Source organism: Lysinibacillus capsici, assembly GCF_003367505.1.
Taxonomy (GTDB): Bacteria; Bacillota; Bacilli; order Bacillales_A; family Planococcaceae; genus Lysinibacillus; species Lysinibacillus capsici.
The window spans coordinates 57,672-114,660 of sequence record NZ_PXXX01000006.1 but is presented as its reverse complement, the minus strand read 5'-3'; the positions used below and the strand labels follow the sequence as shown (position 1 = coordinate 114,660).

Below are 56,989 nucleotides of genomic sequence, written 5' to 3'. Positions count from 1 at the left end.
AATTTTAAACGTTCTTTATAATTTTGAACAATATGTGAAAATCTTTGAATAGTACTTTATTTTTTTATTTATTGATGTAAAATTAAATCAAATCTGATATATAACAGTTATTATAAATATATAAATGTTATGCAACACAATAAAGGGGATGACATATATGTGGATTATTACAGTATTTGAAGAAAACACTTATCGCATGTTTGAGTATAGTTCTAAACGTGAGGCAACAAATGCATTACATAAATTTAAAGAAACTGCTTTGCTTTCTTATACAAGATAAGAAAGGATAAAAGGAATCTATTCATTTGAGTAGATTCCTTTTTGTTAAAAAGTACCTCCGATGCTTCCCCTAATTCCTTTCATCCTTATACATCTAGCAACATATTTAGTTTTTTTCATGAAAATGTCGAACACCTTGCTAGCCTTCACCATATGTATATAGAGAAAAGGAGTGATTTCAATGGTGACAATTGAACCTATTATGATTAAAGGGCATTTCTTCACTGCAGTAGTTGTTCAATTACCTAAAACAACATTACTAACTATTTCTAATGATACAGGCTACATTATGTGTGGTGCTTTAGATGTCGGCCTATTAAATAGTCGCTTAGTTGATCGAAAAATTATTGCTGGTCGTGCAGTAGGCGTGAAAACAATTGACGAGCTATTAACAGCTCCATTAGAATCTGTAACATATGAAGCAGAACAGCTTGGTATTACAGAAGGAATGACTGGTGTAGAGGCACTTTTAAAAATGATCTAATTGGCTAAAAAAGCGTCAACTAGACGCTTTTCTTTTTTGTTTGCTAACTATTTGAATAAGCAATTTCCCCATTTCCCATACTGTGGGACAAAGGGAGTTGTTAGTATGAATAGTAGGCAACATGTTAAAATACACGCCACCTTACTTATTATTGTTTTAATTGTTTTCATCTGGTCTGTTATAAAGCCGTCCTCCTATTTAGATTGGCTAGCTGAAGTCAGTCCTGGAATTGTGGCAATAACAGTCGTTGTTTGCATTTATCATAAATTTCGCTTTACCACATTTTCTTATTTTATTATCGCTCTCTTGTCGATCCTGACATTTATAGGTGGGCATTATACCTATTCGGAAGTCCCTCTTTTTAATTGGATAAAAGATGAATTTCATTTACAACGTAATCACTATGATAGGTTTGGCCATTTTTTAAAAGGTTTATTAGCCATCGTAATAAGGGAAATACTAATCAGGAAAACACCACTTACAAAAGGAGCTTGGCTTACAGGTATTACGATCAGTATTCTGCTCGCAATTGCTGCTTTTTATGAAATCATTGAATGGTTAAGCACAAGAATCTCGAAGGGAAGTAAAGGAGCAAAGGATTTTTTAGGCATGCAGGGAGATAAATGGGATGCACAATGGGACATGTTTTTAGCCTTGCTGGGAGCTATTTTAGCTTTACTTCTATTCACAAAGCTCCATGACAAATTTTTAAAAAGAATAAACAAATCATAAATATTTTTGCATAGCATGATTATATAACCTATGAAAGGTGGTATTAGATGTACTATGCACAGGTCAATCAACAAACACATCATCCATCACGTACTATGATTGTAATCGGCTATGGACAGGTAATGGCTACACCAAGCTCTGTACAATTACAAATTGAAGTCCAAACACAGGGCAACCATGTACAAGGTCCTCAACAGGAAAATGCGGCAATCATGAATGAAGTTATGCAATCACTTATCGCACTTGGTATTCCAAGAGAACAAATTCAAACTGCTAGTTATACAATCACACCACTATATAATTTCGAAGATGGCAAACAAATTTTTAATGGCTATGAAGTAGTCAACGCCATTTCCGTCAACGTTTCGGATACCAATGATTTGGGCTTAATCATTGATACGGCTGTAGAAAATGGGGCAAATCGAATAACCAATATTCAGTTCAAAATGGACCATACCGATGCTTACTATCAGCAAGCATTAAGTTTAGCGCTACAGAATGCTCAATTGAAGGCGAAAACAATAGCAGAAACTATGCACCTGCCTTTGCAGCCACTCCCTGTAGAGATTGTGGAAGAGCAGGCTAACACACCTATCCTTTATCGCTCTATGGCTGTATCCTCGGGAATCACGCCTATAGAACAGGGACAAATTGCTATTGATGCTACTGTTCGTGTGAAATTTCAATACTAAAGTTAGGAGCCTTCCGCTACTCAAAGTGCAGAAGGCCCTCATTTATTTTACAAGTGTATTTTTTTCAATAAGGATTTCATCATCCTGAGTTTTAATAACCATATCAAAATGTTGGCAATGTGGATGCATAAATAATTCATATTGAATACGTCGCTCATCATGTGATTGTTTTAAATAATTTATATCTGTCCCTCTTTCAAGCACATCACGATCTGATCTTCTTTTAAGTTCTGTAGCCCCATCCGTATAAAAATAAATCTTTAAATCGAATAACTGCGGATCTATAAATGCTACACACATTCCTTCTACTATCGTGATCTGTTTTTTTGAAGAAATTAATGCACTTTTCATATAATGTGTATCGATTGTCATTAAATCGAGTCCTTCTCTTATCATCTGAACATCTCGCTCCAATGATGGTAGATGATGAGCAGCGGGATGACAAGCCGTCATTTTAAAACGATGATGCTCATTTTGATATGTATATTCAAGTATTGATTGTTTGCGAATATCCGAATCCACAATATACGGATCAGTATTTAAATAATTCACTTCATCTTGATCTAAAGCATGTATAAGTTTTTTGGCAAATGTCGTTTTTCCAGCAGCTCCATGACCAGAAATGCCGATTATGATTTTTTTATCAGCTTGTTTAACCCATCTTAAAATTTCTTTTAATATCGTCTCCATCATACTCTCCTTCACTATAAAAGGTATGGCAAGAAACAATTCCTACCATACCACTTAATATTAGCCTTCATTATACGGGGAATCCCATATTCGCTCTATCATTACTCCATTATGCTTAGGGCTTAGTAGAAAAACATCTGGGTTGCTTAAATTTTTCCAACAGTGAAAATCAACATACTTATCATAATACTTCAATAGCAAAGAGATGATATTGCCATGACTCACAATTAATGTATTATCAACATCCTGAGCAAATGCATCTTTTACAAGGTCTACAATTCGATGCATCGCTTCATTACTGGATTCTCCACCATCATATTTTAAATCCATATCAACAAATGTCGCCTGTAATTTTTCGTACCAATCTGGAAAATCTCTAGTACTTAAAAGCCGCTCCGAAAGACGTTCATCAATTTCAATCTTCATACTTTCTCTGCTACTTAATGGTTCAATGGATTGGATTGCTCTTAAGAAAGGGCTAGATACAATTCGATCAATTTTTAGATTCTTGAAAAATTCAGCTAAACTATTTGCTTGCTCTATTCCCTTCTGTGTTAAGGGTGCATCTAGTGATTGTCCTTGTGCTAGACAATGTCTAATAACATAAATTTTCCCCATAAAAACCTCCTAATTTAGAAAGTCATTTATAAACGATTATTATACCCCGTTTACTAAATAGCTCAGATTTAAATGTTCCTATTCATTATCTCACTTGTTCTACATTTTTCCGCCCAAAATAATTCGTCCCTATCACACCAATAATAATCATGATGCCACCAATAAGATGATATAGATGGAAATCTTCCTGTAAAAATAAGACCCCTGCCAAAATAGTAATAAGTGTTGCAAAATTGCTAAAGACACTCATTTTAGATGCTTCCAATTTAGATAAAGCATAATTAGATAAATAGGATGTACCAAGTGAAGATAGTATACCTAAATATAAAATAGCGAAGACAAAATGAGCATGTGTTAATGGCTTAAAAAATTCATTGAGTGTTCCATTCATCATATGACTTCCAAGAGCCATTCCATTAAAAATAACAAATCCACACAATGTCATGACATATGTTAATGCTAGTAAAGAATATTTCTTGGTAAGCCCTCTAGCAAAAATATTATAAAGTGATGTCGCAATTGCTGATAGTAAAATAAATCCACTTCCTATGACATTTCCTGTAGTAGTATTTGCTCCATTCATCATTAACAGATAGATGACACCAAGTACGGACAAACTTACTGATACAAGTTGACCCCGAGTAGCTTTTTCCTTTAACAATAAACCTGCCAATGCTAATGTAAAAATAGGAATTGTCGCTTGAATAATTCCCGCCTCTGATGAGCAAATTTTAGCAAGTCCAAGCACTTGAAACGTAAAAAAAGCAATTGGATACAAGATGGCTAACGGTAATATTTTTAGTAGGTCCTGCATGTTCATTATTAGCTTATTTTTTGTCATTACCATGATTATAACAATACCGATGAATGCAAAAGTAAAACGATGTGCAAGTATATCAATAGGACTTGCTACAGTCAACGTAACTTTCACAAACATAAATGAGAGCCCAATGACAAATGCATAAATTATTGCTGCTATATAGGCATTTCTATTTTCTGACATAGGATCGTACTCCTTCTTTAAACATTCCGGCCGGTATAGTTATCGTATTAAATAGAGAACTTATTGACGATATAAAAAAAACACATCTGTACCGATACAGATGTGCTGGAGGTTATGTATGCTTAAATACGAATGGATTTATTCTCAGCTCCTGACTCAGATCCAAACAGGCTCACTTCAAGCAGGGGCAAAACTCCCCTCGATTCGCCAGTTATCACAGCAATTTTCCTGTAGTAAGAGTACGATTTTAGCATCTTTAAAAAAACTGGAGGATCAGCATCTTATCTATTCAATGCTTAAAAGTGGCTACTATGTTGTTGATCATCAACTGCCCATACAACCAAAAATGAAAAATTACATAGATTTTGCTACATCTTCGCCCAATTGGCATGCATTCCCTTATCAAGATTTTCAGCATTGTATTAATAAGGCCATCGACACATACCAAGCAGATTTATTTAGATATGGGACACCAAAAGGCCTACCGTCATTAATAGCGGAAGCAAAAAAACTATTAACAAGCTATCAACTGTTTACAAAGGAAGAAAATATTTTCATTACTTCAGGTGTCCAACAATCTCTATCCTTGCTAAGTATAATGCCCTTTCCAAATGGTCGCTCAACGATCTTAGTGGAACAACCTAGCTATCATTTGTATATGGATTATTTAAAAACCTATGAACTTCCGGCAATGGGCATCAAAAGAACAACGGATGGCATTGATTTAGATGAACTAGAAAACATTTTTAGTAAACACGACATAAAGTTTTTTTATACGATGCCACGTCTGCACAACCCTCTAGGAACTTCCTATAGTAAAAAAGAAAAGGATTCAATACGAAAACTTGCCTATAAATATAATGTGTATATAGTTGAAGATGATTATTTAGCGGATTTTGAGCAAAATACAAAAATAGATCCCCTATTTACGGAGGATACACAGGATCGGGTTATTTATTTAAAAAGCTTTTCTAAAATTATGTTTCCTGGCTTACGTATCGGACTTGCCGTATTACCAAATGTTTTGATTAATACCTTTCAACAGTATAAAAATACCACTGATATTGATAGCTCCATGATCTCCCAAGCTGCATTAGAGCTCTACTTGAAAAGTGGTATGTTTGAACGTTATCAGAAGAAAGTCAGTGAAGCTTATGCAAGCCGAGCAAATCAACTTCAACAATCTATAGCAACTCATCTGGCAGACTATCAATCCTCTAAGGAAATCTGTATGCATAGCCATATCATTCTACCGAGACAGGTGAATACTTCTAAGATTATTGATCATTTGGCACAACAAAATATTTTGTTAGATCCTATTAAACGCAATTATTTAGATGCATTTTATCGGGAACGTATTATCAAACTAAATGTATCGAATATAGACGAATCCAAGATTGATGTTGGCATAAGGGAAATTGCGCTAGCCCTTCATAACACAAGCAATTATTTCTAAAGCACATTATTCATGAAACCTTATTGTAGCTCATATAATTAGACATCATAAATTGGTTCAATAAGGAGGATTCAATGCAATCTGAGAAATTGCGACTAAGGAAGATTCAACGTCTTGCATATGAAATTATGGATGAGATGCACAAAGAAAAGCATCGCACAGAGATGCACAAATTAATTCCGATTATTGATAACTTGTCGCGGGCAATTGGGGATTTAACAGATTCTGTTGGTAAATACTCACTGGATTATGTAGAAGAAAAAGTAAAAAATGCCCATGCTCTTTTATTTAACAAAGAAAAGGTAGATATTTATTAATAAAGACAGGGAAAAAGGGTAACCATATACATGGCTACCCTTTTGGCATTAATGCGTTTCAGGTTCGAATGTTTTACAGTCTGTTTCCTCGCTGTTGGAAGCATGTTGTCCCTTTTGGCTGACAACATAAATTTTTTCAGCTGTGCATTTGTTACCAGAATCCCAAAATGTGCAGTTATTGACTTCACAAAGAATTTCTTGTGCCATCGTCTCACACCTCCTCCTTGTTATCTTTAACAAATTAGAGGTAATCAATACGTTATTCAAAAAAGTCATCTCGCACTTTTGTCAGTGCTGTCTGATTCACTCCATACTGAAGTCTAGATTAGTAGGATGATTTGATAAATGTTCCTGCGTAAGCATATTTGTTGAGGGTACCTTGTTGTCAACTTCTTCAAAACGGAAGCCATCTGCCCAGACTTTACCCGAACCAATTAGTAACACACCAAAATAAATGGAATTACCTTCTTCAGGTACGTCTAAGACAATAGAATAATGATTCCATTCAGTAGAACCTGTCACAGGGCGTTGATCCATATTATCAAATTGAATCGTATCTCCTGTACCATTGTCAATACTCATCCATGCACCACACTTTGTTGCATCTGCCGTCTTTAAGTAGCATGACATTTTCAAGCGTTTCCCTTTATAGTCAGCTGCCTGAAAACCCTGCATCATTGTAGCAAATTGACCATGATTTGCTGAGGCAGTTGTGGAATACAATACTCCTGAACGCTTCCCTGAATGAAATACCTTGTCATCTGTATGAAATTTATACAATTCAGGATTAGCACCACTCAACACCCAACCTTTAACCTGTTCAACTGTTTCCATGTAATGTTCCTCCTCCATCATATTTAATGATTGCATTACTTTTCGATACTTCCCTGGTGGTAAAGCATAAACTTCTTTAAAGGCTCTTGTAAAAGCCTCTTGTGATTGAAACTGAAGTGTAACAGCAATCGTTAATATCGATACATTAGAGTACATCAAATAACTCGCTGCCATAGCTAGCCGACGTATACGAATATATTCACCAATCGTAATTCCCGTTTCTTGCTTAAAAATTCGGCTTAGATGGTACTTCGAATAGCCAGCAGTATTAGGAAGACATTCAAAAGAAATTTCCTCCATCAATTGCTCCTCGATATAGGCAATAGTTCTTTGTGTCGCTTGACTATACTCCATGTTACTCACCTCATCTTTATCATAATGGAGAAGGAAACAGATTTTTTGATGGAGGTTGCTAAATTTAGCTTAATCAATTATTTTTGTTGGTGTTGCTTCTTGCACAACGATGAGACCATCATAAGCTTCCTTAGGTGTCATTTTAATGGTGTACAGCATTTGTGTCAGCTTATACCACGGACGAAAATCATCGCCGATATTGCCCATTCTTTGCTTTTTGGAAAGAATATTCGCCAGCTCCTTCGATTGTTTGGCAGCTTCAAAATCCACATAAAAGATGTTATTATCAATGTCACTAAAGGCATCCACTAAAGCATTGTGATGCTTAATCGTATATTCCTTTCGTGCTCCAGACCCATTTTGTGCCTGGAATGTATTTTTCACAAAGTCTGTGCCAATCGCAAAATATTGATCTTTATATATCTCACTTAAATAATGCCCCATCGATTGATAGCCTGCCATCGTAGCAGAAGTTTTCTCAATATGACCATTATGAGCAGACATTAATACTTTATCATGACCTTGTGTTGCTTCATATTCAACAATCCATTGTAAATTTTCAGCTAAATATTCGTCCCGTAAATTCATATAATTACCATCATTTAAAAATAATTGCGTACGCTGCTTCATAATTTGCGCATATTGAACAGCAAATGCGAATTCATCCTTTGAAGATTTTTGCTCATACATCGCTTTGTTTGATTGTAAATCGTTGATTATTGTATCAATCGTTTTATCAAGCTCAAGTAGCTGACTATCCGATAAATCTCTCATCGTTTTGTTGGAAACATGCTCTAGCTTAGTCGTGAATTTTCGTGCATTGTCAGCATGTACCTTGGCGTAAAAATCAAGTAACCCCTTTTTGCTGTAATCATAGCGTTGCATATCATTTCCATAAAAATAAATTTTCTCTTGATCATCAACTGTCTGATTATAGTCATGCATCCACTGCACAAACTCTACCATTTGTTCAGTTTTGTAGATGCCATAGTCTAACGCTTTTATAGCTTCCTCCGCCGTTCCGACACCGTTTTCGATAAATTGATTTATCTGTTGGGCCCCACCAAAATCTCCTTCTAAAACGAAAACATGGACATTTTCATTTTTTATCATCGCTTCAAATACATCTTTTTTTAATGTTTGAAATTCGATATTGCCATGTGTTGCTTCCCCAAAACCAATAATTTTTACATCATCAGGAATGTTGATATCTTTAATTTCATTCGTATATTGTGCGGCATCTTTTACGGCCTCTCTCTGTCCACATCCTACTAAAGCTACTAATAGCATCGATGCAGTTAAAAAACGTAAGCTACGTTTCAGCATTCTCATTCTCCTTTTAGCTTAAATAGATTTTCGCTGGAAATAGTAATATCCTCCGAGGAAAAATACGATGAATCCGCCACCTACTACGGTTAACAATTGCTCCCACGGTACAAAGAATACATCGTCTGTATTGCCCCCTATATACATCATCGAAAAGGGTTGTGCCCAAGGATAATACGGACCAATTCTTTCAGAATTCACTGCTAAAATTGATGGTAAAGTAAATATGACATTAACAGCAAATGGAGCAGCAAAGCTTTTAAACATAATGGACATCCACAATTGCAAGGCTACTAATGGCAGTGTCGCTACCCAGCCTCCTACTATGCTTTTCCAAACAATCTCCATAGGAAAAGAATCTGTATAGCCTTTTACCATCCCAACAGCAAAGACCGAGCCTAAATACAATATCTGCATTGCTAAAACAAGCAGCATAATCAATATGTATTTAGCTACAAATACTTTCCCTCTTGTTACTGGTAATGCTAAAAGTTGCTTCCATCCACCAGACTGATGTTCATACCTACAAATAAGACTGGTAAAAACACCAGAAATAAGAGGTAAAAATAATAGAGCATATGTTAAATTCATCGAAAATAACGATATATACCACTCATTGATTTCAATCCCCTGCATGTTGTCCTCTAAATTAGCGGATAGTCCTATAAAAAGTCCAATCATGGGTCCTGCTAAAATAATTGGTACCATTTTTGATTTACGTAACTTAAACCACTCAGCTTGAAGTAAAGTAATCATTATTTCACGTCCCTTCTTGCAAAATCAACCATGCCGATAATATAGAGTAAGATACCAATTCCTACGCCTAATAAGACATTGATCACCGGCTCATTCCATTGGTTCATCAATGATGGCCATTTCCATATCATCCAATCTGGAAGAACATAGGAAGAATAGGAAAAAATCACCCCAAAAATGCCTACAGTTATAGGAATCCCTTGATTATGACTTACACTCGCTATCCACAATTGAAGTGCCAAGATAGGTAATGCTGCAAAAGCAGGGAAATAACTATATTTGGCTAGCTCCATGTAAGGTACCGTGTCACCTAATTCTAAAAACAGCCCGTAGCTCAGCGTAAAAAACATTAATAACGTTGAGGCGAAGAATAGTAAGATAGCTAACAACGTAAATTTAGACAAATACACGGTTAATTTCGAAACAGGTAATGCAATGAGCTGCTTCCAAGCATTGGTCTCATTTTCAATGCTTGCTATGAATGACGTAAGAATGGCAATACCCAAGACTATGGCAAGCGGTGTAAATGAATGCACATTTAATAAGAAATAGCCCCAATCATCCTCACTTTGCTGTAAGAGATAATCCTTTCTTACTCCATAATTGACCATTTGCAGAGCAACCACCCCTAAAGGGCCAATAAGCGTTAGAAGCCATAATCCTTTACGTTTGATTTTTAAGAAGTCAGCAGTTAATAGCTTTCCCATCATATCTCCTGTTCTCCCATCGTCATTTGGAGGAATATATCCTCCAATGAACGTTTCTCTTCCTCGACTCGGAATACCGATATACCTTCCTGAACAAGAACTTGGACAATATGAGCAACCTTTTCATCCGAGCACTCTTCTAAGAAAATCACACCACCCTGATAATCTGCCTTAATACCATTTGCTAATAAGAAGCGCCATCCTTTTTCACCATTGTTTACTTTAAAGGTAACCTTTGGTTGGGCAAATCGACGCATAGCCTCAATAGAATCTTGGAAAATTAATTTCCCTTTCGAAACAATCCCAACTTGTGTTGCCATTTGATCAATCTCTGATAATAAATGGCTGGAGATTATAATGGTCATGCCATATTCCTCTGGTAATCTTTTAATTAAATTACGAATCTCTATAATGCCTGAAGGATCTAGGCCATTCGTTGGTTCATCTAAAATAAGTAATTCAGGACTATGTAGTAAAGAAGCAGCAATACCAAGACGTTGCTTCATTCCTAAAGAGAAACCTTTGACCTTTTTATGGGCAGCTTCCTTCAAACGGACAATTTCCAAAACTTCATCGATTCGAGTTTTCGGTACACCTAGTATTTTTCTTAGTGCCTCTAGATTCTCATATGCTGTTAAATGTGGATAATAAGAAGGGTTTTCCACCAACGAACCAATCTTAGCTAAAATTTGGATACGTTCCTTCGTAATATTCTTTTCAAAGACTTTAATTGTTCCAGAAGATGGCTTCATTAAACCTAGAAGCATTCGAATTGTAGTCGTTTTACCTGCCCCATTCGGACCTAAAAATCCATATATTTCACCTTTGCGTATTTGCAAGTTCAAATTTGATACAGCTTGCTCTTTTCCAAAGCGTTTTGATAAGTTTTGTGTTTGTACGATATATTCCAATGTCCTCACCTCTTTAACTATCTTAAAAAGGGAAGTTTAAAAAAAGGTATGGGCTAAGTTTAAATTTTGTTTAAAAAATCATTTCTATCATAAAAAAAATCTGCGAAGCATTTATTTCTCAAGCTTCGCAGATTTTTTTATGATAATTTTAGTACCAGAGTGATCGGAATGGATATCCCATTCAAGATGCATGCCCTTTATCATGACATCAACAATTGACAAGCCGATTCCGGCTCCCTTTGCATTCGACTCATTTTTCATCCCTTGACCATGATCCTCAACAATAAATGCTGTATAACACGCCGTCGATTCGGTTTTCACACTTATATATTTACCACTATTCGCGTGGCGCAGTACGTTTTGGAAAATATTATCAAATACTCTCCCTAACCATAATGGATCAACACGCCATTCAACAGGTTCAAATGACTGTAGCTCAATATCGATTGTAAAACCTTCTCGCTCGAAAACTGGATACCATGTCGTTAGATGTTCCCTTACAAATCGGATAACATTGATGTCTTTCGGTTCAAACTTATATTTACTTGCCATAAGCAATGTGTAGGACATCAAATTTTCAATTAAAGCATCAATATTCACTATGGATGTGTCCATAGCCTTTAATGCTTGCTTCCCTTCCTCAGATAACGCTTCTTTGCTAATTGTATAGGATTGAGCTCTTACCTTCGTTAAAGGTGTCCGTAAATCATGTGATAAATTAGCAATCAGTTCACGTCTTAGCTGTTCTTCCTTCTGTTGACGTTGTTTACTGTCTCGCAGTTCACAAACCATTCTGTTAAAACTATGCTCCAATTGCCCAATCTCATCTCGTTTTTTCACCTGAATTTCAATAGGTAGACCATCTACATCACGTATTTCCATCGCCTCTTGCAGATGTAATAGTCTTTTTCGAATTCCCTTGAAAAATAGAAGCGAAACTACAATAAAAAATAAAATAACTGCAATAACACCAAAAAATAAAAAGTTACCATAGTTATCATAGACCTTTATAAGTGGAGGATTAAATGCTACCCTTGGAATCTCTAATACAATAAAGCCATTTGATATATCATCACCTAAGAAGGCAATAACAGTAAATGGATCATCTCCATAACGTTCTTTTATAAATTGAGTTGTATAGGCTGGTGTCCACTTTGCTGGTAACTGATCCTTCACATTCCATGTAGTCAGTAAGTTCCCCTCTTCACTTACCCAAAACATAGAAGCCGTAGGAAATTGCTCTTGCCACTTTTGAAATAACTGCGTAATCGCATCATCTGTTGCATTGGTCATATTTTTAGCCTGTGCATGCCATTGCTCTTCAATATCACTTTCTACAAGTACTCCACTTGAAAAATCTCCTGTCCCTGTCTTTGTAATGCCTAATACGAAAATAGCAACACCCAGATAGGAGATTTGCACAATAGATATGGCTAATATAATAATGAGCATATATTTCGCTAATAATGATCGAAAAAATTTCATTGTTTCACCCTATAGCCAATGCCTCTGATTGTTTCAATAATCATAGGCTTTGCAGGATTGATTTCTATTTTTTCTCTTAAGTAACGAATATGCACCATGAGTGTTTTATCACCTTCTATATAGCTCTCACCCCAAACACCCTCATAGAGTTGTTCCTTCGTTAAAATTTGATTTAAATGACGAATAAAATACTGTAATAAATAAAATTGTTTTCCTGTCAAAAGAATTTCTTCTTCATCAATCGTATTGATTATTTGCATATCTTTCGTATCAATTTTAAGGTGCTGCAATGTCAGTACATCATCACTTTTTTGATATCTTCTTAATAATACTTCCAGTCTTGCTACGAGCTCATCAGGGTGAAATGGCTTTGTTAGGTAATCATCAGCAAAATGCAGCCCTTCAATTTTATCTTCAACAGCTGTTCGTGCTGATAACATTAGAATTGGCAGGTCTTTATTTTCCCGTTTAATTCTTTTACCTAAGGAGAAACCGTCCAATCCAGGTAGCATCACATCCAATATAGCAATATCTTTTGAGTTAATATGTTGCTCAAGCCCCTCCCCTGATTCCAGCCATGTCACGTCATAACCTCGTTCAGTTAATTCCTTGCTTACCCATTGTCCGATTTCTTTTTCATCTTCTATGTACAATATACGAATCAATGTTCAACCTCCTTGATACATTTAACTAAAATTAGAAATTTATAATTTCCATACATGGTTATTATAGGGGAACTGTTATTTATTTTCTTAGGAAATTCAAAAACGTTGATTTATTGAAAAAAGCAACTAATAAAAGTTGCTCTTTTATAGTATACGTTGCTACTTTATCAACTGCTTCAAATTCATTTAGAAAGGTGTAGGGAATCGGTATTACAAGGCAAGCCCCAAAGCATGCAAGAATCATATACTCCTAAGTTGAATTATTTTTTCATCGACGTTGCTCGCTTCACATTTAGGTGCTTGAAAAAAGAAACTTTACTTCTTTTTTCTTTGATAAATATGCTAACATGGCCCTAACTATATTAAAAATATTAGAGAAATATAATTTACTTAGGTTTTACCTATAAAAAAGAGGGGTGTTTATGTTTGGATATAAGACAACTACGCTATTTTATAGCAATTGTGGAGGAAAAAAAGATTTCTGCTGCGGCTGAAAGGTTACATATTTCTCAACCACCGTTAAGTCAGCATTTAAAAACGATGGAGGAAGAACTCGGTTCAAAGTTGGTAGAAAGGAGCGGCAAGTATTTTGAAGTAACTGAAGCGGGAAAGACATTATACAAATATGCGTTGCAGGTTGCACAATTAATGGAAGAGGCAGAAGCAGAGGTTAAGGATATTGGATTAGGCCTTCATGGTCGATTGACATTGGGCATTAATACATTTTCAGTAATTGAGCTACCTCAATTACTACAACAATTTCAACAATATTATCCAAAGGTGACTTATAAAATTCAACAAAACGAATCTTCTTATCTATGTAAATTAGTAAGGGACCGTATTGTAGAACTTGCCATCATTCGCTTACCTTTAGAATTAGATGATTTCTCTGTTCTTCATATGTACACTGAACCATTTTACTTTATACAATCCAAAAAATTCGACTTCTTAGAACACAATGTATCTTTAGCTGACATACAAAATTGGCCAATCCTTTTACCAAGCACTGAAGGCTTAGGCGTACATTATTCGATATTAGAAGCATTTTCTCGCTTCCAGTTGCAGTCCCACATTGTTGGAGAATGCTCAGATACGGCACTGTTAATGAACTTGATCGCTGCTGGCTTTAGCTCCTCTATCGTACCTGAAACTATTTTAAAGCAATATGGAGATTTACCACTTCATGCATACAAAATTCCATCAGCAGAATTATCCACCTCAGTAGGACTCGTATGGCTGAAGAATCATTATTTATCTAAAGCCGCTCAAAACTTTGTGGATTTAATGAGGAAGTATTATTGTTAACGATTAATAAAAAAGAGAACAAATTAGAAACGTTAGTTTGCTCTCTTTTTGAACAGTTATTGAATAATCAGCATATCATTCTCATCAAACTGCCACATGTCGCCATAGGCAACTTCCCAATAGTAGCCATTTGGATCTTGAAAATATCCACTATAGCCACCCCAAAATACAGTTACGGGCTCCTTAATAATTTCTGCACCCGCCTTTTTTGCTAATGCAAAGACTCGATCTACTTCTTCTTTTGATTTACCATTATAGGCAAGCGTGATTCCACCAAAGCCTTGGCTAATTTCTGGTGGATTGGATTCATTAATATCTTTGACTAAACGTTCAATTGGAAATAACGATATTTTTGTTCCTCCATTATTAAAGAACATGACATCGGGATTCGTCTCCTCTCCGTATACCACCACTTCAAAACCCAGTCCCTCTCGATAAAAATTTAGAGATTCCACCATATCTTTAACACCTAGTGTAATTAAATTTAAACGATTCATCTTCAAAATCCCCTTTTTAAAGTATTACTACTTTAATTCTCTACCGAACGTATATTTCCTTTTATTACCGCAAGAAAAATATTTGTTTAATTGTCTCCAAAGCCTTTTGTAGACTACTCGATATTTTTACTAGTAGTTAAGACCAATCAGGTGTGACATTTTTATTTAATCGTTCATCATCAATAAATATTTTTATTCCTCTAATCATTGCCAGCTCACAAAAGTTACCTCTACGTTTCTATGACACAAAAAAGTACGTACTTTTTTTGAGAGTTTATTAGCAGCATAATGAGTAAGCAATCCAATAATCACAAAACATGGAGGACTAAAAATGATTACTCATTTACAAGATACAATCACTTTAAATAATGGCCTACAAATGCCTGGTATGGGTTTAGGGGTTTTTCAAGTAGAAAATGACGCTACTGCAGAAATGGTTAAAAATGCTATCGAGGTTGGCTATCGAAGCATCGATACTGCTGCTATTTATGGCAATGAAGCAGGTGTAGGAGAAGGTATTAAACAAGCTCTAGCATCTACTGGCTTACGTCGTGAAGATTTATTTATCACATCTAAAGTATGGAACGATGGTTTAAGCTATGATGAAACAATTGCAGCATATGAAGAGAGCCTAAAAAAATTAGGATTAGATTATTTAGACCTTTATCTAATTCATTGGCCTGGTAAAGATAAATATGCTGAATCGTGGAAAGCACTTGAAGACCTATATGAACAAGGCAAGATCAAAGCAATCGGTGTATGTAACTTTACTGTGGCACACTTGGATAACTTATTATCATTTGCTCATATTAAACCTGTTGTGAACCAAGTGGAATTCCACCCACGCTTACAACAAGTGGAGCTTCGTTCATTCTGTGACAAGCACCAAATTCAACTTGAAGCATGGGCACCTTTAATGCAAGGTGGACTTCTTGAAGATGAAACAATTTCAAAAATCGCAACAAAATACGGAAAATCAAATGCTCAGGTTATTTTACGCTGGGATGTACAAAATGGAGTGATTACAATTCCAAAATCAGTACGTAGAGAGCGTATGATGCAAAACGCTGATATCTTTGACTTTACTTTAACAGACGAAGAAATGGCATTAATCAATGAGATGAATCGTGAACAACGTGTTGGACCAAATCCAGATGAATTTGACTTTGCTCTATAAGCATTAAAAAGAGGAAAGAGACTGTCTTGTATATGACAGTCTCTTTCTCCCCTCATTATGATGTTTGCTGCATGGCAATATCATCATCACGTTGTTTTAACAGTACATCTTCACCTTTATCCTGTAATAATTCAACATGTTTTTCACCCCACGTACAAAGCATGTTCAGAATTGGTTCCATTCCTTGTCCATAGGCTGTTAATGAATATTCAACTTTTGGTGGTACTTGATTGAAGACCTTTCGATTGATTAACCCAGCCTGCTCCAGTTCCCTTAATTGGTTTGTGAGCATTTTTTGTGAAATACCTGGGATCAATCGTCGAAATTCGTTTGTTCGAATTTTACCATGGTGGTTTAAATGACAAAGAATAACTGGTTTCCATTTACCACCAATAACTTCTAGTGTAGCTTCAACACCAATATTATAAACTTTTTGCATCGTAAACCTCCTGTAATATCCAAAAGTAACTAAAAGTACTCTACATATCTTTTTGGTATGTATGAATATTACTACACATAATAAAAAAAATCAAAGGAGATAGTAGTAAAATGTCAAAATCAAAAAAGCCAAATGCTAAACTTACCTTACTAGCACTTGCTATCAGTGCATTTGGTATAGGGTCCACTGAATTTATCAGTGTGGGACTTTTACCATTAATTACAGATGACTTTGGTATTTCTCTTAGCACAGCTGGCTTAACCGTTTCTATATATGCACTAGGGGTAACTGTTGGGGCTCCCTTACTAACAGCTTTAACATCACGCCTTAGTCGAAAAACCGTATTATTGCTTGTCATGTCCATTTTTATAGTGGGTAACCTAGCAGTCGCTTTAGCTCCTAATTTCGCATTACTATTAATCGGACGTATTATTTCAGCATTAGCACATGGTGTGTTTATGTCCATCGCTTCTGTTATAGCAGCAGATGTAGTGGAACCAAATAAACGAGCAAGTGCTATCGCCTTTATGTTTACTGGCTTAACATTAGCTACTGTAACAGGTGTCCCACTCGGTACATTTATTGGACAAGTAACAGATTGGCGTATGTCATTCATTTTTATTGTTGTCATTGGAATTGTCGGTTTAATTAGTAATGCATTTTTAGTACCTAGCCAATTATCGAAAGGCAATCCCATCTCTATTCGTGATATTGGCAAAGTATTAGGCAATATTCGAATGATCTTAATACTATTCATTACCGCAATTGGATACGGCGGTGCTTTTGTTGTCTACACATATGTTTCACCTATTTTAGAGCAATATATGGGGTATTCCCCACATACAGTCGTCATTATTCTAGTTGTCTATGGTATTTGTGTAGCTATCGGTAATACTCTTGGAGGTCATTTTGCTAATCATAATCCGCTACGTTCCATCTTTATTATTTTTGTTGGACTTGCATTGGCATTGCTTGGCATTGGCTTTACTCTTGAATCACCTATTATGGGATTAATAATGGTGCTGACAATGGGATTGTTCATGTTTATGAATGTCCCAGGATTGCAGCTATATGCTGTTCTACTATCTGAAAAATATATACCATCAGCAATTTCAATGGCCTCAGCATTGAATATTTCTGCTTTCAATATTGGCATATTTTTAGGCTCATATATCGGAGGCTTTATTATTCGCCACCAATCGTTGGCACATACGCCTATATACGGATTCCTGATGGTTATGCTAGCAGCAATTGTTACACTTTTATGGTTACTTTTCGATAACAAAAAACAATAACTCTCTGAATTTCATTTTGTATAAAAAAGTAGTAGAGAATGTGTATTGTTTGTTGATATGTAGTATCCTATAATTTACTTGAACCAAACGAGAATGATTATCATTCTAATTTAAGGGAATACCCTTACTGTTTTAGTAAATCTATAGGAGTGAATAAAATGCGTAGAGGTCGATATTTTTCATTTGTAGTTTTCTTTGCACTTATATTCGTATTAGGTGCCTGTGGCTCAAATGAAGTAAAAGAGGATACAGCTACAGAAGAACAATCATCTAAAGATACAAGAATTGTAGAAGACGAGTTTGGAAAAGTAGAAATTCCTACAAATCCACAGCGTGTAGCTGCTATCTATTTGGAAGACTATTTAACTGCTTTGGATGTAAAACCCGTTGTGCAATGGTATCACCCATCTTGGGGAAAACAGGACTATTTAGGATTAGATGTTCCTGAGTTCGACATTACTGGTAGCATGGAAACATTATTACAAGCCAAGCCTGATTTAATCATTGTAGATGGTGCCGCAGACAAGGCAAAGTATGATGAATACTCAAAGGTAGCGCCTACTTACCGCTTGAAAGAAGATATTCTACAAGATCCACGTGAAATTGCGAAAACAATAGCTGATGTTTTAAATATTTCCGATAAAGCAAAAGAAATGGTTGATCGATATGAGCAACGTGTTTCCGATTTAAAAGCAAAACTAGATGAATCAATCGGAGACGAAACAGTTGCTGTTGTACGACTAAATGTAGCAGATAATACATTAGCGTTATTTGGCATTAAAAATCGCTACTCTGGCTATATTTACACAGAGACAGGCTTAACACCACATCCATTAGCCCGTGATATGACAGAATTTCACGAGGTTTTATCAGAAGAGGCTATCACGGAATTAGATGCGGATCATATCATCCTTTTCCCTTCAAACGGAACATGGGAGTCTAAAGAAAACCAAGAAGCCATTAAATGGTTAGATAGTACACTATGGAAAACACTCCCTGCTGTAAAAAATGGGCATGTTTATATTGCTGATCGCACATATTGGCAATCTGGCGCAATCACAGCCAACTTGCTAAAGTATGATGATCTAGAGAAATGGTTCGTCAAATAATTTTCCAAAGAAAGCTCTTAATGAGGGCTTTCTTTGGCTTAGTGTTAAAAAACAAAATAGTCAATAGCACTTTTGTGAAGGAGAAAATGGATAGGTGTTGTCACTCAATAAGTGCCTAACCTCTCTTTAATAGACTTTTTTGTTCCCTACTGCTAGTACGAAAGAAGAAGTTAGCAGCATGGTTGATTGGAGTGGAGCCAGCGTCACTCCTAGGGGATTTAGCGTCACAGGTGAGACCCTGGAGCGAACGCAAGTGAGTGAAGCGGCTCATCAGACGCCCCCCGGAAAGGACGCTGGCGGAGCGGAAATCAACCCCTTGCCTTGCTAAAGGGGCTTTTTCTACTAGTCACATGATCTTTTTTCAACAACATGAAAGAAAGCTCTTAATGAGGGCTTTCTTTGTGTTGTTCTGCCAATTCAAAAAAAGGGGTGAATTATCAATGGGTAACTTAACACATGTTTATACGTTACAAAATATCTCTTATTCAATTCAATCATCAAAAAAGTTATTGATTAGTAGTGATTTCTATACACTTTTCATCGTAATGGATGGTAGCGGAAAGCTAAAAATAGATCATGACATCATTCATTTTAGTGAAGAAAAGTGCATATTGATTCCGCCAAATAACACGGTTAGTATCCATATTCAAAGTGAGCACCTTTGTTTTTATCAATTACAATTCAACATTGTCAATCTCAGCAATAGTCAGAATTCATATAGTCATTTTACAAGTATCAGCGAACGACATCTTCTCCCCTTTTCACAATGTCATAGACTGCTAGAAGTCATCTATCAGAACCGGTTAGCGGAGGATGAACACACGATTTTTGAACAGCATGTACACTTTCAAGAGCTGATGTTATTACTCTTACATCAAACCATACCCAAGCAGATGCAAAAAAATGATCGACAATCTGTTGAGCAGTCCATTAACCATTTACATAAACATTTTGAAAAAGAGTGGACGGTTGAGCAGCTAGCACAGCTAGCTGACGTACCAAGATGGAATTATACGCGCATTTTTAAAGATATTACGGGACAAATTCCTCTTCACTATTTAACTAAACTTCGTATTGAAAAAGCTAAGCAATTATTAATGACAACAAATGATCGAGTATTTGAAATTAGCCAGTCTGTCGGATTTAATAATGAGTATTATTTCAATCGTCGTTTTAAAGAACATATTGGCATCTCTCCAGGACAATATCGAAGAAATCAAAGCAGCCATATACGTGTATTTGCACCATTCTTAGAAGATTTCTTTGTTGCGCTTGGGATTACGCCAATTGCTCAATTCAGTCATTCAAAATGGGGAAAACAAGACTATTTAGGTCTACAGAAAGTGCCAGATATCGATGTACAAAATAGAGAAATGGATCGACTCTTTTACTATAAGCCAACTTTAATTATGTTAGATTCTGGTGTAGAGCGTTGGGAATCCTTTCAGCACTTAGATGAAGTAGCCCCCGTCTGCCATCTTTCACACCCTGGAGAGAATTGGCAATCTACTTTATTTAAAATTGCAGATCTAACAGGAAAAACCTCCTTGATGCAAGACGTAATCCTACAATATGAAGATAAAGTACAACAAGCAAAAGGAATTCTTAGCAAATCTGTTTATGGGCAAAGTGTAGCATTTCTCCGTATTTCAGCCATTGGCATTACTCTATACGCGGGTCCTGAATGTGGCTATACGGGCCCCATTTTATATCGTGACTTAGGTTTAATGCCACATTCACTAGTATGGAGTATTCCGCACAATCAACGTAAAGCACAACTGACATTTGCTCAATTGTTGCAATTAGATGCTGATCATTTATTTATTACCTTTGATAAACAACATTCCATTTATGAAAATGAGGAACGTGCTATTTTAAAAACTCCTACTTGGAAAAACCTAGCTGCCGTTAAAAGCAACTGTGTCTATGAAGTAGACTTTTTAACATGGATGAATTATGGCATTTTATCACATAGTAAAAAAATTGATGATGTCTTGAATGTACTTGGCTAAAAGGAAGCTTACTTTAGCTTCCTTTTTAAATGATTAGGACAAACATTGCACTGCTAATAACACCGAAAGCCGTTTTGCTACATAAGATAGGATATCAGTTATAGGATAGGAGGAATGACCTTGTATTACAATCCTTATCCGTATTTTGTGCATCCCTATCATTATCCAACATCGCCTATCGCTAATCATTTTGCCATTAGACCCTTTTCGCAACATCTAGCAATGCCGACCAATAATCCTTTTCCACCTGTCGATACACACAAATTAAAAGCTTCAGCATCACGGATAAAGGCGATGATGCAGCAAGCCCAATTACTTACGGATAAAATAGATAGCTCCCAACAATTCGCACATGATTTAATGAATGCTGCTCAACTTTCAAATAAAACAGAGGTTGAAAAATTAATCACATCAACAGGCATTACGATGAAATTTGAAACAAACTATACACCAGACAGTTTTAGAATACGTCTTATTGATAATGATTGTTGTGGAGTCACCTTAAATTTGAATTGGTGAAAATTCCTAGTGAACTTGTAAACTATAAAAAACTATGCTAAAGTGTTTGTATTGTTATTTCTGAAAATTCTTATATTACTTTTCTTATCAAGAGAGACGGAGGGATTGGCCCGATGAAGTCTCAGCAACCAGCTAACAGTATGGTGCTAATTCCAATTGGCAAAATGATCAGCCTTGAAGATGAGAAGAAGAACTACCGTTGTTGCAGCAGGAGTCCTCTTCTATTAGGGGACTCCTTTTTATTTACAACTATTTTTACAGAAAGCAGGGAAATCAATGTCTAATGAACTTTTACAAGCATTGCAATTATTAAAATCGAAACAGTGGGTTGACTTAACACATACATTCGGCCCTAATTCACCACATTTTTTTATGTTTGAGGACGCTAAATTTGAAACGTTATTTTCTCATAAGGACGGTTTCTTCGCTCAACAATTCACGTTCCCTGGTCAATATGGCACACATATCGACCCACCCATTCATTTTGTGCGAGATACTCGCTACTTAGAAGAATTAGAACTAAAAGAGCTTGTTCTTCCCCTTGTTGTTATTGATAAATCACAAGAGGCTGCGAGCAACCATGATTTTTCATTAAGTGTTGAAGATATTCTTGATTTTGAGGACAAGCATGGAGAAATTGAAGCAGGAACATTTGTAGCATTACGCACAGATTGGAGTAAGCGCTGGCCAGATAAAGAGGCTTTCAGTAATAAGGATGCAGATGGACATAACCATATCCCTGGCTGGGGTTTAGAAGCTTTACAGTTTTTACTAAAAGAACGCAAGGTAAGCGCAATTGGTCATGAAACTTTCGATACGGACTCTGCTGCTGATTTTCGTAAAAATGGCAAGCTAGATGGCGAATATTTTGTGCTTGACCAAGACACCTATCAAATTGAGCTAATGACGAATTTGGACAAGCTACCTGCGAAAGGCGCTATCATCTTCAATATCGTACCTAAGCCAGAAAAAGCATCTGGCTTCCCTGTGCGCTCATTTGCTATTTTGCCATAACATAAAAGTCGGTATAGCGTATACCGACTTTTATGTTTGTCCATTTCTTTTTTTGAATAAAAAGTAAGCAATGAGCATCCCTACAATAAATAAAAGGATAAGATAGATACTATAATGAGTCAGATAGTATCCAACAAATCGCCATTTCTCTCCAAGCATCTTTCCTAATGATATAAATGTGAACGTCCAGATAAATGCCCCTGTATAGGCAAAAAGCGCAAACTTTCTATAAGGATAATTATTAATAGCCGCAATATATGCTGTCAAATGGCGTACCCCGGGGATAAAATAGCCAATTAATAATAGGGTAGGTCCTATTTTTGTAAACATCTTTTTCGTAAAGTCAATTTTTTGCTCTGTAATATGAATTTTAGGGCCATATTTCTGCAATAACGGTAAGCCAAAACGATAACCAATATAATAGCTTAAGGTAATGCCTCCAACCGCACCAATCATTGCACTGACTAAGGCAGGAATATGTTCAAGACTTTCTCGGTAAACACTATAGCCTACATAAGTTAGAAACACCTCATCAGGAAGTGGCACCCCTACAATACCTCCAATTAGAATCACGATAATTCCAAAGTATCCGTAATGTTCAATTAGAGACTGCACGTGATGTGCCATAAATCATCCCACCTAAAATTTATTAAAATCTACCTGCTATATATAGTGTAGCCTCAGCGCTCTAAATGACTTGAAGCTGACGTAAAGCAAAATTGATACCGCCATCTGTAGATGTCTTTGTAACAAAATTCGCAACACTTTTTAGAGCTTTACTACCATTTCCCATGGCAATTCCTACTCCTACATATTCCAACATGTCAACATCATTATCCCCATCCCCAAAGGCAATCGCATTCTTAGGGTCAATATTGAAATGATCAAGCACCGCTTTAATAGCTATAGACTTCGAAACATCCTGCTGTAATACATTCACAATATAAGGATGCCAACGCTGTAAAAATATATTCGAAAACTGGCTAGTATATCTTTTTTCAGCCAGCTCATCCGCATATAGACACATGAGAAAAACCTCTTCATCTACAATTTTTTCATTTATAAGTGGAAAATCCCGTAAAGATAAAGTTTCTTGCATCGCTCTTAAAGCTACTGGACTTTGTATGCTATTCATGGATAGCTGCTCTGTAAAAAATGTTAGGCTATGCTGCTGTTCCTGTGCAAATGCCTGTACATTGCGGACAATTTCTTTGGCAATCGGAGTTTTATGTATGACAAGATCCTTATGTTTCACATAGGCCCCATTTGCAGTAATAAAGGTTTCAATCCCCAGCGCTTTTAACTCATAGCACATAGATAAGGGTCTTCCAGTAGCCGCTACAAGATGGATTCCTTTTTCTTGCAATAGCTGAATAGCTTGTTTTGTACTTTCTTCCACACAGCCATCCTCGTAATTAATCAATGTGCCGTCTACATCAAAAAACACGATATTATACTTCATTTTGAGCACCTCCTTTATAGTCATTTAGAACCATTTATAATTTTTCTCCCATGAAACATGTGAAAGTATTTTGACAAACTTTAAGCAAACTATATAACTTCCTTTTGCACCACCGATAAAAACTATTACAAGCGTATTTATAATAATATTTAACTAAAAATTCCTTGAATATTTTTATTTAATAATTCTAAAGGAGTATACCAAAGAACACAAAATTGTTAAAATAAAAGATAATATCTTAAATACATTGATCGATAAAATCTTACGTATAAATAGAACAAAAGAAATAAAATTTTAGTGCACGCAAAGGAGTTGATTCTTATGGCATTTAACATTTACTACTATGAAAGTAGTGTGGATTGTAAATTTTGTAAAAAGCAGTTTACAACATATAAAGTTCGCCCTAATCGATATAAAATTATCGAAGAACAGACTGATTTCATGCCTGTTTACGATGGCCTAAACCCTTTGCTATATGAAGTTGCCGTATGTCCACATTGTGGTTATGCCTACCATAAATCTATGACACGGACATATGGACCTTTCATGCTACTCATTGATGAACTATACATTAAAGAGCTCCAGAAACCTATGGATATCTGTCAGGAACGTACAATTGATGATGCCATTATCAGTTTTAAGCTCGCCTATTTAGTATCCCGTGCATCAATGGAAGAATCTCTTTTAATGGCGAATTTCGCTTTAAAAATTGCTTGGCTCTATCGATTAAAAAAGGACGAAGAATCCGAAAAGCGTTATCTTTTTGCAGCTAGAGACTTTTATAGTAAATCCTTTGCCTCTAATCAAGAAGGTGGAGAGAGAATTCAGTTTTTACATGCTGAATTAAGCCTTCGACTTGGTGATATTCCTGAAGCAAAAAAAGGATTTTCACGCTTAATCGCTGATCGAAATGTTTCGCCAAAATATCGCAAGCTTGCACGCAATCGTTGGGAAAATTATAAATATGACGAACAACCCATAACAATTAATGAAATCATTAATTAATGGGACGAGGAGATGATTAATTATGTTGCTATTTCAAAAGAAAATTGATGTGAGAGAAGAGGATATATTTTCAGAGCTACATCATTTTTTATTAAGAAAAAATAATCGCTACCTAACAAACGAAGAAGTTGTCGCTCTAACAGGCGTATCATCTGAGCTGCTTTACAAATGGGTAAAAGCAGGAAAATTAAAGAACTCCATTTTTCCTAATTTAGGGGCTCCATGCGAACGATGTGGACAGATTACGCAAGCTAAAATTTGCGTGAGCTGCTCTTCCTCCATTGTTGGGACATTAAAACAAGAAGAAAAGGATCGTGCATGGTTTAACCAAATTCAACGTAACCATGTAAGAGCAAGTACGTATCACTATAAATAGCATTCCAACATCTCCATCAATTGGAGGTGTTTTTCTTTTTTACATACTAAATTTAAACTAATTTTAAACAAATTCTTCCTAAACTTTAAACTTGCCTTTCTATAATTAGTATCAATATAAAGTGAAGGGCTGATAATTAATGAGGAAAGCTAGGAAACATAAGGTTTTATTAAGTTTTGCACTGGCAAGTTTAATGACAGTAAGTGGAGTAGTAAATGTCTCTGCTGCTGTCCCTGTAAATGAGCAGATTATTAAAAACGATTCTGCTGTCAAACAAGCTAGGACTTCTAATGAAACATTACTTGATTGGAAAAAATGGGCGAATGACCATGCATACAGCCTGTCATCCATCCAGCCTGAAACGTTTGACGGACAAAAAATTCCCGCTAACAAATTTGACGATTTAGAGATGCTAAAACCTTTATTACATGATAAACGTATTGTCTTTTTAGGGGAAAGCTCTCATGGGGTGGCGCAATTCAATCTAGCGAAAACACGTTTAATACAATTTTTACATCAAGATATGGGCTATAATGTCCTTGCCTTTGAAAGTGGTATGGGTAATGTGATGAATGCTCAAGGACAAATTGATAAACAAGCAGCTCTACAAACAATGAAGGATGCCATTTTCGGCGTTTGGTGGACAAAAGAAACTTTGCCTCTGTTTGACTATGCAAAATCGACTCAAGCAACAGAGCAACCTCTTGTACTTACTGGCTTCGATATTCAACAGCAAGGAGCATTTACGAATGGAGATTGGCTGCAAAACCCTAAGTTGGCTCAGCAATTCAATGAAGCTGAGAAGCAACTTGCTGAATGGAGCTCGGGAAAAGATTTGAAGGGCTATCAAAAAGTAAAGGCTACTATAATTGATGTATATAAACAGGTACAATCACAAATACAATTCAAAGAAAAAGAGCTACAGGCAGCTTATCCAAAAGAGCCTCATATTGTAAAACTAATGGATCGCACTCTAGCAGATCGTATTCGACTAGCAGACGAATATATAGAGTTAACAATTCAGTCCAATATCGACATTGAACAAAATAATATAGAATCATTTTTGCAAACTATGGAATGGCGAGATCAAGCGATGATGGAGAACTTACTTTGGTTAGCTGAAGAGGTGTACCCAACAGAAAAGTTTATTGTATGGGCTCATAACGATCATATTCGTAAAGCACAATCGGATGTAATGGGATCTCCTTACCCAGTTAAATTAATGGGGGAACGTTTACCTGATATCTATAAGAAATATAGCTATGTATTAGGTCTATACATGACTAGTGGAGAGACAGCTAATAATATGGGAGAACCTATGCCTGTTTTACCTCCTGTCAAAGGATCTATTGAAGATATTCTGTCTTCAACAAATAAACCTTACACATTCATCGATTTACGCAATCGACAAAATGAACGAGGCAACTCATGGATGTTTGAACCACGCTTATCCTATAGTTGGGGAATGATACAGGAAAGTCTTGTTCCGCGCGAACAATACGATGGTATACTTTTAATAGATCAGGTGAATAAACCAACTTATATCAAATAATCTCTCTTATTAAACAATAGCAAACTAGATTTCCTAGTTTGCTATTATTTTAAGTATCCATCGATATAGTATCCCATTCTTCGCCTTGATATCCAATCATCCAAAATAAGCCTCTCCGTCTTTCCATCACAACACTTTCATTTAATGCTAAAGGAGCTTCTTGTCCATTGATGCGGCTATCTACACAAGCCCAATGTAATCTGTAAATTTTATCCGCCTCATCCACTATATCTTCCTTACTGCGCAGTACCGTTTGACCATAAAATTGCTCAAATGTCTCGCAACGAGAAACTACTTGAATTGCATATTCACAATCACATACATCGTCAGGGAAATTTAGCTCTTCCACAAGTCCCAATGCCCAAATAAGTGTCCAATAGGCTTCATATTGCCATGATATATTGACCGCTTCTTGAGCACCAGGATGCTGAGCCTCAAGAAAGAATTTTTCATGCTCCGTTAAAAATTCATGCACCTCATATGTGTGTAGCATATTGGTAAAGAACTCTCTAGACTCCTCAATATCACCCTTCTGTGCTACATCACAAGCGAATTGAATAACAATCAATAGGGCAACTGCTCTTCTTGCAATATCCTCTTGGCTTTTAAATTGAAGATTTTCTACTGGTGGTAGCTGAGGAAGCGATGCCGCATAAGGTATGTTCTTCTCTTTTAAAAAGGCTATCGTTCTAATTTTTCGTGCCTCTCCCTGTGCTGATGTGACCTCTTGTGCATGTATCTTTCTTGTACAAGCATGTGGTTGAAAATCAGATGGACCTGATTCTCCATTAGGATAAACAATAACCATACCGTTCTGATCCAGCAAAGTACCATCTGATAGGAAACCAATCCCCCCTATGCTTGCTAGTAATTTTATAAATTGCTGCATATGGTCTTCTGTCATCTCTTTGTTCATTTCGATTGCAACGACAGTATTGAGCACTGATATTTGAATCATTATGCGTTCTTTTAGCTGTTCATCTTTAAATGGAATTTTATCGTAAAAGCCCATCATCCCAGGTATATTTTTTACAAAATAATCAGGGTGCGTATCTTCAGTTAAAATATTTATGGAGCATCTATATTTATTAAATAAACCTCTTGATTTTAATAAATATTCGTTTTCAACTTTTTCAATAATGAAGCTTTTTGCCAATACATCGGATAGTTTATCCTGAATATCATCTGTATCATTTTTGGAAGCGAATATCGTAAAATGGTTCAATCTACTCTCTCCTTAGTCGCATATAGCATTTTAATAACCAATTTTCCAAACAACTAAGCGCTTGGCTAAACAGCTGTTTATTTTTCCGTAGCACCTCATGTTCAACCCAATACGCCAGCAAAGGACGCCATTTTTCTTCGTCTATCATAGTTGTTGGTGTAATTCCCCGCTGCATCATCTGACAAACAGCTCGGATGGATGTTAGCCTCTCTACTTCGTTGCCATTTAACCACTCGTATAATGTCTCTGCACTTGGTTGTGACTCAGCTAAAAGTGTATCCCACCCATCAATAGGAAACGTGACATAGGATCTCATCCAGTCTATAATATTTGGATGGTGAAATTGGCGTAGTCGATATAGGGCCGTATAGGCATCAATTCTATCTTTTTCGATATCCATTAAGATAAAAGATTGTCCTTCATTAACTGGCAAACAATGTACTGTTACATAATCACGCAGCCAGTCAGGTACGTCATTCTGTCCTTGCCAAAGTTCTCTCGCCCAATTTCCCGCTTCTCTCGGACATATCTTGACTAAAATTTCACTCCACGCCTTTTGTTCTGATTGAGATTGAGCTCGCTCTAACTTATGTCGAAGAGCCTGATACACCTGTACTCCATCAAAATGCAAAAATGCCTCCTGCACGCTTGTTTTTTTCACACCATGCATGGAAACATAATGAAGTAAAGATGCTAAGCTGGATTGAGCCTGCTGTAAATTAGAGCTTAAATATTGTTCTAGCCAAGTTAGCCATAATTGTGAGCGATACAATTCAATATCCAATCCATTTTCACTACAAAATTGACGATGCTGTCCGCAATCTACGCCAATACAGCCTAAAGCCGTCATATTATCAACGTACGAATGAAAGCTGGCAGCAAGCAAATCAAGCTCATCTTCTTCATGGCTCCAATACCAAACCGTTTCGTCGTCAAGCTTAAGGAGAAGGGCATCTCCATTACCGGCCGTAAAAAATTGTAAATATTGCTGTTCATACGATTCATCATTCTCTCCAAAGTAAGGAAAGTCTAGAGCTTTTAGGCTCCAGCCAAATTCACCAGAAGGCGTATCTAGCAATTCAGTGGGAAGTATCGCCTCATCTGGTAATGACCAATAAATACTTACTTGCTTTGAGCAATTTTGCAACAGTTGACGAAACCCATTAGGGATTTGTACACCAAGTCTTTCCTCAACCTGCTGTAACTCTTGCTCGGTAGCGACTGGCCGCATTTCAATCGGATGTACACAAGCTCCCTGCTGCTTCAATCGCTCTACTAAATGATTCCAACGCTCAATCCACATTGTCTCTAACCTCCATATAAGGCTCATGTGATGTCATACTTCTTATTTATCGTCAGGAAATCATTTACTGATTAGGCTAACTTTAAACAGAATGACAAAATGCTATTATTTTACTGCCATCTAAACCTTCGTATATGATAAATGTCTCAGCTATATTCATTCTTTTCTATTACGTCTTAATGAATTATTTTACTTTCTTTACTTCCATCATAATTTTGGTTACATATTCTTCTTCTCGATTTTTCATTACGGCATCATAAATGTATTCCTCGTATACATACTGACCTAGCTCATAACCCTTTTCATGCATGACATTAAATAACCGTGTGTATGTCTCACCAAGTTTTGAGGAGGGGCCTACATGATAACCAATCACAAATTCACCTTCTATCGCCTTAAAATAAGGATGCCCTTCTCTTGGATGAGGCTGCTCAATATACAAATAACTATAGTTATCGTAATTCCCAGCTAACACTTGCTCTCTTCTTGTTATCCCTCCAATGGGATACCCCGTATCTAATTGAGAGCGATCCAATTCCTCAATAAAGTCAGATACAGCCTTCACAAACTGCTCTTCTGTAGAATTCTCAATATTTTTACTCAAATATAATGTATCTTCAGGAAAATACTCAATCGTGATGTCCTTAAAATTTAGATGCAGTGCTTCCTCTGTCATTTTGATTTTGACATCAATAATATTCTCAATCATTTCTAGTTCTCTACGCTTCTTCGCAACATGCTCTTTTTGTTGGTGCATCAATTCTAAAAAATTTTCAGGTGATTTCTCTGCCATATAATGCTGAATATCCTTTAAGGACATCCCCACTGCCTTTAATAATTCAATAACACCGAAAAAATCATATTGAGCAAGTGAATAATACCTATAATCCTTACTATCTTTCATGATGGGAGATAATAAACCAATTTGATCATAATAAATAAGTGTCTGTTTATTCACCTTACATAATTTAGCAAATTCACCAGTTGTAAAATACTTTACATTTTTATTAAGCATTTTTTGAGTTTCCTCCCTTGACTATATAGTTACTATATACTTTAGATTGTACCTATTCAAAATAAAAATAGAAAGGTTTTGACATTATGTTCACGGAGATTCGTGACATTACAGCTTTTAACAAGAAAGAAATTTTAGCATTACGCATCGCTGACAATCAGCAACATTTTATTGAATCTACAGAACAATGCTTAGCAGAGGCGGAAATGGATCGACGCTTTACGCCTTTAGGTCTGTATAAAGATAACACCGCTATAGGCTTCGCTATGTACGGCTTATTCCCTCATGATGATTACAGTCAACGAGTATGGCTTGATCGCTATCTAATTGCAGAACAATACCAAGGACAAGGTTTGGGAAAACATTTTTTACAGCAACTTATTCAATATTTAACAGTAAAGTTCAACTGTCTTCAGATATATTTAAGTGTTTATGACAATAACACTGTAGCTATCCAGCTGTATAAACAATTTGGTTTTATATTTAATGGTGAGCTAGATGATAAAGGGGAAAAAGTGATGGTTTTGGAGGTGCATGGTTATGACAACCATTAATCCAATTGAAACAAAGCCACTGAAACCATTATTTTTATCATACTTATTCCCTGCAATGATCGGGATGCTTTTAATGTCCGTCAATATATTGGTAGATGGCATTTTCGTTAGTCATGGCGTGGGACCTACAGCTTTAGCTGGAGTTAATATAGCTGTTCCTATTTTCTCTATTTTGCTTTCTATTTCTCTATGGATTGGCATGGGAGGAGCTACTCTTTTCTCGATTTCTCTAGGAGAGGGCAATAAGCAACGTGCCCATCAACTATTTACATTGGCGTTTTCTACAATGCTAGTGGTTGTGATAACGATTATTGGATTTCTCGCGTTAAATCTAAAGGACATTTCTTATATATTCGGAGCGAGCGATGATACGTATCCGTATGTGCAGGAATATTTACATGTAATTTTGCTCTTTGGGATATTTTACACAATTGAAAATTTATTAAGTATTTTTATTCGGAATGATGGCAACCCAAAATTGGCTATGCTGGGCTTAATTACAACATCGGCTTTGAATATACTCTTAAATTATGTTTTCATCTTCGTACTAGATTATGGCGTGACTGGCTGTGCCTTAGCGACAGCAATAGCTACAATTATAGGTACGTCTGTGCTATGTCTTCATTTTTTCCGTCCTCAATCTGAGTTAAAATTTGTCACTTCATTTTTAAATCTATCAGATTTGAAAAAAATTTTTGCTATAGGTTTACCTAGCTTTATTGTTGAAGCTTCCGTTGCAGTTATCGTTATTTTGTATAACGTTACATTTTTACATTATTTAGGTGCGAATGGCGTTACTGCCTATGCAATGGTCAATTATATCCATACTGTCTTGCTGACTATTTTCCTTGGAGTCGGTATGGCTCTACAACCATTAGTAAGCTATCACCACGGGGCAAGATTACTTGAAAGATTAACTGCTTTATTGAAAATCGGTTTAGCTACCGCATTTATTTTAGGATTAACAACAGCTCTTATAGCTCTTCTTTTCCCTTCTCAATTAATGGCGTTATTTGGAGATAGCTCATTTGAAATTCGGAGTATGGCAGCACAGGGCTTTGTACATTTTGCCATTGGCTATGTATTTTTAGGGATCAACATGGTGTTCGCAGAATTCTTTCAATCCATTGAAAAAATTCGTATTGCTACAACAATTATGTTACTACGTAGTATTATCTTATTTATCCCTACTCTCATCATACTACCCAAGATACTTGGCTCGCAGGCTATTTGGTGGACCTTCCCAGTAGCAGAAGGAATTACAGCATTGCTTATTTACTTGTTCATTAGGAAAAATCCAAGAACCCTTTCATCTCCTGACCATGCTTAAATGAAAGGGGACTTCATCAAGGTCCCCTTTTAATATGTTTGCCTAACAAAATTGCATTTTTAGCGTACCTCTTCCTTCTTCTACTATTACTTCCCCAACTGCTCCATTCACTAGAATTAATTGAGGGGGGACATGTCCAATATCTACTTCATAGAAAACTGGTATTCCCATCTCGTCAAAAATATCCCTTAATGCATCCACCAATGTAAAGTCCCCTAGATTTTCATATAGTCCTGCTCGCCCGATTAGAACACCATTACATTTATTGAACCAACCATTATACTTTAATTGCCACAAAGCTCGGTAGATTTTTGCCGCATCCATACCAACACTTTCTAAATACCATATTGTTCCTTCCTCAGAGCAATATTCGTTAATAAATGATTGAACGTAATCGAAGGGCGTACCTATAAGAATTTGCAATGTATTTAAACAGCCACCTATCAACCTACCTGTCATACGATTACTACGCTCTTGGTTTAGAACTTTCCATTCGGTTTCACTGTCAAAATAAAATCCTGTAGCAGGATTTTTATAAACTTGCTCCCAGCTCGATTGAAAATAGTGAGAAGAGCTTTGAGTTATTGAATGACCAGTCTTACATGTAATTACGTCTATCCATTTAGAAGAAAGTTCATCCCATTGAGGTGCAGATAATTCAGTAAAATTCACCCCATGTGCGGATGCGTACCCCGTCATGGTTGTGTATACAAAAGATAAAGTACTAATATCTGAATACCCTAATATCCATTTGGGTCCCGCTTTTTTTAATTCGTCCCAATCGATTAAAGGTAATAACTCCATTAGAAAACTGCCTCCCCACGGTGGCATGACGATATCTATTCGCTCATCTAATAAATAGTCCATAAGTTCAGAGACTCGCTTTTCTTTTGTTGTACTTCTACCTTTAAGCTGCGTCCAGGTAGTATTTCCAATAATAACTTTCATTCCTCTTTGTATTAATTGTTTTTCAGCTTCTGTTATTAATAGATGAAGATGCTGTTCGACTCCACTAGAGGGTGCTGTCACGCCAATCGTAAGAGGCGTTTTTAAAGTAGGATATTGTATTTTCATTTACCATCTCTCCTTTATGCCTGCAAAAAATAATTGTTTTACAACAACAAGATGATTTTGGGTCTCTTAATTAGTTTTGCTATATCAGATTTAGAATGCATTTTAACTAAAAATACAGCTATGAAAGTTTCAACACTATTTCTGTCCTTCACACACAGAAATTTTTACCAATTATACTTGTGTTCAGAAAAAAAACCAACACAAAAATCTGTGCTGGTTAAATTTCTACTTTTGAATTTTCATATACTCATCACGCAACAGACTCATAATGATTTCATCAGAAAATGTATTATTCATAAACAAGGCCTGCCTCAAAACACCTTCTTTTTTAAAGCCGACCTTTTCATAGGATTTAATTGCTCTACTATTGTGTGAATATACCTGTAATTCTAAGCGATTCAGATTTAGCTCCTCAAATGTAAATCTTTGAGCAAGCCTAACTGCTTCTGAACCCATACCTCTGCCACAATTCTCTATATTATGTAAAGCTATACGGAACACTGCCTTTTTATTATCTAAATCAACCTCCATAATCGCCAAATCACCAATTACCTGATCATTATCAACTAAACAAATAGCAAAATCATAGCGAGAAGAATCTGCTTTAAAGCGTTTGATCGCCTCTTTGATTTGTTCCTTTGTTAAAATATTCCGTGTTCCTGTCATATACATGATTTCTTCATTTTGAAAGCATCTTATAATACTATCACTATCATCTTCACGTATTTCTCTTAAATAGACCTGTTGACCTTTTATCAATATAAACACCTCTTGTGCATTAAATAAGGAATCATCATATATGTAGATGATTCCTTTGTTTGGAACTATTCCATTTGTTTTTCAGTGTGTACCTTTACCGATTTCTTCGCAGGGTCTTCCGAGGAGGTTACACCTAGAATATCAAGCATGAACATAAATAGTGGAATACCTATGATTAGTCCCCATACACCAAGGAAATGCTCAGAAAAGAGAATGACCATAAACGTATAGAAAATCGGTAAATCTGTTTTGGCAGACATAAGCTTTGGATTTAAGAAGTAAGCTTCAATGGCATGTAAAACCATGACAATAACTAAAATATAGACGATGTACATCAAGCCACCAATGCTATATGCGATAATACTTAATGGTATTAATGAGATGATAACTCCCGCGACTGGAACTAAGCCTAAAATAAAGAGCATAATCCCAAGTGCAATCAAATGTGGGAAGCCCATAATAGAAAGGGCAATGACGGATAACACACAGTTAACAGCAGCAATAATAAATTGTGCTTCAATTACTTTACCAAATGAGCGGATGAATATTCTTGAGAAATAATGAAGCTCATCGTAAAGCGGCCCAATTTTACTATCCTTAAACTTAGCTGTAAACTCAATAATACGATTCTTTTCTAACAAGATGAATAAACTCAAAATTAGAGAAATCAATATTTGCATAATGATTTTACCAATATTCGTAATATTTTTAAGAGTTAAATCCACACCTTGCTCTAAATATTTCCCGAGCTCTATTTTCTCAAAAGTCGGTGCTAAGTATCTCGCAATCTCATTGTCATCTGGATCGAGATTAAAACTTGCAATGAGGTCGAAAAGCTGTGTGATCTGCTGGGTCACAATTGGTAAATATTTGTAAATAACAGCTACAATACCCGCAACAAGTAAAAGGTATAATGTTACCGTCACAGCTTTTTCATTCATCGGCGTATATTTTCTTATGCTTTTCGTTGTCTTCGTAGTAAGCTGGTTCATCAAATAAGTAATAATAAACGTAAGTAAAATTAGATTGATCATACTACGCATTAAATATAATGCAAGAGCAATCCCGACTAGAATAATAAAACGCTTAAATCCATTACTCCGAAAGAAATTATTCATTTATTCACTCCTTCTACAAAACGGCCTCGCTGCCTCTGCTACCTAGGGCTACACTATAAAATTGATTTATAACAATACGCATCATTCTTATGTAAAAATTTCCCTCTCATTTAATGAGTATAGCCATCTACCTTCAAAATAAGACGAAATGTATGTTTCTTTTAGAAGTGTCTGTATAAAACCTAAGGCGGGGTTGAAGTGAATTGTATGTCTTGTCAAATTAAAAAGTCGATACTCTTATCCTTTGTGAAAGCTTTACCAGCGTATTAGCCAAAATTCTATAAATCTATTATAACCCTTTAAACCAGCATATCCAATTTGTATGTTCTTTTATAATGGTATTTGTATAGAACTTTTATCAACTATTACTTTATGCTATTTTGATTAGAGATATAAATTAAACAGAGACAAGGACTGATTCTATGAAAATTGCGAGAAACCCTCAGAACATTCATCCACCCGTTGCTCCTTATGTTCATCAAATTGAGGTGACGGGACCTCAGAGATGGTTAACATTATCAGGACAAATTGGCATGATAGCTGATGGATCTATACCTGAAGATGCAATAGCTCAATTGAAGATAGCACTTGAAAATATTAAAAGAAATCTAGATAGTGCCGATATGGAGGTTCAAGATATTACAAAGCTCGTCTTTTATTTAGTGGGGGATATGGATGCTATTCAACGTAAGGAAATTATCAGTGACTTCTTGGGGGAACATCTTCCATGCACAACATTAATGTATGTCGTTGCACTCGCTACGCCAGCTTTAAAGGTTGAGATTGACGCATGGGCTTGTAAGGAATTATAAATTCATCCTATGTTTTATAAACTAAATTTGTGCATTTTTTTCTTATTTTTTCAATACCCCTTTAGCAGTGCTAAAGGGGTATTGCCTTATTATTTAAGTAATGTCAGCGTCGTTGCAATGGCGTTATCAACAAACGAGCGTTGTGGCTGCGATTTCAGCATAACTGTTAACCCTATTAACGCAACAATTAATGCTTGCGCTAAAGACTTTGAATCCGTGTTCGCCTCTAGTTCTCCTGATTGAATTCCCCGTTCAATTGTCTCCTGAAAAATTACTGATAGATAGAGTTGATGCTCTCTTGTCAAAATCTCGAACTTCTCATCATGTGGAGCTAATTCAACCATTGTATTGATACAAAAACAGCCATTACTAAGATCTTTTGTATATTCAGCAGTAATCACATCTTCAAAAAATATAGAAAACGCCTGTTTTACAGAGGCATAACTTTGAAGTTTAGTCCGTATTTCGGATGCGCGAGTTGTCGTATATCTACGAAGGGCCGCTTCAAATAGTTCCTTTTTATCCCCAAACGTTGAATAAATACTAGGACGCTGAATCCCCATTCTAGTAGTAAGATCACTTAAAGAAGTTGCTTCATATCCCTTCTCCCAAAATAATTGCATTGCTGCCTCTAACACTTTTGCCTCATCAAATTCCCGAGTTCTTGCCATTATAGATACACCCCCATTTGGAAAAAATAGTAAGTTAATCATTGAATTTTACGATACTAAACAGTATGTAATTATTTTATATCTGGCTTTTTTTATTGTCAATTTCATTTCATCAACCGAAATAAAAAGAAAATATATACCAAATAAATATTGACAAATCCAATGTAGTTAAGATATATTTACCAATAATTATTTTGTACCGAACGGTATGTTATAATTACAATTCAATTAGAAAGGGAGGTTACAATGTGAACAATGCAAATGATGATGCAATTCATATAAATCAATCATCTTCTATATCCCGAGCTGTAACATTATTATTCGCTACAGCCTGCGGAATGTCTGTCGCCAATATTTATTTTGCTCAGCCGCTGCTAGATGAATTATCGAATGATTTTGCTATTGATCAATCAATTATTGGTTTGATTATTACTGTCACACAAATTTTCTATGGGCTAGGCTTACTTCTTCTAGTTCCACTTGGAGATTTACTAAACCAACGACGCTTGATTATTGGACAAATGCTATTGTCCTCTGTTGCTTTGCTTCTAGTCGGTACTGCCTCCTATGTTGTAGTGCTATTTGCGGGTATGGCCTTAGTTGGTCTACTTGCAGTCGTGACTCAAACCCTTGTTGCGTTCGCTGCAACTATGGCTTCCTCTACAGAACGTGGTCGTGTCGTAGGCATTGTTACAAGCGGCATTGTCATTGGCATACTACTTGCTCGTACCTTTGCTGGGTTAGTAACAGATCTTGCAGGGTGGCGTTCTGTCTATCTAGCCTCCGCCGCGTTCATGCTTCTAATGAGTGGTATGTTTTTAAAAGTTTTACCAAGGGGCGAACGTGAAGTAAAATCAATCACCTATTCTCAGCTAATTCAATCCGTGTTTACGCTGTTTATTCAAGAGCGAACATTACGTATCCGCTCTATTCTAGCCATGCTAATTTTCGCTGATTTTAGTATTTTGTGGACGTCCCTTGTTCTACCACTTAGTTCACCACCATTGGCTCTATCACACACTGTAATTGGCGCTTTTGGTCTTGTAGGTGTGGCAGGGGCATTAGCTGCTGCACAAGCGGGTAAACTTGCTGACCAAGGCTATGGACAAAGAACGACAGGTATTGCTTTAACGCTTTTACTTATCTCCTGGATATTTATTAATTATTTAGATAAGTCATTCTTGGCATTAATTATTGGCATTGTGTTACTAGACTTGGCAGTACAGGCAGTACATGTCACAAACCAGACGATGATTCTCCCATTACGTATAGAAGCACGAAGTCGACTGACCGCAGGCTATATGGTGTTCTATTCTATTGGTAGTGCTGGCGGTTCAATCGCTTCAACTCAGATGTATGCACATTATGGTTGGGGAGGGGTTTGCTTACTCGGAGCCTCTATTAGTACAATTGCTCTTCTTTTTTGGGCAATAACCAAACGATTTACTAAATAAAATTAGACTTGGAGAGATAACAAATGGAAATAGGAATTACTTCTTTCGTAGAAACAAGACCAGATGTTCACAGTGGTGAATTAATTAGTCATGCACAGCGTTTACGTGAAGTAGTAGAAGAAATCATTCTTGCAGATCAAGTAGGATTGGATGTCTTTGGCATTGGTGAGCATCATCGTGAAGACTATGCCGCCTCTTCTCCAGCAATGGTGCTATCTGCTGCTGCTTCTCAAACGAAAAACATTCGACTCACAAGTGCTGTAACAGTCCTTTCTTCGGCAGATCCTGTGCGTGTTTTTCAGGATTTTGCCACATTGGATGGACTATCAAATGGACGTGCAGAGATCATGGCAGGTCGTGGTTCTTTTATCGAATCCTTCCCCTTATTTGGCTACGATTTACATGATTATGATGAATTATTTGAGGAACATTTAGACTTACTACTTAGCATTCGTCAGTCTGAGAAAGTAGTTTGGGAAGGTAGACATCGTCCAGCAATCAATCATTTAGGTGTGTATCCTAGACCTGTTCAAAAATCTCTCCCAATCTGGGTGGCTAGTGGAGGAAACCAACAATCTGCTATGCGTGCTGGCCTTTTAGGATTACCCCTTATGCTAGCAATAATTGGTGGCAGCCCAATGCAATTTGCACCGATTGTACAGCTATATAAAAAGGCAGCACTTCATGCAGGTCATGATTTATCAAAACTTCAGGTAGGTTCTCATTCAATAGGTTTCGTTGGACCGAATACGGAATGGGCAGCAGACACATTTTTCCCATCAACAATGGCTGGTATGAATAAATTAGGCAAGGAAAGAGGCTGGCCTTATTATGACCGTTCTAGTTATGATGCTGCAAGAAGCTTTGAAGGGGCATTATATGTTGGTGATCCAGATACAGTTGCTGAAAAAATTATTCATCTTCGTAAACATGTAGGAATTACACGGTTTATGCTATACGTTCCTTTAAGTACCATGCCGCATGATCAAGTCATGCAAGCTATAGAACTGCTTGGAACAGAAGTTGCTCCCCGTGTACGTGAAGAAGTCGCTAAATGGGAAGCTGAAATGGCTCTAGAAGGAAAGCCATTTCTTTAAGATTCATTATTCAACAGGAGGAGTATATATGACCATCATTAACCGAATTTTACCAGAATTAAGGCAGGCTTACTCAGAATTTCCTGGCTTTCGATTGGAGGAGGATTTAACTTGGAGTCGAGGTCTCTTGTCCAATCCACCTTCAAAAAAATCAGAAGATGTACTTACGACCAACTGTATGATTCCTAGAGGTGACGGGGACGAAATGCTGGTTAAAATCTATGAACCAGCTAAACGGGAGCAGGATAAACTTCCAGCTATGCTTTGGATTCACGGAGGTGGCTTTGTCATGGGGCACCCTGATATGGATGATGTTTTATGTGAACGCTTTGTTGAGACAGCTAACTGCGTTGTCGTATCCATTGATTACCGACTAGCGCCTGAACATCCCTACCCAGCGGCTATTGAAGATTGTTATACTGGATTAGTTTGGTTGACTAATGAGCACCAATCACTTGGTATCGATGTCAAACGGGTGGCAATTGCTGGAGCAAGCGGTGGAGGAGGATTAACAGCAGCACTTGCATTAATGGCTCGTGATAAAGGAGGACCATCAATTATATTCCAGATGCCACTGTATCCGATGCTTGATAACCGAAATGTAACACCTTCCAGCTATGAGATTATTGATGATCATGCAACATGGAGTAGAACAAATAATTTAACTGCTTGGCATTTGTACTTAGGAGAGGAGAAGGACATCAATGCCCGTTCTCCGTATGCGGTCCCTGCAAGAGCTGAAAATTTAACAGGATTACCGCCAGCCTATATATGTATTGGCCAACTTGATTTATTTCGTGATGAAACCATTGATTATGTAACACGTCTTGCACAGGCAGGAGTGGACGTTGAATTCCACCTCTACCCTGGCAGTTACCATTGCTTTGAGGTCTTTGTGCCTGAAGCAAAAGTAAGTCAACAGGCTATTCAGAACTATTTAGATGCCATGGCAGGTGCACTCAATTTTTGATTAGCACTTCGCCTTCTAATAATAAAAAATGCGAAAATGTTGGCTATCAACATTTTCGCATTAATTGAAAATCTATTGTGGACGTTCTATCTCATAAATCCCGCAAACTTTAGCTTAGCTTGATCCTGCAAACCCGCTTAATCAAGCTCACGCACTTTAATCGGGATTAATGTTCTTTCTAGTTGTTCACGATGTTGCTCGTATTGAGGTGGCAACATTAATTGGCTACCCATTGTCTCTGGTGTCTCGTCATGAGCAAATCCAGGAGGATCTGTAGCGATTTCAAATAAGATTTCGCCAGGTTCACGGAAATAAATCGCATTAAAATAATTACGATCTTTTACTTCTGTTACATGTTGTCCATGATTCATCACATACTCTTGCCATTCTAAATGATCTGTATTATCTTGGGCTCTCCACGCAATATGATGCACAGTTCCTACACCCATTTGGCCCCCTTGACCTGCAACTGTTTTTAAATCCACTGTATTGCCGATCTCTGCACTAGAAGTAAAACGCGTATAGTCACCTTCCGTCGCTACCTTTTCAAGACCCATTACTTCTGTTAAAACTTTGGCAGTTTCTTCAGGGTGACTTGAGAATAGTGTAGCTCCACCAAATCCTTTGATAGCAACCTCAGGTGTTACTTCACCAAATGACCATTCGTTGTGCCCGCCTTTCGCACGTGCCACGAGTTCAATATGCAAACCATGTGGATCATCGAATTGAATGACTTGCTCACCAAAACGTTCAGCTTTTTGGAAAGGAATCGAGTATTTCGCTAAGCGATTAACCCAAAATGGCAGTGCTCCTTCTGGTACAACATACGTTGTAACGCCAACCTGACCATCACCAATACGTCCTTGATAAGCATTAGCCCAAGGGAAGAAGGTAATGATTGTTCCTGGTTTCCCACCTTTGTCACCGAAATATAAATGATATGTGCCCGGATCATCAAAGTTTACTGTTTGTTTTACTAAACGTAAGCCTAATACTCCCGCATAAAAATCAATATTCTCTTGCGGATGTCCTACGATCGCTGTGATATGGTGTATACCTGCTGTATGTTTTTTCATGTTAACAAGCCCTTTCATGACTATATTTCTCACCTATACTATGCCCTATTTATACCTACCTCAATCTGTAAAAGCTTAGCGAATTGTATACAACGCTTTAGACCATGGGATCAATTGATCTAACATTTGGTTTACTGAATCTATTTGTACTTCTTTTGGTTTAAATTCTGTGCCATTTTCAAAATCTGTGAATAATGATAGTGCTGGATGAACACGCACATCTGCGATTAAAAGCTCACCCATAATCCCACGTAAATGTTCTGCTGCACGAGCACCGCCAACAGAACCATAAGATACGATTCCAGCTGCTTTGTTATTCCATTCAACACGTAAGTAGTCTAGTGCATTTTTTAATGCCCCTGTAATAGAGTGATTGTATTCTTGTACGATGAATACAAAACCATCTTGTTTAGCAATAATTTCTGACCAACCTTGTGCTCCTGAAGCATCCTGTCCTGGCTCACCTAATAATGGTAATTTATAATCAGCAATATCAATCACTGTATAATTGGCATCTCCACGTTGATCTGCAATTTCCTTTACCCACTGTGCTACTTGAGGGCTTACACGCCCCTCACGAGTTGATCCAATAATAATACCGATATTTAATTCTGCCATTGTTTGTTCCTCCTCTTTTTTTGTACGAAATAATTTATTAAAAAACCCCATAATTGTACCTCCTGGCGAAGCTAAAGGTTCGAATTCATTTATCTTGAATTTATTTATCTTGAATTCGAGATAATAATAACACGATATTTTTATAAACGTCAACAACTTTGTTTTGAAAATTAAAAAGGCAGAGATAATTAATTCTCTGCCTTCCCTAAAAGCTTATAAACTTGTGTTTTTAGATAACGATATTGACTATCATTAGTATCTTGAAAAGCCTCTATCCTATTTGAATCAATATCTTGGTAGTCGATTAGATATGGAAATTGTTCCTCGGAGAAATCCTTTCTTTCTCCATTAATAATATTATAAAAATGCCAGCCTTCCTCAAGAAATGTCTTCCTAATTTCTCCGCCAAGAATATCCTGCACAACTAATGAAGTGACGCCACATTGTCCTTTTGCAGGGTTGTCCACACTCCATTTAGAACTTGATTGAATGGACCATGATTTTCTTAAGGCATTTAATACGTCTTTTTCCATGCAAAAACTCCTTTCAAACACTTTAAAATGGAACTTCATCCATTCTTATTGGTGTCGACTTCCCTACTACCCAGTCATCTTTAATAGCACCATAGACAATACTATCTGTCACAGTACCATCTTCATTTTCCCAAGCATTTATTTTGCACTAATAAATGTACTAAACCATCAATTTCTTCTTCAAATAATTTGATTTCCATACATATCTCCCTTCATCTAAACGTCTTCACATATATCTGAAAAAATAAAGTTAGTTTTCGTATGTGCATATGGCTGTAATGCATCAATAAACTGCTCTACATCAGGAAAAGATTGAAAATGCCCCTTTAATAAAAAACATGACTCACCTGAAATGCGATAGCAGAAGTCTATATTTGTATAAACCTTCAGATGTTCTTTAAAGTCTGCATAGCGGTTATTTTTGATTGTCGCTTCAACAATAGCGTCAATTGGATAACCCAATGCTTTTTTATTAATATCCAATGTATACCTCTTAATAACGTTCTGTTCCTCTAATTGCCGTATTCTTTCGCGAACTGCTGGTGCAGATAAGTGAACCCTTCTCCCTAGTTCGCTCATAGAAATTCGACTATCTTCTTTTAATTCTTTAAGTATCATTTCGTTAATGAAATCCATTTTGTAAATACCCCTTCTTTTTGAAGGAAAACAATCATATTTCCCTTCGAATTGATATGTTAACTTCGTTATGAACATTTTACACTAATTAATAGAAGGAGGAATGATTGATGACACTTATTCAATTATATGACAAGGGCTTAACACCCTTTCAACAATTATTAGGCTACAACAAGGGAATTCAGCTGCACTGGCAGCAGTTGGGGGAGGTACTCGAAAAAGACGGGCATCTATCCGCTTCATTAAAAGAAGAGGTTCGAAAAACTTTAGCTCAAAAAAATGGCTGTCAGTATTGTCAGGCAAAAGGCAAGCCTGATCCCCAGAACTATGATGAGAAAACGGCAGTATGCACAGGTTTTGCGGAAGCATTCTTAGCTGCTAAGGGGCACACCGCCCCCAACGTCACGGCTGTATTAAAGGACTATTTAACAGAAGCCGAGATTAGCGAGCTACTAGCATTTATTTGCTTCACGACAGCACAGCAATATTTTGGCGCACTCATGCAATTAAAATAATAAGGAGCTAGGGGCGAAACCCTAGTTCCTTTCCCAGCTGCTATCCTTTTAATTCCATTTTATTAGCTATATCTATAATAAATTTCCTACTAAGCTCTTCTTTCATATTATTTTCAGCATCCACCATCACTTGTTCAATGAGACAGCCTTGATGATGGAAGGAATGATCGTGTTCAGAGGAACAACTAAATAATGAGGTTTGTCCTTCAATTGCATATATCACATCTAAAAACGATATTTCATGGGGGCGCTTAGAAATTCGATAACCACCGTTGACACCTGGGTTCGACTCAATTAAACCTGCCTTCACAAGCTTAGTTAATATTTTGGAAAGATAGGTTGGAGATAATTTTTGCATTTCTGCTAAAGACTCTACACTCATTGATTTCCCTTTAGGATTGAGTGTTAAAAACACCATTGTATGTAAAGCATAATTTGTTGCTTTTGAATACTTCATCATTCATCACCCTTCATTCAGGACCTTTATTATCTGCAATTAAAACACATTCTATCATAATTCAAGAAAAAAGCATGTTTTGTATGAAAACACGCTTTTATGATCCCTAGTCATGCTGTCCATAACCCGCTTCTCCAGCAAGAGCATCAGCCTTTGTTACTTGTACAGTCCCAAATGGATGATTTGGTGGCGCATAAATCGTGTAAAGCTTTAGTGGTTTATCCCCTGTATTCGTAACATTATGCCATGTTCCTGCTGGTACCATAATAGCCGTATCTTCTGCGACATGTCTCTGATAGTTTAAATAATCTCTAGTTGGCCCCATTTGAGTTAATCCATGCCCCTCCTCAATACAAATGAATTGGTCCACATGTGGGTGTACTTCTAAACCAATATCTTCTCCGACATTAAGACTCATCACCGTTACTTGTAAGTTTGACCCTGTCCACAATGCTGTACGATAATTTTTATTGCGCTTTGTAGCCTCTTCAATGTCGATAACAAATGGTGTTGGTCCAAAATCATTCTGGACATTACTTCTTGGCGCTCGTTCTGCCTGATTTGGATAGGCCCAATAAACAGGTTGATAACCGTAATGATACGATTGATAATTACCGTAATAAGGGTGGTACATTTATCTCAATCCTCTCATGCATGATAACGCTATAGTATGCAGCTGAATGAAAGAAGGTACTCACATGTAGTGTGACTTAATTGAGTAATCTTTATATAGAGACTGGAGGTAGATACAGTGTATGCTAGATTAACAGAAAAACTTGCAGGCACTCCTGCAATTAAATGGTTTTCTGGACACGTTGTTAAACATGAATGGATTGTAGAAGTGGAAGCAGAGTTAGGATTTGAATTACCACCATCCTATTGCTGGTGGTTAAAAAATTATGGCAATGGGCAACTGAATGGTGGATCTATTCTCTCAATCGGTCCACCAGCATACAGAGACATCAATGATCATGATATTCTCTATATACATCGTCTTAACTTGGCTGATGAGGAGTGGTGTAAACAATTTCCGAATAGATTGGATTTATTTATTCCAGACTCTGACGAATTGTACTTCTTTGATCGTTCGTCTAAAGATGAACACGACGAATTTCCAGTTATGTGCTATGACTTAATGAATGACATGATCTATGAATATGCCTCTTCTTTCTCAGAATTTCTTGAAAAACTGATTGATGAGCGTAGTCAATAGTATGAGTTGCCTTATCTATGGGCAACTCACAACTCGGAAAATTCCTCTTTCAAGCGCTTACGAAATTTATCATCTGTAAGAAATTTCAATTGAAAACTATTCATACTATTTGAGAGCTTAATCTGCTCCATTGTATTTAAGTTGTTAGCAAAAAAGGCTATCTCTGTTTGATTTCCATCTTTATCTTCCGCATAGGCTGCTAGTGTTAACACAAATGCCGTCGACCCTCCCTTTTGACCAGCATGTTTTAACCATGCTTGATTTCTAGGATTCTGCATCAATTGCTCCAACACGGGATCTAAATATTTATGTACTTCTGCGCTAAAGAAATTTTTACCATTCAATTTTTCTAAAATAGAGATGTAATCACTTGTTGTGGCCCTTATTAAACGATCAGACCATATCTTTTGAAAATCCATATTGAGCATTTTTTGAGCTTTTGTTTTCTCCTCAATTGTTAAAGGATGTTCTATCCAATTCGAATGAATAGCCAATGCACGCTCACGATATTCAACCATATCCATTTTTCGTAAAGCAGTTAATGTTGCTTTTTTCGTTAAATTTTTTTCCTCCATCAAGTGAATGGGAATATAAAGTGCACTTACAATTGGATACAAAGGTTCATGATCCTCTACATTTAACTGTGTAAGCACATCATTAATTATTTGAAAGTCTAATACATGCATTAAATATTCCGTATTTGCATTGGAGCTATAGGCAATCATGCCATTTGCTACTTCACTTAAAGGTACACTATCTGCACCCTGAAGGTTTAACTGCGCCAACCATGCTTTATGTGCGCCGCCATCTGTTTTAGGAATGTAAAATGCCTCTAACTCCTTTAGATTTACTTGCTCTTTAGGATTAATACGGCCATCAGCTGCTTGTTGCGCATAGGCGATGGCTACGATTATTTTAACCGTACTTGCTAACGGTAGCTGTTCCTTGGTGTTTAGCTCCACCCAATGTTGTTGATTATATTGAATGGCTACGGAAATATTTTTATCCTCTTTATGTTCCTTGATAAATTGCACGATATATTCAGGATCGTTCTTCTTGATTTCTTTTTGAAACTTCCAAAAAATAATGCTACATACAAAACCTATACAAACCAAAACACCGCCAATCATCCAATACAACTTTTTCATATTCATCCCTCCATCACTCAGCTGCTTCTAACAACCATTGCTGTAATACTTTAGACGACTGGTTATTTAATCGTAATGCTATTTCTGTTTTTATTTCTGGAGGCATCACTTCAACAAGTATGCATACAGAATCCCTTGCTTGATTCACCTCGAATAACCCTTCTTAGCACAAACTAATTCAGCTCCAATTGCTCGATGATATCGATCGTTGACATACCTCTCCTCCTTAATGAATTAGAGAAGCTCGTAAATTGCTAACCCCATTTTCTAAATATCCTTTGAGGCATGTTAATGTATAGACCCAACCCTCTTTTTGGCCCATCATTTTTGTCACAATTTCTGGGTCATGTGCATTTAACCCAGATTCTACAACAGTAATAATTGTTTCACTTTGTGATTCTTCAAAAGAGATGGCAACCATTGTCACTTCGCCATGCTCTTCTCCCCAAACAAACACAATTTTTTTATTCATCTCCATTTCAAGCACAGTGATCACACCCTCTGCACCATACTCCTCATATTTAAGCGTGATTCTTTTACCTTCTGCCCATCTTTCGGAACTGCTAGAAAACCAATAATGACCGATTTCAGTAGGGGAAATAATGGCTTCAAATACTTTATGGGCTGGTTGATTGATTTTTAGTTTCGTCGTCACATCCGTATTTATCATCATTCATCATCCTTTTTCATATTGTCTATCTACACCTTCGCCGAAATTTTCCATTAACCTTCCTTACTAATAAAAATTCACTAAAAAAGGTGCGATTCTCCTAATGGAATCGCACCTTTTCACTTAAAGTATTTTTTTATTATGAACAGTAAACTGAATATCTGCTACATTGTCGATAAAATTTTTATCATGTGTGACAAAGATTATTGTTCCCTCATAAGCAGCTATAAATTGTTCAAGGGCTTCTAGTGCTTGAATATCTAAGAAATTAGTTGGTTCATCCAACAGCAAAATATTATAATTTCCTAAAAATAGCTGACAAAGCTGAAGGCGTATGGCCTCACCACCACTAAGTGTGGTAATTTTCTTTTGTAAATCAGTGCCAGCAAACTGCATGGAATGAAGTACGCTTCGTAATAAACTTTCATCATATTCAGAGCGATTCTTTAAAAATTGTAGCACTGTTTCCTCACCAGCAAATTGGTAGCTCATCTGATGAAAATAACCTATTTTAGCCTTTGGAGAAATAGTTATTCCCTCACCATTATTGGCTATATGTTTTAGTAATGTACTTTTACCACTACCATTGTTACCCTTAAGCGCAATTTTTTTACCTAACGGGATTTGGAAGCTGACCTCGTGTAATAGTACCTTATCTTGAGCATGTAAAGTGAATCGATCTGCCATAATGGGATACTTATTATGCAATTCCAAGGCTTTTGATTGTCGAAAAACAATTTTTCTTTCTTCCTGCACCGCTTCTGCTTTATGAAGCTTCCCTATCCGATGTTCGATAGCTTTTGCTGCACGCTGTACGGCTTTTTGACTTGTGCCTTTGGACTTTGTCATAAACATACGATTAGGTTTAGCGTTAGCCTCTCTTTTAGACATATTGCCTGCCTGAGCAATTTTTTCAGCTTTTTTCATTTTTTCATCTACAGCTTTTTCAAGTCTGCTCTTTTCTTTCAAGTATTGTTCATGAGCCTGATTTTGTTGATCTTGCTCTAATTGCTTTTGCATGGCATACTCGCTGTAATTCCCTGAGTAGATCGTTACCTTACCACCATCTACCTCCCATATCGTTGTAACCAGCTCATCTAGTACAGCACGATCATGGCTGATGAGTATGAGGGCCCCATAATAATAACGTAATTCATCTAATAAAAATGAGATGCCGAGTTGATCCAAATGTGTTGTCGGCTCATCAATAAGCAAAGCTTCCTCATAAGAAGTAAATAATTGTGCTAGCTTTAATCTTGTTTGCTCTCCACCACTTAATCCTTCAGAATACGTAGGTACTGCTAATTTCCCTAATAACTGTGGATCTGCCTCTATTAACGTTGGTGCCTCCATCTGTTCAAAGTATCCGAAATGAACATGCCTTTTCAATTTCCCACTTACTGGTTGTATCTTGCCAGCAAGTAACTTCATCAACGTACTTTTACCTGCACCATTTTTACCAACGATTCCTATTCGGTCAAATTGATGCACAGCTAATTTTTCAATATTTAATAGTTCTTTATCTAAATAAGTAACGACTACATTCTCTAACTCAAAGCAAACCTTTTCCATTTTGCTACCTCCCGAAATTGATCATTCCGTACCGATAGCGATGGTATCGATACGAGCTTTTAATCAAAGCTCGTATTAAAAGAATAATAGACTATACATTTCACTTTCCTCCCTACATTCAATAAAAAAACACAGACAAATTTGCCTGTGATGTAAAGTAAAAGAGATTTATTATAAGACAAGCGTCTCTTTTTTCTCATGATTATGAAGATGATTAAAAAAGGACAGACTATCCCATTTACTCTGGTGTCACAAAACAGCGTTTGGCCCTATTCAGTTACTGGTTCAACATTGGGAAACGTAGTCTCATAGCATGTGTCATTTTTTAATAACCCTCCTAGCATTGTTACGACTATTATAAATTCTGGCTATAATATGTCAAGTTTCCAAAGTTCTCTCTAAAGACACACTAATTACTGTCGATATATCACAAATGAACATTCCAAAAAGTATATCATTTGGTGAAAACCTGATATAGTATGGAATTTAAGAAAAATAAAATTTGATTTGGTGGTGTTATGTGAATGAAGAAATATGTTATCGATATTTTAATGATTATGCTTGGATCACTGCTTTTTGCCCTAGCAGTTAACTTATTTGTTATTCCTAATGATTTAGGTGAAGGTGGCGTAACAGGCTTAACGATTATTGCTTATTATCTGTTCGGATGGTCGCCAAGTATTGTCAGTTTTGTTATGAACGCAGCTTTACTTATCGTTGGTTATAAATTTTTAAATAGACAAACAACAATTTATACAATCATTGCGGTCTCATTCCATTCTTTATTTTTACATTTAACAGAAACGTGGTCTATCTCTTCAGATGAGATTATCGTCAATACAATTTTTGGTGGCGTATTTGCAGGAGTCGGTATTGGCTTGATTATCAGAGTTGGTGGTACAACAGCAGGTTCTACAATTTTAGCGAGAATCACTAACAAATATCTTGGATGGAGTATTAGCTATGGACTTTTATTCTTCGATTTAATTGTTGCTTTTTCATCCTATTTTATCATTGGTGCAGAGGCATTAATGCTAACAATTGTTATGCTATATGTTGGTACTAAGGTAATGGAGTTTGTTATTGAAGGAGTTAACCCTAAAAAGGCAGTTACCATTATCTCTAAAAAACCTGAAGACATTGCTGGACAGGTAACTGCTTATATGAATCGTGGGGTAACTGTGCTATCAGGTCATGGTTATTACACAAAGGAACAAAAGGAAATCCTGTATATTGTTATTAGTAAGCAAGAAGTTGTAAAGCTTAAAAAAATTGTCAAAGAAGTCGACAAGGATGCCTTTATTGCCATTCATGATGTAAGGGACGTTTTCGGAGAAGGCTTTATTGAATTAGCAAAATCATAAAACAGTCAAAACACCTTTTGTAGGTAACAACAAAAGGTGTTTTATGTTGTTAAAAAAGATTTCACTAGCAGAAAAAGAACTTTTGGCAAAGCGAAGTGTTGATTTACGTTCCGCCAGCGTCACTCAAATCACCATGTGCAAAAGAGTCTTTTCCTTATCTTTCATCCTAACAGTAACGATCGAATAACCAATTAGAAGTAGCTTGGAACGGATGTTCATTTTATCCTTTCACAAAAATTCTATTGGTGGTTTTGTTTTTCGATTTACCTATTTCTATCAATCTGTAAAGAGCTTTGGATAATGCTGTCTAATAGTGCTGAATAGCTGATTCCCGCAGCAAGGGCACTTTTTGGTAGTAGGCTATTTTGCGTCATGCCAGGCAACGTATTAACCTCCAACACATAAGGAACGCCATCCTTCATTAACATATCTACTCTTGCGTAGACACTGCATCTTAAAGCCTTGTAACTGATCATCGCAGCCTTTGCCACTCGGTCATGAATTGCAAGTGGTAGTTCCACAGGCTCCTCCACGGTAGAAGCATCGTCATATTTTGCCTGGTAGTCAAAAAATACTGCTGTATGTTTGATTGACAGGACTGGCAATAGCTGTTCATTGAGTATTGGGCATGTAATTTCGTCACCAATCAAATACTGCTCAATAATGATTTCGTTATCCCACTTAAATACTTCTGCAACCGCAGCCAATAAGGCACTCCGATCATGGACAATTTGAACACCCACACTAGAGCCGCCAGCATTTGGTTTAACTACAAGTGGATAACCCATAAGCTCTATATCCTGCAAGGGCAACTCCTCTTCCTTTATGAGATGCACCCAATCTGGAGTTGCGACACCTTCATATCGAAGGATTTTTTTTGCCATATTTTTATCCATGCACAAACTACTTGCTAGAAGACCGCTTCCTGTATAAGGAATACCCAACGTTTCTAGTACCCCCTGAATCGTACCATCTTCCCCGAACTTACCGTGAAGTGCTAACAAAGCCACATCAATATCACCTACCTTGTCAATTACCTCTTTGTTGTTATCTAATGTGATTGCCACAACTTCGTATTTTTGCTTATCTAATTGAGTGACCATTTCCTTACCTGTCATGATGGAAACCTGCTTTTCAGAGGAAGTACCACCCATAATTACGCCAACCTTCATTTTTTCAACTCCTCATAACGTTTTCAATGTATCACCAATAATTTGAATACCTCGAACAATATCGTCATCTGCTAAACGGGAAAAACCTAAACGAAATGTATTACTACCTCTTCCATTTGTATAAAATACATCACCTGGATAAAATACAACGCCCTTGTCATAGCATTTCTCAAGCAACAATCGTGCATCTACGTCCTCTTTTAGTTCTATAAAAAGGTGAAGCCCCCCATCCCCTGTTATCCTGCTATAGGGAATGTATTGGATACAAGCTTGACGGGCAAGCTCATATTTTTTCTTGTAAACAAATCTTGCTTTCTTTAAATATTTTTCAAAGTAACCATCCTGTAAATATTGATATAACACTGCCTGATCCAGTGTTGATGTATGAATTGTTCGAGCTCTTTTCATACTTTCCAAGCTATCAATTAACTCCCTATCTGCTAAAATCCAGCCAACACGTAAGCCTGGGAAAAGAATTTTAGAAAAGCTACCAATATAGACAATGTTATTACCTATACCGCTAAAAGCGATTAGTGGTGCCAAATGTGAGCTTGAATACCTTAATTCCTCATTAAAACCATCTTCTATAATGGGTATTTGATATTTGGAAAAAAGCTGAAAAATAGCACTCCTTTTCTCGGAGGAAGTGACAATTCCTGTTGGATTATGATAGGACGGGATAAGATAGGCAAAATCAAAGTCCTTATCTGCTAATGTTTTTTCCACCTGTTCCATGTCAATCCCGTCATCTTGCATATCGATGCCATGTACGTCTAACCCATGCAAACGGAAAAGCTTCAATGCTGCATGATGTGTAGGATTTTCACATAGTACACGCCCTGATTTTTTAGCTAAAGAGGACAATAAAATATCTAGACCTTCTGTAAAACCATTTGTAATTAAAATATCTTTATTAGAAATGTCCACACCTTTCATCTCCATATAGCTAAGAAGGTGGTCAATTAAGGGCTTATAGCCCTTGGCATAGCCATAGTTTAAGACAATATCTCCTTCAATGGACATCCTTATGAGAAATGCCCTTTTGAAATTTTCAACATCAAAAAGCTTTTCTTCTGGAGCTATACTAGTAAATGAAATCATGCCTTTTTTCCAGTGTATATCTTGTCGTATTAAATCAATTTCATCAGCTAATAAAGTTGTTTCATTCAGCCTTTGTTTCCAATCTATTTCAATAGAAGAAGTTTTCAATGTAGTAACCTTTCCGATAAAATGCCCTTTTCCTTTCACTGCATAGATGATGCCATCTAGCTCTAATTCGGCATATGCGTTCAGCACCGTGTTTCTACTGACCGCTAATAACTTACTAAGTTCACGGGTAGATGGAAGCTTTTGATGTTCCAACAGATGCCCCTTGACAATCATGTCTTGAACATAATCCTTCAATTGTACATAAACTGGTCGTTCATCCATAAGCTTAAAATCACTAAACACTTCCTAACCCCCTTGCTTCATTTTTGCATAAACCCTGATAACCAAAAAGGTCCACACATTATGTAATTTCCTGTTAGAGTGGTTGCTCTTCTTTCTATCATATTTCAATAGGGTCATAAGCATAAAAAGAAAACTCCTCTTTTGAGAAATATATCAGCAAAAAAGGAGTTTTATTATTATTTTAAAATATCATCCAGACCGTTTTCTTTTTTATCAGGACATACTAAGGACACCACAACTCCAACAATTAAGCAAATAAAGAATGTCGCTGCCTTGGCTGACACTACAGCCTCCATAGGTGACAGGGACCATACAATCGCACTAATAAAACCGACAATAATTGTAGCAATAACCCCAATGCCTGACACACGTTTCCAGAAAAAGATTAAAAGGATCACAACCGAAAATGTATTGCCAATCCCTGCCCATGCAAAGGATACTAAGCTATAAATTACAGAACCTGATTTGAGTGAAATGATAATACCCACAATCCCACTAATAACAGCTACTAGACGCGAAAGGTGAACTAATTTTTTGCTAGAAATATTCCAACGTAATGTTTTATGAATTATATCCTCACTTATCGATGTTGTGATGACTAACAATTGAGACGAAGCCGTTGACATAATAGCTGCTAAAATACCAGCCACAATAATTCCTGCAACCCAAGGTGGTAAAATTTCAAATACCATATGCGGCAATATCATTTCAGGATCTTCAATAGAACCTTGCTTATACAAAGTGGACGCGAAAATCGCAGATAAAAAGGCACCCACATAGACAATTAATGTCCAAATAATCGCCATATTACGGCCAGTAATTCGCTCTTTTTCAGTCGTAATAGCCATAAAGCGAGAGCTCAATTGAGGTTGCCCCCCAAGCCAGCCAAAGAACCAGGATAGATTTGTAAATAGCATCGCCCCTAAGGCAAGTCCATTTAAGCCTCCAACCCAACTATCCGCACCATTGCCCATTTGAGCTAGCTCTGTTGAAATGCTTAAACCTTGATGTTGAATTTCCATATAAGCTGCAATTGGTACAATAACAAACGAGATCAGCATTAAAAAACTTTGGATTGTATCTGTCCAAACAACGGACATAAATCCTCCCATACATGAATAGGCAATTATTATTGCTCCAATAATAATTGTTCCCCAAGTGATGTTGAGTCCTGAGAATGAATAAATCGTTTTACCCATCCCGGAAAATTGAGCTGCTAAATAGCAAACAAAGAATAACACCATTACTGCAGAAGCTAACCAACGAATTATATCTGCGTGCTTTGGAAATTTAACAGCAATATAATCTGTTAGGCTATTCACCTTATATTTTTGTTGCTCTGTCATAAAGCGCTTTGATAAAAATAGCCATGATGCAACAACGCCTAAAAGCATGCCAGATAAAATCCAAATGCCTGACAGCCCAGCCACATATATAAAGCCAATTGCCCCTAAAAACATATAGGCGGATTCACCCGTTGCACGTTCAGAAAAGGCTAACGCCCAGCCCGGTAGTTTATTTCCCCCTAGAAAGTAATCATTATGTGATAAATCTTTTTTACTGAAGTATATCCCCACTCCTAGCATAGCGAGTAAATAGATAAATATTTCAACATAAACAATTGTATGCATATACCCAAAGTCCTCCATCTGATTAATCTAAACAATCCCAATTGGTTTTATCAGATAATAGTTCGGGTTTTTTTAATTGTCAATAACTAATTTTGTAAAAAGGAGGCAAAGTATTTCGATATTTCTACAAACTTTAAAGCTCCTGGAGAAAGATGAATACTGTGTTTGTGTGCAATTCCAACCTGTCTAATATATGCTTGATAAAATTTTTTTCTAATCAGGTTACTTGGTGCATGTAGTAAAAGCGAGTTCGGCACAACAGAAATGCCTAAATTTTCATTGACCATTGTCAAAATGACTTGGTCAACTGATAATTCATAGACTACATTGGGATGGATTTTATGTTTAGCTAAGATCCTTGATACATCTCGATCAATCGTACGTTTAGGCATAATCCAGCGTTCATCCTGCAATTGCTCTAGAGAGAGCCTCTCTTCCTTAGCCAATGGATGCTCCTGTGCCATAATGCAAACAAGCTCATCATTAAAAATCGCATCGAATACAAGATGTTTAGAATTTGGTTGCACTAAAAAACCGATATCGACAACGCCATTATGAAGCCATTCTTCGATTTGATCATAATCTCCCTCCATCAAACGTATTTGTAGGTCTGGATGATGCTGTTCGAAATACGCTAAAACCTTTGGTAATAAGACCAGAGAAACACTTGGTAGAATACCAACCGATAACGTCCCCCCAATGAGATTTTTTAAATTTGCTACAGTGGTTTCAAGCTGCTGTTGTTGCTGCAATATTTTTGAGATGTGTTCGTAAACAATTTTCCCCTCACTCGTTAAAACAATATTATTGCGGTTTCGAATAATTAGAGAAAGCCCTAATTCTGCCTCTAAATTACTAATCGTATGACTGATTGAAGACTGTGTGAGATTGAGCTTTAAGCCTGTTTCTGTAAAATTTCCTGTATCGATAAGTGTATGGAAAGCAATATATTGTGCTAATGTAGCCATGCTATTCTGCTCCTTTTATGATTTTTTTTCATAGTTGATTGTGTAAATATTCATTTGATTTAAATTACTAGCCACCTCTATAATAAAAATAAAATCCAAGTAAATCAATATGATTTGTTAATGAGGGGGCTCATAAAATGGCAGAGGAAAGATTAATGATGAAGGCTTTATCTATGGACATAATTACCGCAAAAATGTTTACAGAATTACATCTCTCCATTACAGAGCAGTACGGAGAGCATGGTCGGAGATTAGTACAAAAAGGCTTAGAGGCGTTTGGTTTAAAGGATGCTGAAGCCATGGCGAAAAAAGCAACAGCAGAAGGGGAAAATCATACTTTCTTTGAATACTTACCCCAAATCGTTGTAGGTGAAGAGAAATTTGCTGATTTAACACCGTTTGCTCGATTTTCTAAAATGTTTGCACAGATTGCCAAGCCAGTTGTAGATGAATATGGAGAAGCTGGTGAACAAGTGATTATGCGGGCAGTAGAGCGTTTTGGTCATAAGCGAGGCCAAGGTATTGCTCAACGTGCTCGCACAAACGGTCTAGAAAATTCCGTGGAGCATTATTTAACTAACTATGATATGGGTCGCAGTGATTTGTTTGAAATCGATACAGTTTATAAGGAAAATGAGGTTGAACAAACGTTTACTCACTGCCCATTAGGTCAACAATGGGCAGATGATGATATGGGTAAATATGGAATTTTGTATTGTAAAGTCATCGACCCCTCTATTGCTAAAGGGTACAATAAAAGCCTAGAGGTGGTACATGATCAATTTGTTTTACGTGAAGGACAGTGCCACTTCCAATTCCAAATGAAAGAGTGATGTCATGATTAACGGAGTTAGGCTCGTACAGCATCTTCAAGACTTAAGTCAAATTGGTCGTAATGAAAAGACAGGTGGCATTAACCGCTTCTCGTTCACACCAGAAGAAAAGCAGGCAATTGAGTTAGTTACAACTTATATGGAACAAGCAGGTATGAATGTCACAATCGATGCAGTTGGAAACCTTATTGGTACATATGGTGAAGGAAATGAAACCATTATGCTAGGTTCTCACATCGATACAGTACCAGAGGGTGGCAAATATGATGGAGCATTAGGGGTGCTAGCAGCTATTGAAGTGGTACATACTATGCATGAGCAACAGTTGATACCCTCTAAAAAAATTCAAGTTGTCGCTTTTAAGGATGAGGAAGGAACAAGATTTGGCTTTGGGCTCCTTGGCAGTAGTGCAATGGCTGGTCTTTTAACAGAGGAGCAATTACAGCATACAGATGAAGCTGGCATTTCCATCGAAGAAGCCATGAAAGATTTCCATTTATCACCTTATCCTTTAACACAAGTGCATCGTAATGACATAAAAGCTTATTTAGAAATGCATATCGAGCAAGGAAAAGTGTTAGAAAATGAAGACCTACCAGTCGGTGTTGTCACAGGTATTGCAGCCCCATTATGGTTAGAGGTAACCGTAACGGGTGTCAGTGAACATGCTGGTGCAAC

The 56,989-nt window shown here is 36.7% G+C and carries 64 protein-coding genes and 1 riboswitch (1 of these 65 running past the window's edge); of the genes, 27 read left to right on the top strand and 37 right to left on the bottom strand.

Features of this window, described 5'->3' with window-relative positions; all coding sequences use genetic code 11:
* Positions 1 to 157 precede the first annotated feature (157 nt).
* From C7B89_RS23380 to C7B89_RS02695, 4 genes are all read left to right on the top strand, one after another.
* Positions 158 to 280 carry a hypothetical protein gene (locus C7B89_RS23380; protein ID WP_004231718.1) on the top strand — a complete coding sequence of 41 codons (123 nt, stop codon included), beginning with the start codon at positions 158 to 160 and terminating at the stop codon, positions 278 to 280.
* A gap of 180 nt (positions 281 to 460) precedes the next feature.
* On the top strand, positions 461 to 763 hold the full coding sequence (locus C7B89_RS02705) for a YunC family protein (RefSeq protein WP_004231716.1): 303 nt from the start codon (positions 461 to 463) through the stop codon (positions 761 to 763).
* A gap of 105 nt (positions 764 to 868) precedes the next feature.
* Positions 869 to 1,495 (top strand): DUF2238 domain-containing protein, encoded by a 627-nt coding sequence (locus C7B89_RS02700; protein ID WP_054549669.1) that lies wholly within the window; start codon positions 869 to 871, stop codon positions 1,493 to 1,495.
* Positions 1,496 to 1,542: 47 nt separating this feature from the next.
* Positions 1,543 to 2,187, top strand: coding sequence for an SIMPL domain-containing protein (locus tag C7B89_RS02695; RefSeq protein WP_048394056.1), 645 nt, complete (start codon positions 1,543 to 1,545; stop codon positions 2,185 to 2,187).
* A gap of 42 nt (positions 2,188 to 2,229) precedes the next feature.
* Here the strand turns inward: C7B89_RS02695 and C7B89_RS02690 are convergent, their stop codons facing one another.
* From C7B89_RS02690 to C7B89_RS02680, 3 genes are all read right to left on the bottom strand, one after another.
* Positions 2,230 to 2,877 carry a uridine kinase family protein gene (locus C7B89_RS02690; protein ID WP_054549670.1) on the bottom strand — a complete coding sequence of 216 codons (648 nt, stop codon included), beginning with the start codon at positions 2,875 to 2,877 and terminating at the stop codon, positions 2,230 to 2,232.
* 60 nt (positions 2,878 to 2,937) lie between these two features.
* Entirely contained in the window at positions 2,938 to 3,495 is a 558-nt protein-coding gene (locus tag C7B89_RS02685) for a histidine phosphatase family protein (protein WP_115673126.1), read from the bottom strand.
* Between the two features lie 85 nt (positions 3,496 to 3,580).
* A complete protein-coding gene (locus C7B89_RS02680) occupies positions 3,581 to 4,498 on the bottom strand; it encodes a DMT family transporter (RefSeq protein ID WP_115673125.1) in 918 nt (305 codons plus the stop codon).
* Positions 4,499 to 4,616: 118 nt separating this feature from the next.
* Here C7B89_RS02680 and C7B89_RS02675 point away from each other — a divergent pair, with 118 nt between their 5' ends.
* Together C7B89_RS02675 and C7B89_RS02670 are read left to right on the top strand one after the other, a co-directional pair.
* The gene (locus C7B89_RS02675) at positions 4,617 to 5,954 is read left to right on the top strand and encodes an aminotransferase-like domain-containing protein (protein WP_054549673.1); all 1,338 of its coding nucleotides are present in this window, start codon (positions 4,617 to 4,619) and stop codon (positions 5,952 to 5,954) included.
* Between the two features lie 74 nt (positions 5,955 to 6,028).
* Entirely contained in the window at positions 6,029 to 6,271 is a 243-nt protein-coding gene (locus C7B89_RS02670; RefSeq protein WP_004231701.1) for a hypothetical protein, read from the top strand.
* Between the two features lie 48 nt (positions 6,272 to 6,319).
* On the opposite strand, the gene C7B89_RS02665 is transcribed toward C7B89_RS02670, so the two are convergent.
* From C7B89_RS02665 to C7B89_RS02630, 8 genes are all read right to left on the bottom strand, one after another.
* Complete coding sequence (locus C7B89_RS02665) at positions 6,320 to 6,478, bottom strand: DUF1540 domain-containing protein (RefSeq protein ID WP_004231699.1); 159 nt, start codon at positions 6,476 to 6,478, stop codon at positions 6,320 to 6,322.
* A 96-nt stretch (positions 6,479 to 6,574) separates the two neighbouring features.
* Positions 6,575 to 7,459, bottom strand: a complete 885-nt coding sequence (locus C7B89_RS02660; RefSeq protein ID WP_054549674.1) for a helix-turn-helix transcriptional regulator — start codon at positions 7,457 to 7,459, stop codon at positions 6,575 to 6,577.
* 69 nt (positions 7,460 to 7,528) lie between these two features.
* Positions 7,529 to 8,785 carry an erythromycin esterase family protein gene (locus tag C7B89_RS02655; RefSeq protein WP_103118949.1) on the bottom strand — a complete coding sequence of 419 codons (1,257 nt, stop codon included), beginning with the start codon at positions 8,783 to 8,785 and terminating at the stop codon, positions 7,529 to 7,531.
* Positions 8,786 to 8,803: 18 nt separating this feature from the next.
* Positions 8,804 to 9,541 (bottom strand): ABC transporter permease, encoded by a 738-nt coding sequence (locus C7B89_RS02650; protein WP_066037953.1) that lies wholly within the window; start codon positions 9,539 to 9,541, stop codon positions 8,804 to 8,806.
* On the bottom strand, positions 9,541 to 10,251 hold the full coding sequence (locus C7B89_RS02645; RefSeq protein WP_054549677.1) for an ABC transporter permease: 711 nt from the start codon (positions 10,249 to 10,251) through the stop codon (positions 9,541 to 9,543). The genes C7B89_RS02650 and C7B89_RS02645 overlap by 1 nt, the downstream gene beginning before the upstream one ends.
* Positions 10,248 to 11,159, bottom strand: a complete 912-nt coding sequence (locus C7B89_RS02640; protein WP_103118950.1) for an ABC transporter ATP-binding protein — start codon at positions 11,157 to 11,159, stop codon at positions 10,248 to 10,250. Before C7B89_RS02640 ends, C7B89_RS02645 begins: the two co-directional genes overlap by 4 nt.
* 111 nt (positions 11,160 to 11,270) lie before the next feature.
* On the bottom strand, positions 11,271 to 12,644 hold the full coding sequence (locus tag C7B89_RS02635) for a sensor histidine kinase (protein ID WP_054549679.1): 1,374 nt from the start codon (positions 12,642 to 12,644) through the stop codon (positions 11,271 to 11,273).
* Entirely contained in the window at positions 12,641 to 13,309 is a 669-nt protein-coding gene (locus C7B89_RS02630; protein WP_115673124.1) for a response regulator transcription factor, read from the bottom strand. Before C7B89_RS02630 ends, C7B89_RS02635 begins: the two co-directional genes overlap by 4 nt.
* A 426-nt stretch (positions 13,310 to 13,735) precedes the next feature.
* On the opposite strand from C7B89_RS02630, the gene C7B89_RS02625 reads away from it, so the two are divergent.
* Positions 13,736 to 14,614: a LysR family transcriptional regulator gene (locus C7B89_RS02625; RefSeq protein WP_048394039.1), complete on the top strand. Its 879-nt coding sequence runs from the start codon at positions 13,736 to 13,738 to the stop codon at positions 14,612 to 14,614.
* 56 nt (positions 14,615 to 14,670) lie between these two features.
* Here C7B89_RS02625 and C7B89_RS02620 read toward each other — a convergent pair whose 3' ends face one another.
* Positions 14,671 to 15,111 carry a VOC family protein gene (locus C7B89_RS02620; protein WP_048394038.1) on the bottom strand — a complete coding sequence of 147 codons (441 nt, stop codon included), beginning with the start codon at positions 15,109 to 15,111 and terminating at the stop codon, positions 14,671 to 14,673.
* 331 nt (positions 15,112 to 15,442) lie between these two features.
* On the opposite strand from C7B89_RS02620, the gene C7B89_RS02615 reads away from it, so the two are divergent.
* Positions 15,443 to 16,288 (top strand): aldo/keto reductase, encoded by an 846-nt coding sequence (locus tag C7B89_RS02615; protein ID WP_016992626.1) that lies wholly within the window; start codon positions 15,443 to 15,445, stop codon positions 16,286 to 16,288.
* Positions 16,289 to 16,343: 55 nt separating this feature from the next.
* On the opposite strand, the gene C7B89_RS02610 is transcribed toward C7B89_RS02615, so the two are convergent.
* Positions 16,344 to 16,727, bottom strand: coding sequence for a winged helix-turn-helix transcriptional regulator (locus C7B89_RS02610; RefSeq protein WP_016992625.1), 384 nt, complete (start codon positions 16,725 to 16,727; stop codon positions 16,344 to 16,346).
* A 110-nt stretch (positions 16,728 to 16,837) separates the two neighbouring features.
* Between C7B89_RS02610 and C7B89_RS02605 the strand changes: the two genes are divergently transcribed.
* The 5 genes from C7B89_RS02605 to C7B89_RS02580 all read left to right on the top strand — a co-directional run bounded on the left by C7B89_RS02605 (position 16,838) and on the right by C7B89_RS02580 (position 22,676).
* Positions 16,838 to 18,022, top strand: a complete 1,185-nt coding sequence (locus tag C7B89_RS02605; protein ID WP_054549682.1) for an MFS transporter — start codon at positions 16,838 to 16,840, stop codon at positions 18,020 to 18,022.
* A gap of 158 nt (positions 18,023 to 18,180) precedes the next feature.
* Positions 18,181 to 19,131, top strand: coding sequence for an ABC transporter substrate-binding protein (locus C7B89_RS02600; protein ID WP_115673123.1), 951 nt, complete (start codon positions 18,181 to 18,183; stop codon positions 19,129 to 19,131).
* A gap of 440 nt (positions 19,132 to 19,571) precedes the next feature.
* Positions 19,572 to 21,143, top strand: coding sequence for a helix-turn-helix domain-containing protein (locus C7B89_RS02590; protein WP_115673162.1), 1,572 nt, complete (start codon positions 19,572 to 19,574; stop codon positions 21,141 to 21,143).
* A 120-nt stretch (positions 21,144 to 21,263) separates the two neighbouring features.
* Positions 21,264 to 21,662 (top strand): YuzC family spore coat inner layer protein, encoded by a 399-nt coding sequence (locus tag C7B89_RS02585; protein WP_016993417.1) that lies wholly within the window; start codon positions 21,264 to 21,266, stop codon positions 21,660 to 21,662.
* 81 nt (positions 21,663 to 21,743) lie between these two features.
* Positions 21,744 to 21,849, top strand: a riboswitch (SAM riboswitch).
* A gap of 89 nt (positions 21,850 to 21,938) precedes the next feature.
* On the top strand, positions 21,939 to 22,676 hold the full coding sequence (locus C7B89_RS02580) for a cyclase family protein (protein WP_048394025.1): 738 nt from the start codon (positions 21,939 to 21,941) through the stop codon (positions 22,674 to 22,676).
* A 30-nt stretch (positions 22,677 to 22,706) separates the two neighbouring features.
* Here C7B89_RS02580 and C7B89_RS02575 read toward each other — a convergent pair whose 3' ends face one another.
* Entirely contained in the window at positions 22,707 to 23,303 is a 597-nt protein-coding gene (locus tag C7B89_RS02575; RefSeq protein WP_036079620.1) for a DedA family protein, read from the bottom strand.
* 61 nt (positions 23,304 to 23,364) lie between these two features.
* Positions 23,365 to 24,138: a Cof-type HAD-IIB family hydrolase gene (locus C7B89_RS02570; protein ID WP_048394023.1), complete on the bottom strand. Its 774-nt coding sequence runs from the start codon at positions 24,136 to 24,138 to the stop codon at positions 23,365 to 23,367.
* Positions 24,139 to 24,459: 321 nt separating this feature from the next.
* On the opposite strand from C7B89_RS02570, the gene C7B89_RS02565 reads away from it, so the two are divergent.
* From C7B89_RS02565 to C7B89_RS02555, 3 genes are all read left to right on the top strand, one after another.
* Positions 24,460 to 25,143 (top strand): DUF2225 domain-containing protein, encoded by a 684-nt coding sequence (locus C7B89_RS02565; protein WP_016993422.1) that lies wholly within the window; start codon positions 24,460 to 24,462, stop codon positions 25,141 to 25,143.
* Positions 25,144 to 25,165: 22 nt separating this feature from the next.
* Positions 25,166 to 25,519, top strand: a complete 354-nt coding sequence (locus C7B89_RS02560) for a hypothetical protein (protein WP_016993423.1) — start codon at positions 25,166 to 25,168, stop codon at positions 25,517 to 25,519.
* A gap of 139 nt (positions 25,520 to 25,658) precedes the next feature.
* Positions 25,659 to 27,071 carry an erythromycin esterase family protein gene (locus C7B89_RS02555; protein ID WP_112116832.1) on the top strand — a complete coding sequence of 471 codons (1,413 nt, stop codon included), beginning with the start codon at positions 25,659 to 25,661 and terminating at the stop codon, positions 27,069 to 27,071.
* A 49-nt stretch (positions 27,072 to 27,120) separates the two neighbouring features.
* Here the strand turns inward: C7B89_RS02555 and C7B89_RS02550 are convergent, their stop codons facing one another.
* From C7B89_RS02550 to C7B89_RS02540, 3 genes are all read right to left on the bottom strand, one after another.
* On the bottom strand, positions 27,121 to 28,296 hold the full coding sequence (locus tag C7B89_RS02550; RefSeq protein WP_115673122.1) for a DUF4272 domain-containing protein: 1,176 nt from the start codon (positions 28,294 to 28,296) through the stop codon (positions 27,121 to 27,123).
* Position 28,297: 1 nt separating this feature from the next.
* On the bottom strand, positions 28,298 to 29,599 hold the full coding sequence (locus tag C7B89_RS02545) for an SMI1/KNR4 family protein (RefSeq protein WP_115673121.1): 1,302 nt from the start codon (positions 29,597 to 29,599) through the stop codon (positions 28,298 to 28,300).
* A 184-nt stretch (positions 29,600 to 29,783) separates the two neighbouring features.
* On the bottom strand, positions 29,784 to 30,614 hold the full coding sequence (locus C7B89_RS02540; protein ID WP_009370580.1) for a MerR family transcriptional regulator: 831 nt from the start codon (positions 30,612 to 30,614) through the stop codon (positions 29,784 to 29,786).
* An 86-nt stretch (positions 30,615 to 30,700) separates the two neighbouring features.
* Here C7B89_RS02540 and C7B89_RS02535 point away from each other — a divergent pair, with 86 nt between their 5' ends.
* Positions 30,701 to 31,168, top strand: coding sequence for a GNAT family N-acetyltransferase (locus C7B89_RS02535; protein WP_115673120.1), 468 nt, complete (start codon positions 30,701 to 30,703; stop codon positions 31,166 to 31,168).
* Positions 31,155 to 32,498 (top strand): MATE family efflux transporter, encoded by a 1,344-nt coding sequence (locus C7B89_RS02530; protein WP_048394015.1) that lies wholly within the window; start codon positions 31,155 to 31,157, stop codon positions 32,496 to 32,498. The genes C7B89_RS02535 and C7B89_RS02530 overlap by 14 nt, the downstream gene beginning before the upstream one ends.
* Before the next feature lie 42 nt (positions 32,499 to 32,540).
* Here the strand turns inward: C7B89_RS02530 and C7B89_RS02525 are convergent, their stop codons facing one another.
* The 3 genes from C7B89_RS02525 to C7B89_RS02515 all read right to left on the bottom strand — a co-directional run bounded on the left by C7B89_RS02525 (position 32,541) and on the right by C7B89_RS02515 (position 35,449).
* Positions 32,541 to 33,572 (bottom strand): S66 family peptidase, encoded by a 1,032-nt coding sequence (locus C7B89_RS02525; RefSeq protein WP_115673119.1) that lies wholly within the window; start codon positions 33,570 to 33,572, stop codon positions 32,541 to 32,543.
* 225 nt (positions 33,573 to 33,797) lie between these two features.
* Entirely contained in the window at positions 33,798 to 34,331 is a 534-nt protein-coding gene (locus C7B89_RS02520) for a GNAT family N-acetyltransferase (protein ID WP_048394011.1), read from the bottom strand.
* A 65-nt stretch (positions 34,332 to 34,396) separates the two neighbouring features.
* Positions 34,397 to 35,449: an AI-2E family transporter gene (locus tag C7B89_RS02515; RefSeq protein WP_115673118.1), complete on the bottom strand. Its 1,053-nt coding sequence runs from the start codon at positions 35,447 to 35,449 to the stop codon at positions 34,397 to 34,399.
* Between the two features lie 422 nt (positions 35,450 to 35,871).
* Between C7B89_RS02515 and C7B89_RS02510 the strand changes: the two genes are divergently transcribed.
* On the top strand, positions 35,872 to 36,261 hold the full coding sequence (locus tag C7B89_RS02510; protein ID WP_054549691.1) for a RidA family protein: 390 nt from the start codon (positions 35,872 to 35,874) through the stop codon (positions 36,259 to 36,261).
* A gap of 89 nt (positions 36,262 to 36,350) precedes the next feature.
* Here the strand turns inward: C7B89_RS02510 and C7B89_RS02505 are convergent, their stop codons facing one another.
* Entirely contained in the window at positions 36,351 to 36,932 is a 582-nt protein-coding gene (locus C7B89_RS02505; protein WP_048394004.1) for a TetR/AcrR family transcriptional regulator, read from the bottom strand.
* Positions 36,933 to 37,180: 248 nt separating this feature from the next.
* Here C7B89_RS02505 and C7B89_RS02500 point away from each other — a divergent pair, with 248 nt between their 5' ends.
* Genes C7B89_RS02500 through C7B89_RS02490 form a run of 3 tightly spaced genes read left to right on the top strand, consistent with a single transcriptional unit; the run spans position 37,181 to position 40,453 of the window.
* The gene (locus C7B89_RS02500; protein ID WP_103118961.1) at positions 37,181 to 38,386 is read left to right on the top strand and encodes an MFS transporter; all 1,206 of its coding nucleotides are present in this window, start codon (positions 37,181 to 37,183) and stop codon (positions 38,384 to 38,386) included.
* 23 nt (positions 38,387 to 38,409) lie between these two features.
* Positions 38,410 to 39,483, top strand: coding sequence for an LLM class flavin-dependent oxidoreductase (locus C7B89_RS02495; RefSeq protein WP_103118962.1), 1,074 nt, complete (start codon positions 38,410 to 38,412; stop codon positions 39,481 to 39,483).
* Between the two features lie 28 nt (positions 39,484 to 39,511).
* Positions 39,512 to 40,453: an alpha/beta hydrolase gene (locus tag C7B89_RS02490; protein WP_115673117.1), complete on the top strand. Its 942-nt coding sequence runs from the start codon at positions 39,512 to 39,514 to the stop codon at positions 40,451 to 40,453.
* 137 nt (positions 40,454 to 40,590) lie between these two features.
* Here C7B89_RS02490 and C7B89_RS02485 read toward each other — a convergent pair whose 3' ends face one another.
* From C7B89_RS02485 to C7B89_RS02465, 4 genes are all read right to left on the bottom strand, one after another.
* Entirely contained in the window at positions 40,591 to 41,529 is a 939-nt protein-coding gene (locus C7B89_RS02485) for a ring-cleaving dioxygenase (protein ID WP_115673161.1), read from the bottom strand.
* A gap of 75 nt (positions 41,530 to 41,604) precedes the next feature.
* The gene (locus C7B89_RS02480) at positions 41,605 to 42,198 is read right to left on the bottom strand and encodes an NADPH-dependent FMN reductase (protein WP_004231581.1); all 594 of its coding nucleotides are present in this window, start codon (positions 42,196 to 42,198) and stop codon (positions 41,605 to 41,607) included.
* A 137-nt stretch (positions 42,199 to 42,335) separates the two neighbouring features.
* The gene (locus C7B89_RS02475) at positions 42,336 to 42,680 is read right to left on the bottom strand and encodes a YunG family protein (RefSeq protein WP_103118964.1); all 345 of its coding nucleotides are present in this window, start codon (positions 42,678 to 42,680) and stop codon (positions 42,336 to 42,338) included.
* 216 nt (positions 42,681 to 42,896) lie between these two features.
* On the bottom strand, positions 42,897 to 43,316 hold the full coding sequence (locus tag C7B89_RS02465; protein WP_054549696.1) for an Lrp/AsnC family transcriptional regulator: 420 nt from the start codon (positions 43,314 to 43,316) through the stop codon (positions 42,897 to 42,899).
* Positions 43,317 to 43,426: 110 nt separating this feature from the next.
* Here C7B89_RS02465 and C7B89_RS02460 point away from each other — a divergent pair, with 110 nt between their 5' ends.
* The gene (locus tag C7B89_RS02460) at positions 43,427 to 43,831 is read left to right on the top strand and encodes a carboxymuconolactone decarboxylase family protein (protein ID WP_048393996.1); all 405 of its coding nucleotides are present in this window, start codon (positions 43,427 to 43,429) and stop codon (positions 43,829 to 43,831) included.
* A gap of 40 nt (positions 43,832 to 43,871) precedes the next feature.
* Here C7B89_RS02460 and C7B89_RS02455 read toward each other — a convergent pair whose 3' ends face one another.
* Both C7B89_RS02455 and C7B89_RS02450 read right to left on the bottom strand, forming a co-directional pair.
* Positions 43,872 to 44,291: an Rrf2 family transcriptional regulator gene (locus C7B89_RS02455; RefSeq protein WP_103118966.1), complete on the bottom strand. Its 420-nt coding sequence runs from the start codon at positions 44,289 to 44,291 to the stop codon at positions 43,872 to 43,874.
* 103 nt (positions 44,292 to 44,394) lie between these two features.
* Entirely contained in the window at positions 44,395 to 44,922 is a 528-nt protein-coding gene (locus C7B89_RS02450; protein WP_048393994.1) for a cupin domain-containing protein, read from the bottom strand.
* Between the two features lie 117 nt (positions 44,923 to 45,039).
* Here C7B89_RS02450 and C7B89_RS02445 point away from each other — a divergent pair, with 117 nt between their 5' ends.
* Positions 45,040 to 45,501 (top strand): SMI1/KNR4 family protein, encoded by a 462-nt coding sequence (locus tag C7B89_RS02445; RefSeq protein WP_115673116.1) that lies wholly within the window; start codon positions 45,040 to 45,042, stop codon positions 45,499 to 45,501.
* Between the two features lie 26 nt (positions 45,502 to 45,527).
* On the opposite strand, the gene C7B89_RS02440 is transcribed toward C7B89_RS02445, so the two are convergent.
* The 5 genes from C7B89_RS02440 to C7B89_RS23515 form a co-directional block, all read right to left on the bottom strand.
* Positions 45,528 to 46,649: a serine hydrolase gene (locus C7B89_RS02440; RefSeq protein ID WP_103118968.1), complete on the bottom strand. Its 1,122-nt coding sequence runs from the start codon at positions 46,647 to 46,649 to the stop codon at positions 45,528 to 45,530.
* Between the two features lie 13 nt (positions 46,650 to 46,662).
* Positions 46,663 to 46,797 (bottom strand): DUF4303 domain-containing protein, encoded by a 135-nt coding sequence (locus C7B89_RS23190; protein ID WP_167444820.1) that lies wholly within the window; start codon positions 46,795 to 46,797, stop codon positions 46,663 to 46,665.
* A gap of 78 nt (positions 46,798 to 46,875) precedes the next feature.
* On the bottom strand, positions 46,876 to 47,319 hold the full coding sequence (locus tag C7B89_RS02435) for an SRPBCC family protein (RefSeq protein WP_048393990.1): 444 nt from the start codon (positions 47,317 to 47,319) through the stop codon (positions 46,876 to 46,878).
* Between the two features lie 123 nt (positions 47,320 to 47,442).
* Positions 47,443 to 48,891 carry an Msr family ABC-F type ribosomal protection protein gene (locus tag C7B89_RS02430; protein WP_115673115.1) on the bottom strand — a complete coding sequence of 483 codons (1,449 nt, stop codon included), beginning with the start codon at positions 48,889 to 48,891 and terminating at the stop codon, positions 47,443 to 47,445.
* 277 nt (positions 48,892 to 49,168) lie between these two features.
* Positions 49,169 to 49,213: an erythromycin resistance leader peptide gene (locus tag C7B89_RS23515; protein WP_112118014.1), complete on the bottom strand. Its 45-nt coding sequence runs from the start codon at positions 49,211 to 49,213 to the stop codon at positions 49,169 to 49,171.
* 202 nt (positions 49,214 to 49,415) lie between these two features.
* Between C7B89_RS23515 and C7B89_RS02420 the strand changes: the two genes are divergently transcribed.
* Positions 49,416 to 50,255, top strand: coding sequence for a YitT family protein (locus C7B89_RS02420; protein WP_036079667.1), 840 nt, complete (start codon positions 49,416 to 49,418; stop codon positions 50,253 to 50,255).
* A gap of 263 nt (positions 50,256 to 50,518) precedes the next feature.
* On the opposite strand, the gene C7B89_RS02415 is transcribed toward C7B89_RS02420, so the two are convergent.
* From C7B89_RS02415 to C7B89_RS02400, 4 genes are all read right to left on the bottom strand, one after another.
* Positions 50,519 to 51,427 carry a D-alanine--D-alanine ligase gene (locus tag C7B89_RS02415; protein ID WP_048393986.1) on the bottom strand — a complete coding sequence of 303 codons (909 nt, stop codon included), beginning with the start codon at positions 51,425 to 51,427 and terminating at the stop codon, positions 50,519 to 50,521.
* Between the two features lie 12 nt (positions 51,428 to 51,439).
* Positions 51,440 to 52,879: a MocR-like pyridoxine biosynthesis transcription factor PdxR gene (gene pdxR / locus C7B89_RS02410; protein WP_066037936.1), complete on the bottom strand. Its 1,440-nt coding sequence runs from the start codon at positions 52,877 to 52,879 to the stop codon at positions 51,440 to 51,442.
* A gap of 176 nt (positions 52,880 to 53,055) precedes the next feature.
* Positions 53,056 to 54,510 (bottom strand): sodium/proline symporter, encoded by a 1,455-nt coding sequence (locus tag C7B89_RS02405; RefSeq protein WP_054549704.1) that lies wholly within the window; start codon positions 54,508 to 54,510, stop codon positions 53,056 to 53,058.
* Positions 54,511 to 54,596: 86 nt separating this feature from the next.
* Positions 54,597 to 55,478: a LysR family transcriptional regulator gene (locus tag C7B89_RS02400; protein WP_115673114.1), complete on the bottom strand. Its 882-nt coding sequence runs from the start codon at positions 55,476 to 55,478 to the stop codon at positions 54,597 to 54,599.
* A 137-nt stretch (positions 55,479 to 55,615) separates the two neighbouring features.
* On the opposite strand from C7B89_RS02400, the gene C7B89_RS02395 reads away from it, so the two are divergent.
* The gene (locus tag C7B89_RS02395; protein ID WP_048393979.1) at positions 55,616 to 56,311 is read left to right on the top strand and encodes an L-2-amino-thiazoline-4-carboxylic acid hydrolase; all 696 of its coding nucleotides are present in this window, start codon (positions 55,616 to 55,618) and stop codon (positions 56,309 to 56,311) included.
* A gap of 4 nt (positions 56,312 to 56,315) precedes the next feature.
* Positions 56,316 to 56,989 carry the 5' portion of a Zn-dependent hydrolase gene (locus C7B89_RS02390; protein ID WP_054549706.1) on the top strand. It continues 538 nt past the right edge of the window, so only the first 674 of its 1,212 coding nucleotides appear in the window; it begins with the start codon at positions 56,316 to 56,318; its stop codon lies off the right edge, out of view.

What these genes read in the sequence shown, in the direction of transcription:
- C7B89_RS02440 (WP_103118968.1), bottom strand. Translation starts at nt 46,649, where the DNA reads ATGAAAAAGTTGTATTGGATGATTGGCGGTGTTTTGGTTTGTATAGGT.
- C7B89_RS02620 (WP_048394038.1), bottom strand. Translation starts at nt 15,111, where the DNA reads ATGAATCGTTTAAATTTAATTACACTAGGTGTTAAAGATATGGTGGAA.
- C7B89_RS02705 (WP_004231716.1), top strand. Translation starts at nt 461, where the DNA reads ATGGTGACAATTGAACCTATTATGATTAAAGGGCATTTCTTCACTGCA.
- C7B89_RS02450 (WP_048393994.1), bottom strand. Translation starts at nt 44,922, where the DNA reads ATGTACCACCCTTATTACGGTAATTATCAATCGTATCATTACGGTTAT.
- C7B89_RS02670 (WP_004231701.1), top strand. Translation starts at nt 6,029, where the DNA reads ATGCAATCTGAGAAATTGCGACTAAGGAAGATTCAACGTCTTGCATAT.
- C7B89_RS02505 (WP_048394004.1), bottom strand. Translation starts at nt 36,932, where the DNA reads ATGGCAAGAACTCGGGAATTTGATGAGGCAAAAGTGTTAGAGGCAGCA.
- C7B89_RS02605 (WP_054549682.1), top strand. Translation starts at nt 16,838, where the DNA reads ATGTCAAAATCAAAAAAGCCAAATGCTAAACTTACCTTACTAGCACTT.
- C7B89_RS02475 (WP_103118964.1), bottom strand. Translation starts at nt 42,680, where the DNA reads ATGGAAAAAGACGTATTAAATGCCTTAAGAAAATCATGGTCCATTCAA.
- C7B89_RS02490 (WP_115673117.1), top strand. Translation starts at nt 39,512, where the DNA reads ATGACCATCATTAACCGAATTTTACCAGAATTAAGGCAGGCTTACTCA.
- C7B89_RS02645 (WP_054549677.1), bottom strand. Translation starts at nt 10,251, where the DNA reads ATGATGGGAAAGCTATTAACTGCTGACTTCTTAAAAATCAAACGTAAA.
- C7B89_RS02435 (WP_048393990.1), bottom strand. Translation starts at nt 47,319, where the DNA reads ATGATAAATACGGATGTGACGACGAAACTAAAAATCAATCAACCAGCC.
- C7B89_RS02700 (WP_054549669.1), top strand. Translation starts at nt 869, where the DNA reads ATGAATAGTAGGCAACATGTTAAAATACACGCCACCTTACTTATTATT.
- C7B89_RS02525 (WP_115673119.1), bottom strand. Translation starts at nt 33,572, where the DNA reads ATGAAAATACAATATCCTACTTTAAAAACGCCTCTTACGATTGGCGTG.
- C7B89_RS02695 (WP_048394056.1), top strand. Translation starts at nt 1,543, where the DNA reads ATGTACTATGCACAGGTCAATCAACAAACACATCATCCATCACGTACT.
- C7B89_RS02480 (WP_004231581.1), bottom strand. Translation starts at nt 42,198, where the DNA reads ATGGGGTTTTTTAATAAATTATTTCGTACAAAAAAAGAGGAGGAACAA.
- C7B89_RS02400 (WP_115673114.1), bottom strand. Translation starts at nt 55,478, where the DNA reads ATGGCTACATTAGCACAATATATTGCTTTCCATACACTTATCGATACA.
- C7B89_RS02615 (WP_016992626.1), top strand. Translation starts at nt 15,443, where the DNA reads ATGATTACTCATTTACAAGATACAATCACTTTAAATAATGGCCTACAA.
- C7B89_RS02570 (WP_048394023.1), bottom strand. Translation starts at nt 24,138, where the DNA reads ATGAAGTATAATATCGTGTTTTTTGATGTAGACGGCACATTGATTAAT.
- C7B89_RS02610 (WP_016992625.1), bottom strand. Translation starts at nt 16,727, where the DNA reads ATGCAAAAAGTTTATAATATTGGTGTTGAAGCTACACTAGAAGTTATT.
- C7B89_RS02395 (WP_048393979.1), top strand. Translation starts at nt 55,616, where the DNA reads ATGGCAGAGGAAAGATTAATGATGAAGGCTTTATCTATGGACATAATT.
- C7B89_RS02650 (WP_066037953.1), bottom strand. Translation starts at nt 9,541, where the DNA reads ATGATTACTTTACTTCAAGCTGAGTGGTTTAAGTTACGTAAATCAAAA.
- C7B89_RS02560 (WP_016993423.1), top strand. Translation starts at nt 25,166, where the DNA reads ATGTTGCTATTTCAAAAGAAAATTGATGTGAGAGAAGAGGATATATTT.
- C7B89_RS02530 (WP_048394015.1), top strand. Translation starts at nt 31,155, where the DNA reads ATGACAACCATTAATCCAATTGAAACAAAGCCACTGAAACCATTATTT.
- C7B89_RS02600 (WP_115673123.1), top strand. Translation starts at nt 18,181, where the DNA reads ATGCGTAGAGGTCGATATTTTTCATTTGTAGTTTTCTTTGCACTTATA.
- C7B89_RS02655 (WP_103118949.1), bottom strand. Translation starts at nt 8,785, where the DNA reads ATGCTGAAACGTAGCTTACGTTTTTTAACTGCATCGATGCTATTAGTA.
- C7B89_RS02460 (WP_048393996.1), top strand. Translation starts at nt 43,427, where the DNA reads ATGACACTTATTCAATTATATGACAAGGGCTTAACACCCTTTCAACAA.
- C7B89_RS02565 (WP_016993422.1), top strand. Translation starts at nt 24,460, where the DNA reads ATGGCATTTAACATTTACTACTATGAAAGTAGTGTGGATTGTAAATTT.
- C7B89_RS02420 (WP_036079667.1), top strand. Translation starts at nt 49,416, where the DNA reads ATGAAGAAATATGTTATCGATATTTTAATGATTATGCTTGGATCACTG.
- C7B89_RS02415 (WP_048393986.1), bottom strand. Translation starts at nt 51,427, where the DNA reads ATGAAGGTTGGCGTAATTATGGGTGGTACTTCCTCTGAAAAGCAGGTT.
- C7B89_RS02590 (WP_115673162.1), top strand. Translation starts at nt 19,572, where the DNA reads ATGGGTAACTTAACACATGTTTATACGTTACAAAATATCTCTTATTCA.
- C7B89_RS02545 (WP_115673121.1), bottom strand. Translation starts at nt 29,599, where the DNA reads ATGTGGATTGAGCGTTGGAATCATTTAGTAGAGCGATTGAAGCAGCAG.
- C7B89_RS02510 (WP_054549691.1), top strand. Translation starts at nt 35,872, where the DNA reads ATGAAAATTGCGAGAAACCCTCAGAACATTCATCCACCCGTTGCTCCT.
- C7B89_RS02485 (WP_115673161.1), bottom strand. Translation starts at nt 41,529, where the DNA reads ATGAAAAAACATACAGCAGGTATACACCATATCACAGCGATCGTAGGA.
- C7B89_RS02680 (WP_115673125.1), bottom strand. Translation starts at nt 4,498, where the DNA reads ATGTCAGAAAATAGAAATGCCTATATAGCAGCAATAATTTATGCATTT.
- C7B89_RS02455 (WP_103118966.1), bottom strand. Translation starts at nt 44,291, where the DNA reads ATGATGAAGTATTCAAAAGCAACAAATTATGCTTTACATACAATGGTG.
- C7B89_RS02465 (WP_054549696.1), bottom strand. Translation starts at nt 43,316, where the DNA reads ATGGATTTCATTAACGAAATGATACTTAAAGAATTAAAAGAAGATAGT.
- C7B89_RS02690 (WP_054549670.1), bottom strand. Translation starts at nt 2,877, where the DNA reads ATGGAGACGATATTAAAAGAAATTTTAAGATGGGTTAAACAAGCTGAT.
- C7B89_RS02405 (WP_054549704.1), bottom strand. Translation starts at nt 54,510, where the DNA reads ATGCATACAATTGTTTATGTTGAAATATTTATCTATTTACTCGCTATG.
- C7B89_RS02430 (WP_115673115.1), bottom strand. Translation starts at nt 48,891, where the DNA reads ATGGAAAAGGTTTGCTTTGAGTTAGAGAATGTAGTCGTTACTTATTTA.
- C7B89_RS02495 (WP_103118962.1), top strand. Translation starts at nt 38,410, where the DNA reads ATGGAAATAGGAATTACTTCTTTCGTAGAAACAAGACCAGATGTTCAC.
- C7B89_RS02555 (WP_112116832.1), top strand. Translation starts at nt 25,659, where the DNA reads ATGAGGAAAGCTAGGAAACATAAGGTTTTATTAAGTTTTGCACTGGCA.
- C7B89_RS02675 (WP_054549673.1), top strand. Translation starts at nt 4,617, where the DNA reads ATGCTTAAATACGAATGGATTTATTCTCAGCTCCTGACTCAGATCCAA.
- C7B89_RS02540 (WP_009370580.1), bottom strand. Translation starts at nt 30,614, where the DNA reads ATGCTTAATAAAAATGTAAAGTATTTTACAACTGGTGAATTTGCTAAA.
- C7B89_RS02535 (WP_115673120.1), top strand. Translation starts at nt 30,701, where the DNA reads ATGTTCACGGAGATTCGTGACATTACAGCTTTTAACAAGAAAGAAATT.
- C7B89_RS02575 (WP_036079620.1), bottom strand. Translation starts at nt 23,303, where the DNA reads ATGGCACATCACGTGCAGTCTCTAATTGAACATTACGGATACTTTGGA.
- C7B89_RS02635 (WP_054549679.1), bottom strand. Translation starts at nt 12,644, where the DNA reads ATGAAATTTTTTCGATCATTATTAGCGAAATATATGCTCATTATTATA.
- C7B89_RS02660 (WP_054549674.1), bottom strand. Translation starts at nt 7,459, where the DNA reads ATGGAGTATAGTCAAGCGACACAAAGAACTATTGCCTATATCGAGGAG.
- C7B89_RS02665 (WP_004231699.1), bottom strand. Translation starts at nt 6,478, where the DNA reads ATGGCACAAGAAATTCTTTGTGAAGTCAATAACTGCACATTTTGGGAT.
- C7B89_RS02515 (WP_115673118.1), bottom strand. Translation starts at nt 35,449, where the DNA reads ATGAATAATTTCTTTCGGAGTAATGGATTTAAGCGTTTTATTATTCTA.
- C7B89_RS23380 (WP_004231718.1), top strand. Translation starts at nt 158, where the DNA reads ATGTGGATTATTACAGTATTTGAAGAAAACACTTATCGCATGTTTGAG.
- C7B89_RS02580 (WP_048394025.1), top strand. Translation starts at nt 21,939, where the DNA reads ATGTCTAATGAACTTTTACAAGCATTGCAATTATTAAAATCGAAACAG.
- C7B89_RS02685 (WP_115673126.1), bottom strand. Translation starts at nt 3,495, where the DNA reads ATGGGGAAAATTTATGTTATTAGACATTGTCTAGCACAAGGACAATCA.